The organism is Cobetia sp. UCD-24C, assembly GCF_001306765.1.
Lineage (GTDB): Bacteria > Pseudomonadota > Gammaproteobacteria > Pseudomonadales > Halomonadaceae > Cobetia > Cobetia amphilecti.
Genome location: NZ_LJTD01000006.1, coordinates 115,344 through 173,014, shown reverse-complemented (window position 1 = coordinate 173,014; position 57,671 = coordinate 115,344). Strand labels below are relative to the sequence as shown.

The 57,671-nt window shown below is 61.6% G+C and carries 53 protein-coding genes (2 of these 53 cut by a window edge); 36 read left to right on the top strand and 17 right to left on the bottom strand.

Features of this window, described 5'->3' with window-relative positions:
• Together AOG28_RS10510 and AOG28_RS10505 are read left to right on the top strand one after the other, a co-directional pair.
• Positions 1-205: the final stretch of a glycosyltransferase family 2 protein gene (locus AOG28_RS10510; RefSeq protein WP_082388690.1), read on the top strand. Its footprint begins 641 nt before the window's first position; 205 of the gene's 846 nt are visible here — the last part of the coding sequence; its start codon lies beyond the left edge, outside the window; it ends in the stop codon at positions 203-205.
• 2 nt (positions 206-207) lie between these two features.
• Positions 208-1,341 carry a glycosyltransferase family 4 protein gene (locus AOG28_RS10505; protein ID WP_054556473.1) on the top strand — a complete coding sequence of 378 codons (1,134 nt, stop codon included), beginning with the start codon at positions 208-210 and terminating at the stop codon, positions 1,339-1,341.
• Positions 1,342-1,504: 163 nt separating this feature from the next.
• Here the strand turns inward: AOG28_RS10505 and AOG28_RS10500 are convergent, their stop codons facing one another.
• The 3 genes from AOG28_RS10500 to rfaD all read right to left on the bottom strand — a co-directional run bounded on the left by AOG28_RS10500 (position 1,505) and on the right by rfaD (position 4,521).
• Positions 1,505-2,416, bottom strand: coding sequence for a hypothetical protein (locus AOG28_RS10500; RefSeq protein ID WP_054556382.1), 912 nt, complete (start codon positions 2,414-2,416; stop codon positions 1,505-1,507).
• The gene (gene waaF, locus AOG28_RS10495; protein ID WP_054556381.1) at positions 2,413-3,432 is read right to left on the bottom strand and encodes a lipopolysaccharide heptosyltransferase II; all 1,020 of its coding nucleotides are present in this window, start codon (positions 3,430-3,432) and stop codon (positions 2,413-2,415) included. The genes AOG28_RS10500 and waaF overlap by 4 nt, the downstream gene beginning before the upstream one ends.
• A gap of 132 nt (positions 3,433-3,564) precedes the next feature.
• Positions 3,565-4,521 (bottom strand): ADP-glyceromanno-heptose 6-epimerase, encoded by a 957-nt coding sequence (rfaD, locus tag AOG28_RS10490; protein WP_054556380.1) that lies wholly within the window; start codon positions 4,519-4,521, stop codon positions 3,565-3,567.
• Positions 4,522-4,690: 169 nt separating this feature from the next.
• Between rfaD and glyQ the strand changes: the two genes are divergently transcribed.
• The 5 genes from glyQ (at position 4,691) to AOG28_RS10465 (ending at position 10,478) form a co-directional block, all read left to right on the top strand.
• On the top strand, positions 4,691-5,647 hold the full coding sequence (glyQ, locus tag AOG28_RS10485) for a glycine--tRNA ligase subunit alpha (RefSeq protein ID WP_107335756.1): 957 nt from the start codon (positions 4,691-4,693) through the stop codon (positions 5,645-5,647).
• A 2-nt stretch (positions 5,648-5,649) separates the two neighbouring features.
• Entirely contained in the window at positions 5,650-7,719 is a 2,070-nt protein-coding gene (glyS, locus tag AOG28_RS10480) for a glycine--tRNA ligase subunit beta (protein ID WP_054556379.1), read from the top strand.
• A 376-nt stretch (positions 7,720-8,095) separates the two neighbouring features.
• Positions 8,096-8,725: a D-glycero-beta-D-manno-heptose 1,7-bisphosphate 7-phosphatase gene (gene gmhB, locus AOG28_RS10475; protein ID WP_082388689.1), complete on the top strand. Its 630-nt coding sequence runs from the start codon at positions 8,096-8,098 to the stop codon at positions 8,723-8,725.
• A 137-nt stretch (positions 8,726-8,862) separates the two neighbouring features.
• A complete protein-coding gene (gene luxS, locus AOG28_RS10470) occupies positions 8,863-9,375 on the top strand; it encodes an S-ribosylhomocysteine lyase (RefSeq protein ID WP_043331647.1) in 513 nt (170 codons plus the stop codon).
• A 155-nt stretch (positions 9,376-9,530) separates the two neighbouring features.
• Positions 9,531-10,478, top strand: coding sequence for an alpha/beta hydrolase (locus AOG28_RS10465; protein WP_054556378.1), 948 nt, complete (start codon positions 9,531-9,533; stop codon positions 10,476-10,478).
• A 159-nt stretch (positions 10,479-10,637) separates the two neighbouring features.
• Here the strand turns inward: AOG28_RS10465 and gyrB are convergent, their stop codons facing one another.
• From gyrB to dnaA, 4 genes are all read right to left on the bottom strand, one after another.
• Entirely contained in the window at positions 10,638-13,055 is a 2,418-nt protein-coding gene (gyrB, locus tag AOG28_RS10460) for a DNA topoisomerase (ATP-hydrolyzing) subunit B (protein ID WP_043331649.1), read from the bottom strand.
• 19 nt (positions 13,056-13,074) lie between these two features.
• Positions 13,075-14,160, bottom strand: coding sequence for a DNA replication/repair protein RecF (gene recF / locus AOG28_RS10455; RefSeq protein ID WP_054556377.1), 1,086 nt, complete (start codon positions 14,158-14,160; stop codon positions 13,075-13,077).
• A gap of 176 nt (positions 14,161-14,336) precedes the next feature.
• On the bottom strand, positions 14,337-15,440 hold the full coding sequence (dnaN, locus tag AOG28_RS10450; protein ID WP_043331653.1) for a DNA polymerase III subunit beta: 1,104 nt from the start codon (positions 15,438-15,440) through the stop codon (positions 14,337-14,339).
• 145 nt (positions 15,441-15,585) lie between these two features.
• Positions 15,586-17,073: a chromosomal replication initiator protein DnaA gene (gene dnaA / locus AOG28_RS10445; protein WP_043331654.1), complete on the bottom strand. Its 1,488-nt coding sequence runs from the start codon at positions 17,071-17,073 to the stop codon at positions 15,586-15,588.
• Between the two features lie 886 nt (positions 17,074-17,959).
• Here dnaA and rpmH point away from each other — a divergent pair.
• The 6 genes from rpmH to AOG28_RS10415 all read left to right on the top strand — a co-directional run bounded on the left by rpmH (position 17,960) and on the right by AOG28_RS10415 (position 25,756).
• Positions 17,960-18,094 (top strand): 50S ribosomal protein L34, encoded by a 135-nt coding sequence (gene rpmH, locus AOG28_RS10440; protein ID WP_043331656.1) that lies wholly within the window; start codon positions 17,960-17,962, stop codon positions 18,092-18,094.
• Positions 18,095-18,105: 11 nt separating this feature from the next.
• Complete coding sequence (gene rnpA, locus AOG28_RS10435) at positions 18,106-18,495, top strand: ribonuclease P protein component (protein WP_052384306.1); 390 nt, start codon at positions 18,106-18,108, stop codon at positions 18,493-18,495.
• 119 nt (positions 18,496-18,614) lie between these two features.
• On the top strand, positions 18,615-20,279 hold the full coding sequence (gene yidC, locus AOG28_RS10430) for a membrane protein insertase YidC (protein WP_054556376.1): 1,665 nt from the start codon (positions 18,615-18,617) through the stop codon (positions 20,277-20,279).
• A 211-nt stretch (positions 20,280-20,490) separates the two neighbouring features.
• Positions 20,491-21,909 (top strand): tRNA uridine-5-carboxymethylaminomethyl(34) synthesis GTPase MnmE, encoded by a 1,419-nt coding sequence (gene mnmE / locus AOG28_RS10425; protein WP_054556375.1) that lies wholly within the window; start codon positions 20,491-20,493, stop codon positions 21,907-21,909.
• A 137-nt stretch (positions 21,910-22,046) separates the two neighbouring features.
• Positions 22,047-23,942: an ABC transporter ATP-binding protein gene (locus tag AOG28_RS10420; protein ID WP_082388688.1), complete on the top strand. Its 1,896-nt coding sequence runs from the start codon at positions 22,047-22,049 to the stop codon at positions 23,940-23,942.
• The gene (locus tag AOG28_RS10415; protein WP_063124269.1) at positions 23,939-25,756 is read left to right on the top strand and encodes an ABC transporter ATP-binding protein; all 1,818 of its coding nucleotides are present in this window, start codon (positions 23,939-23,941) and stop codon (positions 25,754-25,756) included. Before AOG28_RS10420 ends, AOG28_RS10415 begins: the two co-directional genes overlap by 4 nt.
• A gap of 159 nt (positions 25,757-25,915) precedes the next feature.
• On the opposite strand, the gene rlmJ is transcribed toward AOG28_RS10415, so the two are convergent.
• The 4 genes from rlmJ to rdgB form a co-directional block, all read right to left on the bottom strand.
• Positions 25,916-27,616: a 23S rRNA (adenine(2030)-N(6))-methyltransferase RlmJ gene (gene rlmJ / locus AOG28_RS17790; RefSeq protein WP_082388687.1), complete on the bottom strand. Its 1,701-nt coding sequence runs from the start codon at positions 27,614-27,616 to the stop codon at positions 25,916-25,918.
• Between the two features lie 227 nt (positions 27,617-27,843).
• The gene (locus AOG28_RS10405) at positions 27,844-28,506 is read right to left on the bottom strand and encodes an OmpA family protein (RefSeq protein ID WP_043331663.1); all 663 of its coding nucleotides are present in this window, start codon (positions 28,504-28,506) and stop codon (positions 27,844-27,846) included.
• 85 nt (positions 28,507-28,591) lie between these two features.
• The gene (gene hemW / locus AOG28_RS10400) at positions 28,592-29,791 is read right to left on the bottom strand and encodes a radical SAM family heme chaperone HemW (RefSeq protein WP_054556374.1); all 1,200 of its coding nucleotides are present in this window, start codon (positions 29,789-29,791) and stop codon (positions 28,592-28,594) included.
• A complete protein-coding gene (gene rdgB, locus AOG28_RS10395) occupies positions 29,791-30,411 on the bottom strand; it encodes an RdgB/HAM1 family non-canonical purine NTP pyrophosphatase (protein WP_054556373.1) in 621 nt (206 codons plus the stop codon). The genes hemW and rdgB overlap by 1 nt, the downstream gene beginning before the upstream one ends.
• A gap of 482 nt (positions 30,412-30,893) precedes the next feature.
• Between rdgB and AOG28_RS10390 the strand changes: the two genes are divergently transcribed.
• The 7 genes from AOG28_RS10390 to AOG28_RS10360 all read left to right on the top strand — a co-directional run bounded on the left by AOG28_RS10390 (position 30,894) and on the right by AOG28_RS10360 (position 37,029).
• Entirely contained in the window at positions 30,894-31,532 is a 639-nt protein-coding gene (locus AOG28_RS10390; protein ID WP_052384307.1) for a LuxR C-terminal-related transcriptional regulator, read from the top strand.
• 582 nt (positions 31,533-32,114) lie between these two features.
• Positions 32,115-32,798, top strand: coding sequence for a LuxR C-terminal-related transcriptional regulator (locus tag AOG28_RS10385; protein ID WP_043331668.1), 684 nt, complete (start codon positions 32,115-32,117; stop codon positions 32,796-32,798).
• Positions 32,799-32,809: 11 nt separating this feature from the next.
• Entirely contained in the window at positions 32,810-33,313 is a 504-nt protein-coding gene (locus AOG28_RS10380) for a CsgE family curli-type amyloid fiber assembly protein (RefSeq protein WP_054556372.1), read from the top strand.
• Between the two features lie 76 nt (positions 33,314-33,389).
• Complete coding sequence (locus AOG28_RS10375; protein WP_054556371.1) at positions 33,390-33,803, top strand: curli assembly protein CsgF; 414 nt, start codon at positions 33,390-33,392, stop codon at positions 33,801-33,803.
• Between the two features lie 27 nt (positions 33,804-33,830).
• Positions 33,831-34,664, top strand: a complete 834-nt coding sequence (locus tag AOG28_RS10370) for a CsgG/HfaB family protein (RefSeq protein WP_054556370.1) — start codon at positions 33,831-33,833, stop codon at positions 34,662-34,664.
• Positions 34,665-35,021: 357 nt separating this feature from the next.
• Positions 35,022-35,510: a hypothetical protein gene (locus AOG28_RS10365; protein ID WP_054556369.1), complete on the top strand. Its 489-nt coding sequence runs from the start codon at positions 35,022-35,024 to the stop codon at positions 35,508-35,510.
• Between the two features lie 337 nt (positions 35,511-35,847).
• Positions 35,848-37,029, top strand: a complete 1,182-nt coding sequence (locus AOG28_RS10360; RefSeq protein WP_160317870.1) for a hypothetical protein — start codon at positions 35,848-35,850, stop codon at positions 37,027-37,029.
• 150 nt (positions 37,030-37,179) lie between these two features.
• On the opposite strand, the gene AOG28_RS10355 is transcribed toward AOG28_RS10360, so the two are convergent.
• The 6 genes from AOG28_RS10355 to AOG28_RS10330 all read right to left on the bottom strand — a co-directional run bounded on the left by AOG28_RS10355 (position 37,180) and on the right by AOG28_RS10330 (position 44,197).
• Entirely contained in the window at positions 37,180-37,590 is a 411-nt protein-coding gene (locus tag AOG28_RS10355; RefSeq protein ID WP_054556367.1) for a hypothetical protein, read from the bottom strand.
• A gap of 124 nt (positions 37,591-37,714) precedes the next feature.
• Positions 37,715-39,277 carry a bifunctional aminoglycoside phosphotransferase/ATP-binding protein gene (locus AOG28_RS10350; RefSeq protein ID WP_225996598.1) on the bottom strand — a complete coding sequence of 521 codons (1,563 nt, stop codon included), beginning with the start codon at positions 39,275-39,277 and terminating at the stop codon, positions 37,715-37,717.
• Positions 39,278-39,446: 169 nt separating this feature from the next.
• Positions 39,447-40,739, bottom strand: a complete 1,293-nt coding sequence (gene hemL / locus AOG28_RS10345; protein WP_043331681.1) for a glutamate-1-semialdehyde 2,1-aminomutase — start codon at positions 40,737-40,739, stop codon at positions 39,447-39,449.
• A 251-nt stretch (positions 40,740-40,990) separates the two neighbouring features.
• Positions 40,991-41,830: a bifunctional hydroxymethylpyrimidine kinase/phosphomethylpyrimidine kinase gene (thiD, locus tag AOG28_RS10340; RefSeq protein ID WP_054556366.1), complete on the bottom strand. Its 840-nt coding sequence runs from the start codon at positions 41,828-41,830 to the stop codon at positions 40,991-40,993.
• Positions 41,831-41,844: 14 nt separating this feature from the next.
• Complete coding sequence (hemJ, locus tag AOG28_RS10335; RefSeq protein ID WP_043331686.1) at positions 41,845-42,276, bottom strand: protoporphyrinogen oxidase HemJ; 432 nt, start codon at positions 42,274-42,276, stop codon at positions 41,845-41,847.
• A gap of 169 nt (positions 42,277-42,445) precedes the next feature.
• Positions 42,446-44,197 carry a chloride channel protein gene (locus AOG28_RS10330; protein ID WP_152965405.1) on the bottom strand — a complete coding sequence of 584 codons (1,752 nt, stop codon included), beginning with the start codon at positions 44,195-44,197 and terminating at the stop codon, positions 42,446-42,448.
• A gap of 253 nt (positions 44,198-44,450) precedes the next feature.
• Between AOG28_RS10330 and argC the strand changes: the two genes are divergently transcribed.
• From argC to atpA, 16 genes are all read left to right on the top strand, one after another.
• Positions 44,451-45,494, top strand: coding sequence for an N-acetyl-gamma-glutamyl-phosphate reductase (gene argC, locus AOG28_RS10325; RefSeq protein ID WP_054556364.1), 1,044 nt, complete (start codon positions 44,451-44,453; stop codon positions 45,492-45,494).
• Positions 45,495-45,649: 155 nt separating this feature from the next.
• Positions 45,650-46,003: an iron-sulfur cluster insertion protein ErpA gene (gene erpA / locus AOG28_RS10320; protein WP_043331693.1), complete on the top strand. Its 354-nt coding sequence runs from the start codon at positions 45,650-45,652 to the stop codon at positions 46,001-46,003.
• Positions 46,004-46,253: 250 nt separating this feature from the next.
• Entirely contained in the window at positions 46,254-47,015 is a 762-nt protein-coding gene (locus tag AOG28_RS10315; protein WP_043331694.1) for a transporter substrate-binding domain-containing protein, read from the top strand.
• A gap of 150 nt (positions 47,016-47,165) precedes the next feature.
• Positions 47,166-47,837: an amino acid ABC transporter permease gene (locus AOG28_RS10310; RefSeq protein ID WP_043331697.1), complete on the top strand. Its 672-nt coding sequence runs from the start codon at positions 47,166-47,168 to the stop codon at positions 47,835-47,837.
• 109 nt (positions 47,838-47,946) lie between these two features.
• Complete coding sequence (locus AOG28_RS10305; protein WP_054556363.1) at positions 47,947-48,693, top strand: amino acid ABC transporter ATP-binding protein; 747 nt, start codon at positions 47,947-47,949, stop codon at positions 48,691-48,693.
• A gap of 1,074 nt (positions 48,694-49,767) precedes the next feature.
• Complete coding sequence (locus AOG28_RS18230) at positions 49,768-50,052, top strand: hypothetical protein (protein ID WP_152965399.1); 285 nt, start codon at positions 49,768-49,770, stop codon at positions 50,050-50,052.
• A 17-nt stretch (positions 50,053-50,069) separates the two neighbouring features.
• Entirely contained in the window at positions 50,070-51,992 is a 1,923-nt protein-coding gene (gene mnmG, locus AOG28_RS10300) for a tRNA uridine-5-carboxymethylaminomethyl(34) synthesis enzyme MnmG (protein ID WP_054556362.1), read from the top strand.
• Positions 51,989-52,639 (top strand): 16S rRNA (guanine(527)-N(7))-methyltransferase RsmG, encoded by a 651-nt coding sequence (rsmG, locus tag AOG28_RS10295; RefSeq protein ID WP_043331700.1) that lies wholly within the window; start codon positions 51,989-51,991, stop codon positions 52,637-52,639. The genes mnmG and rsmG overlap by 4 nt, the downstream gene beginning before the upstream one ends.
• Before the next feature lie 149 nt (positions 52,640-52,788).
• A complete protein-coding gene (locus AOG28_RS10290; protein WP_043331702.1) occupies positions 52,789-53,556 on the top strand; it encodes a ParA family protein in 768 nt (255 codons plus the stop codon).
• Between the two features lie 18 nt (positions 53,557-53,574).
• Complete coding sequence (locus tag AOG28_RS10285; RefSeq protein ID WP_054556361.1) at positions 53,575-54,519, top strand: ParB/RepB/Spo0J family partition protein; 945 nt, start codon at positions 53,575-53,577, stop codon at positions 54,517-54,519.
• 405 nt (positions 54,520-54,924) lie between these two features.
• On the top strand, positions 54,925-55,329 hold the full coding sequence (locus AOG28_RS10280) for an ATP synthase subunit I (protein WP_043331819.1): 405 nt from the start codon (positions 54,925-54,927) through the stop codon (positions 55,327-55,329).
• Between the two features lie 9 nt (positions 55,330-55,338).
• Positions 55,339-56,202 carry a F0F1 ATP synthase subunit A gene (gene atpB, locus AOG28_RS10275; RefSeq protein WP_043331706.1) on the top strand — a complete coding sequence of 288 codons (864 nt, stop codon included), beginning with the start codon at positions 55,339-55,341 and terminating at the stop codon, positions 56,200-56,202.
• A 101-nt stretch (positions 56,203-56,303) separates the two neighbouring features.
• Complete coding sequence (gene atpE / locus AOG28_RS10270) at positions 56,304-56,552, top strand: F0F1 ATP synthase subunit C (protein WP_011508579.1); 249 nt, start codon at positions 56,304-56,306, stop codon at positions 56,550-56,552.
• 64 nt (positions 56,553-56,616) lie between these two features.
• The gene (locus AOG28_RS10265; protein ID WP_043331708.1) at positions 56,617-57,087 is read left to right on the top strand and encodes a F0F1 ATP synthase subunit B; all 471 of its coding nucleotides are present in this window, start codon (positions 56,617-56,619) and stop codon (positions 57,085-57,087) included.
• A gap of 13 nt (positions 57,088-57,100) precedes the next feature.
• A complete protein-coding gene (locus AOG28_RS10260) occupies positions 57,101-57,643 on the top strand; it encodes a F0F1 ATP synthase subunit delta (RefSeq protein WP_043331710.1) in 543 nt (180 codons plus the stop codon).
• Positions 57,644-57,659: 16 nt separating this feature from the next.
• Positions 57,660-57,671, top strand: the 5' portion of a protein-coding gene (gene atpA, locus AOG28_RS10255; RefSeq protein ID WP_043331712.1) for a F0F1 ATP synthase subunit alpha. 1,533 nt of this gene lie beyond the right edge of the window; the window shows 12 of its 1,545 coding nt (coding positions 1-12); it begins with the start codon at positions 57,660-57,662; its stop codon lies off the right edge, out of view.

Below are 57,671 nucleotides of genomic sequence, written 5' to 3'. Positions count from 1 at the left end.
CGCCAACGCCTTCACTCCCTTCCTGCATGCCAGCAATGCCTTCATGCGCAAGTTCGTCTTCCAGGCCGGCTTCCGCGATGGCGTCGATGGCTTCTCGGTGGCGCTGTCAGCCAGCGTCAATGCCTACCTGAAATACGCCAAGCTGCTGGAATTCCAGCGCGACGCCAAGGTGCGTGAGGCCGAAGATTTCAACAAGGTATGGTGACCATGACCTCTAGCTGTGAGCCGACTGCCGCGCGAGGTGTGACGCGCCCGCTTCACGTACGCCATGTCAATCTGGCACGCGGCTTTCGCGGCGGTGAGCGCCAGACGCTCAACCTGATCGCGGACCTGGCGCGACGCGCAAGCCCGGGGGAGAACGGCGAAGCCGGTGCGCCGATCCGCCAGTCACTGGTGTGCCTACGGGGCTCGCCCTTGATCAGCGAACTGGCGGCGCTCGAGCTGGCCGTCACGGTGGACGTGATCGAGATCAGCGGACGCTTCAAGGGCCATCTCGGCCAGCCCCGCGCCGATATCGTGCATGCTCACGAAGCCAAGGCCGTGCACTGGGCATGGCTGCATCAGCGCCTCACCGGCACGCCCTACCTGCTGACACGCCGGGTGCCCCAACCGGTGAAGGACAAGCCGTTCAATCGCCTGACCTATCGCGCGGCCGCCTGCCGGGTGGCGATTTCGTCGGTGATCGAATCTCACCTGCGGGAGCGCCAATGGGGTGAGACGGCGTTGATCCCCAGCACCCTCGCCCATCTGCCCAGCGACAAGCAAGCCGTGGCCGAGCTACGCCAGCGCTTCGGCAATACGCCCGCAGGAGATCGTGTTGTCATCGGGCATGTCGGCGCCCTGGTGGACCGCCACAAGGGCCAGCGAGTGTTGATCGAGGCGGCCCGCAGGCTGCGCGACAGCCACCCGCAGCTGCTGTTCGTCTGCCTGGGCGCCGGCGAGGACGAAGCGGCCTTCAAGGCGGAAAGTGCCGATCTCGACAATCTGGTCTGGGAAGGCTTCCACACCAATGTCGGCGACTATCTGGAAGCCTTCGATCTGTTCGCCTTCCCGTCGCGCAACGAGGGTCTCGGCTCGATTCTGCTCGACGTGATGGATCACGGCGTCCCGATCATCGCAAGCGATGTGGATGGCATCCCCGATATCGTGCATGACGACAGCACCGGCGTGCTGGTGCCCACCGGCGATGCACAGGCACTGGCTGCCGCCATCGTGGCACTCGTCGCTGATGCACCACGTCGGGAGCGGCTGGTCGCGGGGGCGCGTGCGCATCTGGCACGCTTCACTCCCAGCGCCATGGGCGAGGCCTATCTGGGGCTTTATCAGCGGCTGGCACGCTAGACCGCTTTTCATCTCAGACACTTATCGCCCCAGTACCTGGCCCACAAGCACCTATCGTCCAAGCACCTATCGCCCAGCTAGAGAATAAAAAAAGCCCTGTTTCATGTGAAACATCACAATGAAACAGGGCTTTTTTCGTTTTTCCAAACAGCAGGTCAGCAACTCAGGCGCGGGAACCAGCGTCCTCCAGGCCACGCAGATCCGGCCAGCCTTCGTCCACACCCAACACGGGATATGTCCGGGGATCCAGCGGGCCTGGTTCGCTTTCGGGGCGACACTCCCGTAGCGCAGCCTGCAGCCGCTGCAGGGCCTCATCGCCTTCGGCACCAGCGGTCACTCTGTCCCAGAACTCACGATGTACCGCCTTGATGACGACGGGCACGCTGGGCACGCCGACCTGTTGCGCCATGGCCAGACGATGCAGACCACGGTTGATCTTGAGCAGGCGACCCTCACGCGTCACCGCGACGCCCATCTCGTCCTTGGTGACCCCCTGACGAAAGCCATTGCTGGCCATGTCCTGCAGATAACCGCGATAACAGCGCAGATAGCCGAGAATCTGCTCTTCGCTATCCATCAACAGTCCATCACGCGGCGACGACCACGGTTTGCCCGATTCCAGCAAGGCCTTCAAGTGCTGATAGCGCTCCGTCACTGTCAGGTCATCGCCATGCTCGATCAGGTCCCGCATCAGCCGCGAGCGTGAACCGAAACGGAAGGCACCGCGCCGCAGGTCCCAGTCGCCATCCCAGATGAAGACGTTGGAGGAAGGCCGGTTGCGCTTGTCACGCCCGAAGTTGACGTCGCGCACCAGCTCACGCGGATTGACCCAGACCGTCAACGCCTCCTGCCCCATCACGTCTTCCAGCGCATGACGCGGCAGGCCACGGCGCTCAAGGGACTGATGGCGTGCACGCTGGCGCTTCCAACGCATCAACCAGCTACGGCTGAACGGCAGGATCAGGTGGTGCTCGCACCAGGCACGCAGCGCCTCGATCCGCTGAGCACGCTGCATGGCCCCGCGCATGCGAGGGTGGATCAGATCATCCGTCGTACGGTTTCTCGGCAGGTTCACCGCGCATCCTCATCCAGCGAGATCGCCGCCAACAGTCGCTCGGGAGCAATATGGTTCAGACAATTGGTATGCCCCAGCGGGCAGACGCGCTTGAAGCAGGGTGAGCACTCCAGCGCCAGCCAGTGGATCTCGCGATTGGCCGTCAGCGGCGGCGTGTAATGCGGCGACGAGGAACCGTAGATGCCCTGGATACGGGCCCCTACCGCGGCTGCGACATGCATCAGGCCGGAGTCATTGCTGACCACTTCCCGACACTCGGCGATCAGGTCCACTGCATCCGCCAGCCGCGTCTTGCCACACAGGTTGTGAACGCCCGCAAGCCCCTGGGCGATCTCCTCCCCCGCCGCGACATCCTTGGGGCCACCGAAGATGCGCACCTCGGCCCCCTGGCGAGTCAATGCCTCGGCAAGCGCGCGAAAGTGCGCCAGCGGCCACTGCTTGGCCGGGCCATATTCCGCTCCGGGCATCATGCCGATGATGGGTGCCGGCGGCGCCACCAGCCCCAACTCGCCGCGCAAGCGCAGCTGATTGGCGCTGTCAGTGACCAGAGCGGGCTCCGGGATGCCCGCCGGCGGATTGGCCTCCTCAACGGGCAGGCCCAGCGACGTGAAGCGCTTGACGGTCTGATCGAGCACCGACTTGTCGAGCTTGCGACACTCGGTGAGCAGACCGTAGCGCTGCTCACCGATGAAGCCGACGCGCACAGGAATGCGCGCGAAGAACGGCACCAGCGCCGCCTTCCACGAGCGCGGCAACACGATGGCGCGGTCGAAGCGCCCACGCAGCGAACGCCCGAGCTGCCAGCGCGCCTTGAGGGCGAAGTCACCATGCCCCGCCGGCAACGCCAGTGCCTCCTCGACCTCGGGCATGCGCTCGATGATCGGCTGCGACCAGGCGGGCGCCAGCACACTGATCCGGCAGCCGGGCGAGCGCTGCTTCAGCGTCATGAACAGGCTCTGCGCCATCACCATGTCGCCGACCCAGCTGGGCCCGACCACCAGAATGCGCTCACTCATGCCTTGCTCCTCTTCACGGCCAATCCTCCTTGCGGGTGCGCTTGCCCTGCCCCATCGCCCTTGCGAGGCAGGCGCTCACCCTCAATCCACACACGCTCAGTCCGCACGCGCTCAGTCCACAAGTGCTCGGACTCAGCGATTCAGCCATTCGAGATAGGCGCGCGTGCCCTGGGCAACGGTCTTGAATTCGACGTTGCAGCCGGCCTTGCGCAGCTTGCCGATATCGGCACGCGTGAAGCTCTGGTAGCGGCCCTTGAGGTTTTCCGGGAAGTCGATGTACTCGATCTCGCCCTTCTCGTAGTACTCGATGACGGTCTCGGCGATCGCCTTGAACGGCTCGGCGCGACCGGTACCCAGATTGAAGATGCCGGAGGCTTCCGGGTGATCGAGGAACCACAGGTTCACGTCGACCACATCACCGACATAGACGAAGTCACGGCTCTGCATGCCGGCATCGTAGCCATCGTAGGCGCCGAACAGCTTGGGGTTCTCGCCCGCCTTCACCTGGGTGTGATGGTGATAGGCAACGCTGGCCATCTTGCCCTTGTGCTGCTCACGAGGGCCGTAGACATTGAAATAGCGGAAGCCGACGACCTGGGTGGTCAGGCTGTCCCAGCGCTGGCGCACGTGCTGATCGAACAGCAGCTTGGAGTAGCCGTAGACGTTGAGCGGACCTTCGAACTCCGGCGTTTCCTTGAAGACCTGGCTGTCGCCGTAGGTCGCCGCGGAGCTCGCGTAGAGGAAGGGAATCTGGTTCGCTTCGCAGAAGTTGAGCAGCACCTTGGAGTACTCGAAGTTGTTCTCGAGCATGAACTGGCCGTCCCACTCGGTGGTGTCCGAGCAGGCGCCTTCGTGGAAGATCGCCTCGATCTTCGGCAACTCGGCATACTCGCCCATCAGGCTCGACTGGACGCGAATCAGGAAGTCGTCCTTGTCGAGGTAATCGGCGATGGTCAGGTCCGCCAGATTGACGAACTTGGTGCCGTCACTCAGGTCATCCACCACCAGGATATCGGTACGGCCGCGGTCATTGAGTGCCTTGACGATATTGGCACCGATGAAACCGGCGCCTCCGGTAACGACGATCATTTGAGCTCCCAGAGCCTCTAGAGGCTTGTAGGCAACGCGCGCGTTCAGTAACGCGACACATCAGAATTTGGAAATGGCACGCACTCGGTTTCGTCTGCGGCCTATAACCCGATAAGCGGGGATTGTATACTCGGCAGTTCTCGAATTCATGGGCCAACGGGCTTCACCAATGACACAGCCAGACGTGAAAACCTTCCAGGGCCTGATTCTGGCCCTGCAGCAATACTGGGCCGAACAGGGTTGCATCATCCTGCAACCATTGGATATGGAGGTTGGCGCGGGGACTTTCCACCCGGCGACCTTCCTGCGCTCCATCGGTCCTGAAACCTGGAACGCTGCCTATGTGCAGCCTTCCCGCCGTCCCACCGACGGCCGCTACGGCGAAAACCCCAATCGCCTGCAGCACTATTATCAGTTCCAGGTGGTGATGAAGCCGTCACCGGCCAACCTGCAGGAGCTCTATCTGGGCTCGCTGGAGCGTCTGGGCATCGACCCGCTGGTCCACGACATCCGTTTCGTCGAGGACAACTGGGAATCTCCGACGCTGGGCGCTTGGGGCCTCGGCTGGGAAATGTGGCTCAACGGCATGGAAGTGACCCAGTTCACCTACTTCCAGCAGGCAGGTGGCATCGAATGCTTCCCGGTCACCGGCGAGCTGACCTACGGCCTCGAGCGCATCGCGATGTACCTGCAGGACGTGGACAGCGTCTACGACCTGATCTGGACCACCGCGCCGGACGGCTCCGTCGTGACCTATGGCGACGTCTTCCTGCAGAACGAGAAGGAGCAGTCGGCCTACAACTTCGAGCACGCTGCCGTGCCGGAGCTGTTCGCTGCCTTCGATCACTGCGAGAGCGAGTGCCAGAAGCTGCTGACCGCCAACCTGCCGCTGCCGGCCTACGAGCAGGTACTGAAGGCATCACATACCTTCAACCTGCTGGATGCGCGTCACGCCATCTCCGTCACCGAGCGTCAGCGCTACATCCTGCGCGTGCGCACTCTCGCCCGTGATGTGGCCCACGCCTATTACGATTCGCGCAAGGCCGCCGGCTTCCCGCTGGCCCCGCAGGCGCTGCGTGATGAGCTGCTCGCCGCCGATGACACCACTACCGAGGGAGACGCGTAAGCATGGCCTCCGTGAATACCCTGCTGATCGAACTGGGCTGCGAAGAACTGCCGCCGGGCGCCATCGACGCACTCGCTGACAGCCTCGCCAACGGCCTCGCCGATGGCCTGCGCGACGCCGAAGTCGCCTTCGGTCAGGTACGTGCCTACGCCACACCGCGTCGTCTGGCGGTGATGATCGAATCCCTGGCCGAGCGCCAGCCGGACCGCGAGATCGAGAAGCGCGGACCGGCCAAGGCCGCCGCCTTCAAGGATGGCGAACCGACCCGTGCGGTGCAGGGCTTCGCCCGCTCCTGCGGCGTCGAAGTCAGTGATCTGATCGAGCTGGAAACCGACAAGGGCACCTGGCTCGGCTATCGTCACACCCAGCCGGGCGAGCATCTCTCCGCCCTGCTGCCGACCATGCTGGAGCAGGTCGTGGCTCGCCTGCCGGTGCCGAAGAACATGCGCTGGGGTGCCTCACGCATCGAGTTCTCGCGTCCGGTGCATTGGCTGGTCGCGCTCTACGGCAGCGAAGTGATCGAGGCCAGCGTGCTCGGCCTCGACTCCGGTCGCACCACCTTCGGCCACCGCTTCCATGCGCCGCAGGCCATCACGCTGGCGCACGCCGAGGACTACCTCGACGCGCTGGAAGATGCCCGCGTGCTGGCCAACCGTGAGGTGCGCCGTGAGCGTATCCGTGAACAGGTCCAGGCCGAAGCGGAAGTCTATGGTGCCAACGCCGTCATCGAGGAAGCCCTGCTCAACGAGGTCAACGGCCTCGTGGAATGGCCGGTGGCACTGACTGGCACCTTCGACGAGCGCTTCCTGGAAGTGCCGGCGGAATGTCTGATCTCCTCCATGAAGGCCAACCAGAAGTACTTCCACCTGCTGGACAACGACGGCAAGCTCAAGCCGGCCTTCATCACCATCTCCAATATCGAGAGCAAGGACCCGCAACAGGTCATCTCCGGTAACGAGAAGGTGATTCGTCCGCGTCTGGGCGATGCCGCCTTCTTCTACGAGACCGACCTGCGCAGCACGCTGGAATCGCGTCGCGAGAAGCTCGAGAGCGTCGTCTTCCAGCAGAAGCTGGGCAGCATGGCCGAGAAGGCCCGTCGCAGCGAAGCCGTGGCACGCCACATCGCGGAACGCATCGGTGCCGATGTCGACCACGCCGCACGTGCCGCACAGCTGGCCAAGACCGACCTGGTCACCGAGATGGTGCTGGAGTTCCCGGAACTGCAGGGCATCATGGGCCACTACTACGCCCGTCACGATGGCGAAGATGCCACCGTCGCTCTCGCGCTGGAAGAACAGTATCTGCCGCGCTTCGCCGGCGATGCGATCCCCACGACCAAGGCCGGCATGGCGATTGCCCTGGCCGACCGCCTCGACACCCTGACCGGCATCTTCGGCATCGGTCAGCGTCCGACCGGCGCCAAGGACCCGTTCGCACTGCGTCGCGCCACCATCGGGGTGCTCAACATCCTGATCAAGGGTGAGCTGGACCTCGACCTGCGCGAGCTGCTGACCGTCAGCGCCGAGCAGCATCGTGATCTGCCCAAGGCCGAAGGACTGGTCGAGGACGTGCTCGAGTACATGCTCGATCGCTTCCGCGCCTGGGCCAGCGATGAAGGCATGGGTGCCGAACTGTACCTGGCCGTGCGTACCCTGAAGATCAGCAATCCGCTGGACTTCGCGCGTCGTCTGCGTGCCGTGCACGCCTTCGGCGAACGCCCGGAAGCCGCTGCCCTGGCTGCAGCCAACAAGCGCGTCTCCAACATCCTCGCCAAGGCCGAGCACGATGGTCGCACCGAGGTGGATGCGAGCCTGTTGAGCGAGCCGGCCGAGCAGGCACTGGCAGACGCCCTGACGGCACGTGGCGCGGAAGTGGCACCGCTGTTCGCCGCAGCGCGCTACCAGGAGGCTCTCGATGCACTGGCCAGCCTGCGCGAGCCGGTCGATGCCTTCTTCGATCAGGTGATGGTCAACGCCGACGATGCCGCCGTGCGCGCCAATCGTCTGGCGATGCTGGCCAGTCTGCAAGGCCTATTCATGGGTGTGGCCGACATCAGTCTGCTGACCCAATAAGAACTGCCGATCCACGCTGTCCCTGACATCGGTAACTCGCAGTCGCTGCAAAAGAACCCCGCCACGGCGGGGTTCTTTTGCATCCGGGGTCCCGAAATGCCGTGTTGCGTGACAGGATTTCACGCAACACGGCAGCGATGTCACAATTTCTGCCTTGATCCCCTACCTAGGTCGCACTAGTATTCCAGTATAGAAACAGTGTTCGAAAAGCGCGGCAGCCTGTCGCACCACGCACTTCGACCACTCGGCGCCATTTGCCCATCCCCACGTGCGAGCGTCATCTTGTGACTCGGCTCACAATTTTCCAGGCAAAGCGGCGACCCCTGACAAGCAGCCCGGCTGACGCCCCTGACTGCCCTGAAGTGAAGAGTTGACCATGCAAAAACTGATCGTGCTCGACCGTGATGGTGTCATCAATGAAGACTCCGATGCCTTCGTCAAGAACGCCGAGGAGTGGATCGAATACCCCACTTCCATCCAGGCCATCGCCCGCCTGACCCGCGCTGGCTATACCGTGGCCGTGGCGACCAATCAGTCCGGCATCGCCCGTGGCCATTTCGGCCACCGCGAACTCGACCAGATGCACACCAAGATGATGCAGCTGGTGAAGGAAGCCGGTGGCGATATCGCTCACATTGCCTACTGCCCGCATGGCCCGGACGACGGCTGCGATTGCCGCAAGCCCGAACCCGGTCTGCTCCACCAGATCCAGGATGCCCTGCAGATTCCTGATTTTGACGGTGCCTGGATGCTGGGTGACAGCCTGCGTGACCTCATCGCGGGCCAGAAGGCCGGCTGTCGCGCCGCGCTGGTAATGACCGGCAAGGGCCAGAAGACGCTGGCAAATGGCGAGGGACTCAAGGACGTGCTGGTAGTGGCCAACCTGGCCGACTTCACCAACCGCCTGCTCGATGGTGAGCTCAACCACCCCATGTCGGATGGTGAGCCGGGAAAGTCCCAGCGCCGCTGCGTGAGCTGTGAAGCCGCTGCCGAAAGCTATCTGTGAGGCGCGCCTGCCCGGCGAGAACCCTGCGCACGGCGCGCTTGCCTCTCTAATCAGTAGCGGCGATATGCTACCCTTCAGACATGAATCCGGGCGGGCAACTGCCTGCCTGTCTCACTTCCTCATGCTGGAGGCTTCACATGCCACTGCTGGATAGCTTCACTGTCGATCACACCATCATGAAGGCGCCTGCCGTGCGCGTGGCCAAGAAGATGGGCACCCCGAAAGGCGACAACATCACCGTCTTCGACCTGCGCTTCTGCGTGCCGAATGAAGAGATTCTCTCCGAGAAAGGCATTCACACCCTCGAGCACCTGTTCGCCGGCTTCATGCGCGAGCACCTCAACGGTGATGACGTCGAGATCATCGATATCTCACCGATGGGTTGCCGTACCGGCTTCTACATGAGCCTGATCGGTGAACCGGAAGAAGCTCGCGTTGCCGCTGCCTGGTCTGCTGCCATGCAGGACGTGCTCAACGTGGCGCGTCAGGAAGAGATTCCGGAGCTCAACGTCTATCAGTGCGGCACCGCACAGATGCACTCTCTGGAAGAAGCCAAGCAGATCGCCAGCAACATCCTGTCCCGCGATATCGGCGTCAACCGCAATGACGAGCTGAAGCTGGATGAAGGCTTCCTCAATCAGGCGCACTGAGTCTTGAGGCAGCAAGCCTTGAGACATCGAGCCTTGAGGCACCAGGCTTGATCAGCCTGTCGAGTGCGCCGAGCACTTGAGCGAAAAAGCCTGCTATCTGACCGGTTCAGATAGCGGGCTTTTTTCATGACGTGACATCCGAGCGAGTGTAGCCAATGCCAGATTCCAGCAGCCATGCCTTTGATTTCACGACCTTCCTGGCAGACAAGGAAGCGTGGTCAGCGCCGAATGAACTCGTCCCCTACCGCTGCCGCGATGACAGCAGCCTGGGCTGTCGCCATTATCCCGCAACAGGCATGTCAGGGGGCCGCTCACACCTCATCCTGCTGCATGGCTCCAGCGCTGACAGCCGTTATCTCGCATCGCTGGCAACGCGCCTGGCTGAGGCCGGTCATCATGTGCATACGCCGGACTTGCGCGGCCACGGCCCAGCCCCGCAGCGACGCGGCGATATCGATCACCTGCTCCAGCTCGAGGAAGATCTCGAGGACCTGATCCTGTCGCTCGAGCTACCAGCCGATGCCAGAGTCATTGTCGCTGGCCACTCTGCCGGAGGCGGCCTGGCACTGCGCTTCTCGGCCGCTGTCTGCCAGCGCCAGCGTGCCGAGATACCGCTGCACGGCGTGATATTGCTGGCACCGTACCTGCATCATCTCGCGCCCAACATGCGCCGTGATTCGCGCTGGGCACAGCCACGCATCGCACGGATGCTGGCCTGCGCACTCCTGAATCGGCTCGGCATCCATCGCCTGGATCATATTGAGGTCCTCGGCTTCAATATCCCGCCAGAGTACCGCGATGCACATACCACCGACGCCTACTCGTGGCGCTTGATGACAGGCCTCAATCCTCGCGACTATCAGGGTGACCTCAAGGCGCTCGCCTATCATCAGCTGCCAGTGCTGGCGCTGATCGGCGAGCATGACGAGGCGTTTCATGCCGAGCGCCTTGCTCAATGTCTGCAACCCCACCACCCCGCGGCGCAGGTGGAAGTCCTCGAGGCAATCGATCACCTGGGGCTTGCGACGTCCTCCATCACGGCAGAGCGAATCACCGCCTGGCTGGCCGAGCAATGCACCGATCAGGACGACACGCCCGGCTGAGACGACACGCTCGGCCGCGACCGAGCCGAGCCCCTCGCGGTTGTCCTTGCTCTAGACTGCGGCAACACGCACATGCAAAAACGGCCCCTGATCGAAGATCAGGGGCCGTTTTTCTAGCCCGGCTTGGCAAGACATCCGTCAAGCGCTAGCTCAACGCCATCAAACGTCGAGGTTGGCCACCAGCGCGAAGCGCTCGATGAAGTCACGGCGCGGTTCGACTTCATCACCCATCAGGGTGTTGAACATCTGATCGGCACCGATCGCATCCTCGACGGTCACACGCAGCATGCGACGGGACTCCGGATCCATGGTGGTTTCCCACAGCTGATCCGGGTTCATCTCGCCCAGCCCCTTGTAGCGCTGGATGCTGAAGCCACGTGCCGCTTCCTTCATCAGCCAGTCGAGGGCTTCGTAGAAGGTGACGACTTCCTTCTTGCGCTCACCGCGCGAGACGTAGCTGCCGACTTCCAGCAGGCCTTCCAGCATGTTGCCCAGTTCACTCATCTCGCGGTAGTCGGCGGACTTGAAGAAATCGACATCCCACAGGTAATCGCTGCTGACACCATGTGCCGTCAGCGTCACCGCCGGCAGATAGAGATTGCGCTCGCCGTCGTGGCTGAGAGTGAAGCTGTAGTGCGGGCCACCCTCATAGGCAATCAGGTCATCCATTTCCTTCTGGAGACCGTCGATCCAGCCTTGCACCTGAGACTGGTCCGCGAGAGCGGCCTCATCCAGATGCGGAGCGTGCACGATCTTGCGCAGCACGGCAGACGGATAGACACGCGCCAGACGATCGATACGCTTCATCACGCCACGATACTGGTTGACCAGTGCTTCCAGCTGAGCGCCGGCGATACCCGGGGCATCAGCGTTGACGTGCAGCTTGCCGCCGTCCAGCGCCGTGGCAGTCAGATAGTCCTGCAGCGCCTGCTCGTCCTTCAGATACTGCTCATGCTTGCCACGCTTGATCTTGTAGAGCGGCGGCTGGGCAATGAAGATATGACCGCGCTCGATCAGCTCCGGCATCTGACGGAAGAAGAAGGTCAGCAGCAGCGTACGGATGTGCGAACCATCGACGTCCGCATCCGTCATGATGATGACGGAGTGATAGCGCAGCTTGTCGGGGTTGAACTCTTCACGACCGATACCGCAACCCAGCGCGGTGATCAGCGTGCCAACCTCGGCAGACGACAGCATCTTGTCGAAGCGCGCCTTCTCTACGTTGAGGATCTTGCCCTTCAGCGGCAGGATCGCCTGGGTACGACGATCACGCCCCTGCTTGGCAGAGCCACCAGCGGAATCACCCTCGACCAGGTACAGTTCGGAGAGACTCGGGTCCTTCTCCTGACAGTCAGCCAGCTTGCCCGGCAGGCCTGCGATATCCAGAGCGCCCTTGCGACGCGTCATATCACGCGCCTTGCGCGCAGCTTCACGCGCCCGCGCCGCATCCAGCATCTTGTTGACGATGCCCTTGGCTTCGTTGGGCTTCTCGATCAGATACTCGGAGAACAGACGGCCCATTTCCTGCTCGACGGCTGTCTTGACCTCGGAAGAGACCAGCTTGTCCTTGGTCTGCGAGGAGAACTTCGGGTCCGGTACCTTGACCGAGATGATCGCGGTCAGACCTTCACGGGCATCATCCCCGGTCGTACCGACCTTGGATTTCTTGAGCAGACCTTCCGCCTCAATATAGCTATTGAGCGTACGCGTCAGTGCCGCACGGAAACCGGCCAGGTGCGTCCCGCCATCGCGCTGAGGAATATTGTTGGTGTAGCAGAAGATATTCTCGGCGAAACCTTCATTCCACTGCATCGCCACTTCGACGGCAATGCCATCCTCGCGCTCCATCTCGAAATGGAACACCGGATTCAAGGGCGCCTTGTTGGTGTTGATATGGTCAACAAACGCCTTGAGGCCACCTTCGTAATGGAACAGCTCTTCCTTGCCGCTGCGCTCGTCAATCAGACGGATGGCGACACCGGAGTTCAGGAAGGACAGCTCGCGCAGACGCTTGGCCAGAATCTCGTAGTGGAATTCGATATTGGCAAAGGTCAGCGGGGAAGGCTTGAAGCGTACCAGGGTACCGGTCTTCTCGGTCTGGCCCACGATGCCCAGCGGCGACTGCGGCTCGCCATGGCGATAGATCTGCTCGTGGACATTGCCCTGACGCCAGATGGTCAGCTTGAGCTCTTCGGATAGCGCGTTGACGACCGAGACACCCACACCGTGCAAACCGCCGGAGACCTTGTAGGAGTTGTCATCGAACTTACCGCCTGCGTGCAGCACGGTCATGATGACTTCCGCTGCGCTGACGCCTTCCTCTTCATGGATCTCGGTCGGCACACCACGACCGTTGTCGCTGACGGAAACTGACTCGTCGGCATGGATAACGACCCGGACTTCGCTACAGTGACCGGCCAGCGCCTCGTCGATGGAGTTATCCACCAGCTCGAACACCATATGATGCAGCCCCGTGCCGTCATCGGTATCACCGATATACATGCCGGGGCGCTTGCGTACGGCATCCAGGCCCTTGAGGACCTTGATGCTTGATGAGTCGTAAGCCTGTTCGCTCATTGGCTTCTCCGTCGTGAAATCATTCCGTGTGCAGTCGCCCGTGTTCCACGTGAAACATCCTGACATCAGTGTTCGGCAACCATACCCGATCCAATGTTTCGGGTTCGACGCAGGTCACGAAGACCTGGCACTCGAGGCCTGCCAACAGCTGGCAGAACAGACGGCGATGCTCGCCATCCAGTTCCGCCGGCAGATCGTCGATCAGGTAGACACAGGTACGTCCGTTCATTTCTTCGAGCAAGCGACCCTGAGCCAGCTTGAGAGCGCTGACCACCAGCTTCTGCTGGCCGCGAGACAACACCTCGACTGCAGGGCGTCGCCCCAGGCGAATACGCAAGTCGGCGCGTTGTGGGCCAGTCTGGGTAAAGCCCATATGGCTATCACTGTCGCGCCCTGCTGCCAGCACGTCGCCCAGAGGGCGCTTGGCATCCCAACCGCGCTGATAGCGCAGAGTCAGCTCGGGCAAATCAATCAGCTCGGCAAGCGTGGCTTGAAACAGAGGCGCCAGCGCCTGCATATATTCCATGCGCAGGGCATCAAGACGCTCGCTCCAGTGAGCAAACTCTCGATCCCAGACGTTAAGTGCCTGAACGTCCATCTTACCATGCCTGAGCAGTGCGTTCCGATGTTTGAGCGCCCGACGCACGCGGCGCCAGACGTCGAAGAAGTCGTGTTTCACGTGAAACACACCCCAATCGAGGAACTCACGTCGGGCAGAGGGTGAACCCTCCAGCAACCGGAAGGCATCAGGGTTGATCAGCTGCAACGGCAAGGCCTGAGCCAGCTGGGCGACTCGCTCGACCTTCTCGCCATCCAGCCGCATCTCCAGCCCATCTGCGGCCTGATCACGCCTTACCCCCAGGGGGCGCGGCGGATCGCCCGCCAGGCGGCCAAACAGCGTCATTCCCGCCGTGCCATGCGCAATGGCATGCTTGAGCTTGTGCGTGCGGAAAGAGCGCGCCAGCCCCAGCACATGGATACCTTCCAGCAGACTCGACTTGCCACTGCCATTGGCACCACTGACCAGATTCACCCCTTTTCCCGGCGCCATATCGACTGTCGCCAGGTTGCGCAGATTCTGGAATTGGAGTCGTTCAAGCGCCATGACGGCCTCATTCGATAGAGAAATAGAGCCATGGCCGCCTTCGGGGCTCAAATACGACAACACCCGCCATTCAGGAGTGAAAATGGCGGGTGTTGTCGAGGCTCATTCTGCGATTGCGCGCGTCAATTGCGCCACAATTACGATTCAAGATACTGATTTAAATAGAAATTACGATATTACAGACGCATCGGCATTACTACGTAACGCGCATCGCCGCCACCCGGCTCTTCCAGCAGCGCTGAGCTGTTGGCATCGGAAAGCGTCAGCTGCACACGATCGGCATCCAGCACTCCCAGCACATCGATCAGGTAACCGACGTTGAAGCCGATCTCGAGGCCAGCCCCTTGATAATCAAGGGCAATATTCTCTTCGGCCTCTTCCTGCTCGGGGTTGTTGGCCAGCACACGCAGGTTGCCGGCCTCCAGATAGAGACGCACGCCACGGTACTTCTCGTTGGAGAGGATCGCGGTGCGCGACAGTACCTGACGCAGCTCGGCACGCTCGGCCACGATGACCTTGTCACCGCCACGCGGGACAACGCGCTCGTAATCCGGGAACTTGCCGTCCACCAGTTTGGAGGTGAAGGTGAAGTCGCCGGTCTGGGCACGCACGTGCGTCCCGCTGACAGTCAATGTCATCAGCTCGTTGCTGCCATCGAGCAGGCGAGTCAGCTCAAGGATACCCTTGCGCGGGATGATCAGCTTCTGCGCTTCCGGCACGCTGATGTCAGCGGCCTGCTCACAGACGGCCAGGCGGTGACCATCGGTCGCCACGGTACGCACCAGGTTGCTGGTCAGTTCCAGCAGCATGCCGTTGAGGTAATACCGGACATCCTGTTGCGCCATCGCGAAGGAGGTCGCGTCGATCAGATGCTTGAGGGTGCCGCGCGGCAGGCTGACGGTGATATCGCCCTGGCCATCATCGATGTTAGGGAACTCGGCCACCGGCAAGGTCGACAGGGTGAAGCGTGAACGACCGCTGCGCAGAATGGCACGCCCTTCTTCCAGCGCGAGAATGATCTCGCTGCCTTCGGGCAGTGACTTGCAGATATCCATCAGCTTGCGCGCCGGCACCGTCGCGGAACCCGGCTCATCGACACGGCTGGGCTCGACGCGCCCGATCAGCTCGACCTCAAGGTCAGTCCCGGTCAGCGACAGCTGCTGATCGGACACTTCAAGCAGCACATTGGACAGCACCGGCAGTGTCTGGCGACGCTCGACGACACCCGCCACCAGGGACAGCGGGCGCAGCAGGGCTTCACGCGAAATGGCAAATTTCATGGAGACTCCACTCTCTGGAAACGGGGCAATGCTCGCTGACAGGCAGCGCGCACGCAAAAGAAATTCGGGGCCGCGACAGGCAAGCCCGGAGCACAGCAGGCCGATAGCGTGATTGTCGCCAACCCGACCTGCCGCTGCAATTCGATCAGCTGGTCAACAGACGCAGCAGATTCTTGTAGTCCTCGCGGATATCGGCGTTCTCTTCACGCAGCGAGGCCACCTTGCGACAGGCATGCAGCACCGTAGTGTGGTCTCGCCCACCGAAGGCATCGCCGATTTCCGGCAGGCTGTGGTTGGTCAGCTCCTTGGCGAGCGCCATCGCGACCTGACGCGGACGGGCGACGGAGCGCGAGCGACGCTTGGAGTGAAGATCGGAAATCTTGATCTTGTAGTACTCGGCCACGGTGCGCTGGATGTTGTCCACACCCACCTGCTTGTCCTGCAGTGCCAGCAGGTCCTTCAGGGATTCACGGATGAAGTCCTGATTGATCGCGCGGCCCATGAAGTGGGAGTCGGCGATGACCTTCTTCAAGGCACCTTCCAGCTCGCGCACGTTGGAGCGGATCTTCTGCGCGATGAAGAAGGCGGCATCGTGAGGCAGATCGACCTTGGCCTGATCGGCCTTCTTCATCAGGATCGCGACGCGCGTCTCGAGCTCCGGCGGCTCGATGGCGACGGTCAACCCCCAGCCGAAGCGTGACTTGAGACGCTCCTCGACCCCATTGATCTCCTTCGGATAGCGGTCCGAGGTCAGGATCATCTGCTGACCGCCCTCGAGCAACGCATTGAAGGTGTGGAAGAACTCCTCCTGGGAGCGCTCCTTGCCAGCGAAGAACTGGATGTCATCGATCAGCAGCGCATCCACCGAACGGTAGAAACGCTTGAAGTCATTGATGGCGTTGAGCTGCAGCGCCTTGACCATGTCCGCCACGAAGCGCTCGGAATGCAGGTAGACCACCTTGGCATTCTCGCCGCCCTGCTTGGCCAGATGATTGCCCACCGCGTGCATCAGGTGGGTCTTGCCCAGACCCACGCCGCCATACAGGAACAGCGGGTTGTAGGCGCCGCCGGGATTCTCGGAGACCTGACGCGAGGCCGCGCGGGCCAGCTGGTTGGACTTGCCTTCGACAAAGGTTTCGAAGGTGAAGTTCGGATTCAGGCCACTGGAATGCTTGAGGCTACCTTCTACCTGCACCTGGCGCGTGTTGCGACGCGGTGCCTGTTCCCGGGCGCCATCGCCGGCCATCTCACGCTCTTCCGCGAAATTGCCCCGCGGCGGCGTATGCACGGAAGGGGCACGCGGGCTCGGCATCTGGCCCGGCGCTTGCGCCTGAGCAGATACCGGCGACGCAGCCGCGCCTTCCGGACGCGGGTTCGAGACGGTCCGGCGGCTACCGACGCTCAGCTCGACCTTGGGCGGCTTGCCCGGTGCCAGCTCACGCAGCAGCTCGTGAATTCGTTTGAGGTACTTGTCATTGACCCAATCACGCACGAAGCGGTTGGGGGCGAGCAGGCACAGCTCTCCGCTGTCGCCTTCCTCAGCCTGCAGGGGACGAACCCAGGTATTGAACTGCTGTGAATTCAGCTCGTCTTGCAGGGCGTCAAGACATTGTTGCCAAAGTGCGAGCGACACGCGACCTCACATCCAGTTGTCGAAGGGGCGGCCATTGTATAGGCCAAGCCACGAGTTATCCACACGACATCTGCCGCAAAAAGCACTGTGGACAACATCGGTATTCTTCAAGTATCCGCATCGGGACAGGCTGGGGAGCATCCGCGTACAAGATTTCGACTGTGGACAAGACGACAGTTATGCACATGGCCATGCACAGGCTGAATGCAGGTTGCCCACCACTTATCGCCAGAGCTGTCCTATCGACATGCAATTGAGCAAGATAGGAAAAAACAGGTTACCCACAGCAACTGCCTTCCTTAATAGTTATTAGTTATTCAGAACTACTTCCTTGTAGTAATGACAGCAGACCCGCGATCTTCGAATCACGCGAGGTGCGAGGGGCTGTGATCGCGTCGGCAGAATCCCGGGTTATCCACTGCGACTTTTCGGCGCGCCTGACACGCCAGGGTCGAAAGTGCACAGCCACTCGCCAGAAACGCGAATCCTTGAGGCTCACGACCGAACACAAGACTTGCGCCTTCCCGTGCATCGCCATGGCGGGCAATGCCAATCACTCAGCCCCACTGAGCGCTGAAAAAGCGCTGATCGCTTGCCTGGCGAGCGGTGCCTGTTGGCTCAAGGACGCCAACTCGAATTTTTTTGTGCCCGAAGGCCTGTCTTGCGCGTGATCCGCGTGAGACACGAAGCGCCATATGGCGGGCGGCGTAGACGATATCTGTCGTCAAATGCCGCGAACGGGCTGTGGACAACTTCCAACGCGACATTGCAAGCCACTTGCAGATTCACTAGAATCCCTGCCCCTGACCAATCTGCCCTGTCCTCATGTGGATACAGGGCAACATTCGTTGACCTTTTCCAAACAACCACGTGGGAAGAAGCAGCTATGAAACGCACATTTCAGCCGAGCGTCCTGAAGCGCAAGCGCACACACGGTTTCCGTGCTCGTATGGCGACCAAAGGTGGCCGTGAGGTCATCCAGCGTCGTCGTGCGAAAGGCCGTAAGCGTCTGAGCGCCTGATCGAGGCCCGGATGTCCCGTCAGGGATTTCCCCGGCAGCTTCGCTTGCTGACTGCCGGGGATTACCGGCACGTCTTCGATCACACCACCCTCAAGGTACACGGCAAGGGGCTTCTGGCCCTGGCGTGTCCGAATGACCTGGGACATGCCCGCCTGGGGTTGGTGTTCAGCAAGAAGAACGTGCGCCGTGCCGTAGATCGCAACCGCCTCAAACGTCTGACGCGCGAATCCATTCGCCTCCGCCAGCAGCGCCTTCCGGCCGTCGACATCGTCGTACTGGCCAAGCGAGGCGTGACCGAGCTGGACAACGAGACTCTGCATCGCCAGCTGGACGGCATGTGGGCTCGTCTGGAGAAGGACGCCAGACGCCAGAAAGCGGCCAAGTCAACGCCACCTGCCTGACGCGACACCTGCCCGGTGCGTCCGGCATGTGGCGTTTTTTTCGTTATACGCCCTACCGTTCGTGACCGGACTCATCTGACTCCCCGCCAGATTGATTCACCCTCCAACGGGTATACACCATGGACGTCAAACGATTACTCCTCGTGATTCCGCTTGCGGTTGTCGCCTATCTGATGGTGGTCCAGTGGAACAAGGACTACGACCAGCCGGCTGCGGAAACACAGGCTCCCCAGGTTGCCTCTCAGGCCGCCAATGCCACTGCGCAAGGCCTTGAAGCCCCAAGCAGCAGCACGACTGCCAATGGCGATACCGGCCTCTCCACGCCGGATAGCGCAGCAAGCACCCCGAGCAACAACCTGATTGAAGTCAAGACTGACGTGCTGGACCTGCGTATCGATCCGCAGGGCGGTGACGTGGTCTATGCAGCGCTGCTCGAGCACAAGCAGAACAACGCTTCCGAGTCGCCCTTCGTACTGCTGTCCGACAATCAGTCACGCAGCTACGTGGCCAAGTCCGGCCTGCAGCTGGATGGCCACAAGGGCCGTATCGCCTTCTCTGCCGACAGCAACAGCTACAGCCTTGCCGAGGGTGACGACAGTCTGCAAGTGGACCTGAAGGCCGACATCAATGGTGTTGCGGTCATCAAGCGCTTCACCGTCAGCCAGGACAGCTACCAGATCAAGGTCGACTACCTGCTGGACAACCAGTCACAGCAGCCGGTCAATGCTCGCTTCATCGGTCAGCTGGCCCGTGACAACAGCGCGGACCCGACCTCCGGTGGCGGCATGGGCATGAAGTCCTATCTGGGTGCGGCGTTCTCTTCTGAAGAGAACCACTACCAGAAGGTCGATTTCGAAGACATCCAGGACGGCAGCTTCAAGAATGTCGACGTCCAGGGTGGCTGGGTGTCCATGATCCAGCATTACTTCGTGTCTGCCTGGGTGCCGGCTGACAACCAGAAGAACCTCTACTACGCCAACGTCGACAAACAGAACCGCAATGTCGCCGCCTTCGCGAGCCCGACGACCCAGATCGCCGCGGGTCAGCAGGCTGAGCTCGGCGCGACCCTGTTCGTCGGCCCGAAGGATCAGGACCAGCTGGAAGCGACCGCTCCCTACCTGGAACTGGTCGTCGACTTCGGCTGGCTGTGGTTCCTGGCCAACCCGCTGTTCTGGCTGCTGGAGCACATCCACGCGCTGGTCGGCAACTGGGGTGCCTCCATCATCCTGCTGACCGTTCTGGTCAAGGTCGTACTGTTCCCGCTGTCCGCGACCGCGTACCGCTCGATGGCCAAGATGCGCAAGATGGGCCCCGAGATGCAACGCATCAAGGAGAAGTACGGCAGCGACCGCCAGAAGGTCTCGCAGGAGATGATGAAGTTCTACCAGACGGAGAAGATCAATCCGCTGGGTGGCTGTCTGCCGATCGTGATCCAGATGCCGGTCTTCATCGCCCTGTACTGGATGCTGATGGAATCCGTCGAACTGCGCCACGCGCCGTTCATGCTGTGGATCCAGGATCTGTCAGTGAAGGACCCGCTGTTCATCCTGCCGATCATCATGGGCCTGACGATGTTCATCCAGCAGCAGCTGAACCCGACACCTCCGGACCCCACCCAGGCGAAGATCATGAAGATGCTGCCGATCGTCTTCACCTTCTTCTTCCTGTGGTTCCCGGCAGGTCTGGTGCTGTACTGGATCGTCAACAACACGCTGTCGATCGCTCAGCAGTACGTCATCACCCGTCAGATCGAGAATGCCGAGCCAACCAAGAAAGGCGCATGATGCCTTTCAGGTTCGCCTGACATGACTCACCCACGACCCTCGCCTCGGCGGGGGTCGTGGCGTTTCAGGGCCCTGATTCCGGGGGCTGCGCCGACACTCCCGCCGCAAGGCGCCTTCCCCCATCACCCCGCTTGCTGTCACGGGCCTCCAGCCGCGACAATAGCGGCTATCTCCTTCATCTTCATTCCGGCTTCGCGCCCGAGGTTTGTGCATGTCTACCGCCTACCAGCCTGACTCCATCGCGGCCCTGGCCACTCCGCCCGGCCGTGGTGGCGTCGGCATCATCCGTGTCTCCGGTCCGGCCTGTCAGGCCATCGCCCAGGCCATGCTGGGCCAATGCCCGCCGGCACGCCGCGCCCACTATGGCCCCTTCATGGGACTCGATACCCAGGGCAACCCCATCGCCCTCGATGAAGGCATCGCGCTCTACTTCCAGGGCCCGAATTCCTTCACCGGCGAGGACGTGCTGGAGCTGCAAGGGCACGGCGGCCCGGTGATCATGGACCTGCTGCTGGAGCGCTGCGTACAGCTGGGCGCACGCCTGGCACGCCCCGGTGAATTCAGCGAGCGCGCCTTCCTGAACGACAAGCTGGACCTCGCCCAGGCCGAGGCCATCGCCGACCTGATCGACGCCAGCTCACGCGCGGCGGCCGAGAATGCGCTGCGCTCGCTCAAGGGCGAGTTCTCGACGCGCGTCAGCGCGCTGGTGCAGCGCCTGATCGAGCTGCGCATCTACGTCGAGGCCGCCATCGACTTCCCCGAAGAGGAAATCGACTTCCTGGCCGACGGCCATGTCGCGGCGCGCCTCAATGAGGTCAAGGCCGAGCTGGTGGGCGTGCGAGCCGCTGCCAACCAGGGCGCTCTGATGCGCGAAGGCATGACGGTGGTGATCGCCGGCCGCCCGAATGCAGGCAAGTCGAGCCTGCTCAATGCGCTGACCGAGCAGGACACCGCCATCGTCACCGATATCGAAGGCACCACCCGCGACGTGCTGCGTGAGCACATCCATCTCGACGGCATGCCACTGCATATCATCGATACCGCCGGGCTGCGCGACACGCCGGACGCCGTCGAGCGCATCGGCGTGCAGCGCGCCTGGGACGAGATCGAGAAGGCGGACCGCGTCCTGCTGCTGGTCGATGCCGCGACCACCTCGGCGACGGACCCGATGGAGATCTGGCCGGAATTCGTCGCGCGCCTGCCGGACCCGTCCCGCCTGACGCTGGTCCGCAACAAGATCGACACCAGCGGCGAGACGCCGGGGCTGACCGCCATCACCGCAACGCAGAATGGTGATGCCGAGCTGGCACGCCACCAGGCCAGCGTGGTGCGCATCTCGGCGCGCGACAATCAGGGCCTCGATGCGCTGCGTGATCACCTCAAGGACATCATGGGCTTCACCGGCACGGCAGAGGGGCGCTTCAGCGCCCGCCGCCGCCACCTGGATGCGCTGGAGCGCGCTGGCGAATCTCTCGACAACGGCGACGCCCAGCTGCATGGCGCCGGTGCCGGCGAGCTGCTGGCCGAAGACCTGCGCGCCGCCCAGATGGCGCTGTCCGAGATCACCGGCGAATTCTCCGCCGATGATCTGCTCGGGGAAATCTTCGGCAGCTTCTGCATCGGCAAGTGATCGCACCGAGCTGACTCCCGCCCGCAGCCGGGCTCTCTTGCCGACAGTGCTTGCGTCTGGCTGTCTCCCTCTCGTTATACTGCCTCTGCCGACCCCTCCGAGTGGCGGAGGCGGGCAGGGGCAGACCGGGAGCCGACATGGCGGGACGCGCGACATCGAACAGACCGCAGGATGCCCATCGCGAGTCCCGTGACTCCAGTGCCTCTCCCCCGCCGGCCCCCGCCGCCGAGCTGACTACCGGGCCTCTCCCCGAGGCCCCGTTGCGCCACCTGCTGCTCGACTTCTTCACCCGCCATTGGCCCCGCTATCTGCTGGCCATCGCGTTCCTGATCGGGGTCGCGGGGCTGAATCTGCTGTTGCCGTGGGCGATCGGCGCCACCATCGATGCGTTGCGTGACGGCAGCCTCGACCACGAGGCCTTGCTGAGCCGCCTGTTGTGGCTGGTAGGCGCGGGGCTCGCGCTCTATGCACTGCGCTATGCCTGGCGCGTGACGCTGTTCGGCACCGCCTATCAGCTGGGGACGGAGCAGCGTGATGCCTTCCATGCCAAGCTGACGCGCCTGGACCCCGGCTTCTATCAGCGCCACCGCACCGGAGACCTGATGGCGCACGCCAGTCAGGACATCGATGCCGTGGAGATGGCCGCCGCGGAAGGTGTGCTGTCCAGCGTCGATGGCGCCATGACCTTCGTGCTGGTGCTCGGCATCATGCTGATCGCCATCGATGTGCCACTGACGCTGCTCGGCTTGTTGCCCTTCCCCTTCATGGCCTGGGCCTTCGCACGTATCTCACGACGGATCGGAGAGCGTTTCCGCGAATCGCTGGAGCGCTTCTCGGACCTGAATGACCAGACCCAGGAAGCCTTCGCCGGCATTCGCATGCTCAGAAGCCATGCCTTGCTGGAGGATGAAGGCGCAAGATTCTCGCAGCGTGCCGCCGCCGCCGAAACCGTCGATTATCGCGTCCAGAAGCTGGAGGCGGCCTTTGATCCGGTGGTGTTCATTGCACTCTCGGCGGCGACGCTGCTGACGCTGGGCGTGGGCAGCTGGCGCTATCTGGATGACGCCATCACCCTGGGCCAACTGACCAGCTTCACGCTCTATCTGGCGCAGCTGATCTGGCCGATGTTCGCGCTTGGCTGGTGCCTGAATATATTGCAGCGCGGCGCGGCAGCCGCTCGGCGGCTGGCCACCTTCCACGCCGCGCCACAAGCCCTTGAGGACAGCGGCACCCTGGACGAGGTCAGTGACCATTCACTACGCATTGAGATCAATGAATTCCACTATCCGGGTAGCCAGCAACGTGCCATTGGCCCCCTCTCCCTGCAGGTGGCGGCAGGGGGGAGTCTGGGGATCGTCGGCGCGACCGGCAGCGGCAAGTCCACCTTGCTGCGTCTGCTGTCGCGCAGCTGGCCTCTGACGCCTGAGCAAGGGGTCTTGACGCTCGGCGGCAAAGAAGCGAGTGAGTACACACTATCTGCCTGGCGCCAGCAGTTCTCACTGGTTCCACAGGACCCGTTCCTGTTTGCGCTCTCGGTAGCCGACAATGTCGCCCTCGCCTGCCCCGAGGCCTCCGACGAGCGAATTCGAGAGGCGCTGCGCGCCGCAGCCTTCGAGGAAGATCTGCGCCGCCTCCCCCAGGGGCTGGAGACGCTGGTGGGTGAGCGAGGCATCACACTCTCCGGCGGCCAGCGTCAGCGGCTGGCATTGGCACGCAGCCTGCTCAGCGAGGCGCCGATCCTGCTGCTGGACGATACCCTGTCGGCGGTCGACCAGGTCACCGAACGCACCCTGCTGAAGACTCTCGCGCGCCTGCAGCAACCCGATCACCACGGCCTCAAGCGCACGCTGATCATCAACTCCCATCGTCTGTCTGCCGTACAGGCCTGCCAGCAGATTCTGGTGCTCGAGGACGGGTGTATCCTGGAACAGGGCGATCACGCCAGCCTGCTGGCCGCGCGCGGCGCTTACTGGCGACTATGGCAGGCCCAGCAGGTCAACCGCGAAGACGATGCCAAGGCGGAGCGCTCATGAGCCACGATGCCGCGACACGCCCCGACACCCTCAGCGGCACTCGCCTGCTCAGCCGACGGCGCCTGGCATTGCTCTGGCAACCGCTGGGCAGGCGCCGTGCAGAGGTCCTGCGCGCGCTGTTGATCCTGATCGCGGCGACCGTACTGGATGTTCTCGGCCCGTGGCTGACTCAGCGCTATCTGGATGACTACCTGATTCCCGGCAACCTCGCCCCCGAGGCCCTGGCCGGATTGGTGGCCATCTACGTGATCACCCAGCTGGGCGCCGCCGCCGGGCGCTATTTCCAGCAGCTGCGCTTTTCCCGTCTGGCCCTCGCCAGCGTGCGCAATATCCGTGAGCGAGTCTTCACACACCTGCTGAATCAGCCCTTATCGACCCTCGACAATATCGCCGCCGGTGAATTGGTGGCCCGTGTGACCAACGACACCGAGTCGCTCAAGGAGCTGTATATCGGGGTGCTGGCGACACTGATCGGCAATGTGGTGCTGTTGATCGGCATCCTGTCGGCGATGGCCCTGATGGATGGCGCCCTGGCGATGATCGCGACGGCGCTGGTGCCGCTCTCCATCGGCATGATCTGGCTGTATCAGCGCTTTTCCGGGCGCGCTGCACGCGAGGTGCGCCGCCTGCGTGCCTTGCAGAATGCCAGAATCGCCGAGGCGATCGGCGGCATGACTGTGCTGCAGGCAAGCGACCAGACCGAACGCTTCAGTCAGCGCTATCACCACCTCAACGTCTCCCAGTATCAGGCGCGCATGCGCACGGTGCGTGTGTCGGGGCTGCTGTTGCGCTCGGCCATCGACCTGATGGCGATGCTGATCACGCTCTCGCTGGTCGCCGTGTTCGGGCTGCGCGAACTGGGGGGCGGTGCGGAACTGGGGGTGCTCTACGCATTCATCGCCTGGTTGGGGCGCATCAGCGAGCCCCTGATCCAGATCACGCAGCGACTGCAGGTCTTCCAGTCGGCGCTGGTGGCGACAGGCCGGCTGGAAGAGGTGCTGGACCGGCCACGCGAGACGCCTGAGCCAGACACGCGCGCCGCGAGGAAAGCCACAAGTGGGCACTCGGACAACACCGTGATAGCGAGTGGTCACTATCAACTCGAGCGACTGAGTTTCCGCCACCAGGGTGCGGAGGGGCCGGCACTCAATGGCCTGACGCTTGCCATCGAGAGCGGTGAGTTTCTCGGCGTGGTCGGCCCGACGGGCAGCGGCAAGTCCACCCTGCTCGATCTGCTCAGCGGGCAGCGCCCTGCCCCGGCGTCTCAGCTGCTGCTGGATGGTCGTCCGCTGATGGAGTGGTCGGCTCAACAACGCGCTACCGCGATAGCCGTCGTCCCGCAGGAGCCCTTCATCCGCGCCACGACACTACGCGACAACCTGCTGCTGGGGCGTGAGATCAGCCAGCAGCACCTGTCACGGGTCCTGCACAAAGCGCATCTGGCGCCGCTGGTCGATAGTCTGCCGCTGGGGCTCGACACCTTGCTGGGCGAGCGCGGCCTCAGTCTCTCCACGGGCGAGCGCCAATTGCTGGCGCTCGGACGCGCACTGGTCACGACACCACGCGTGCTGTTGCTGGATGAGGCCACCGCCAGCATCGATAGCCATACCGAAGCCCTGTTGCAGCAGGCCCTGCATGAGCTGCGTGGCGAAGTGACCTTGATCGTGGTGGCACACCGGCTTGCCACGGTGCGCGATGCGGACCGCCTGCTGGTGCTGGAACAGGGCCGCATCACCCAACTGGAGGCCCATGATGCCCTGATGACAGAACCCGGCCTCTATCGGCGGTTATGGCGAGAAGACATCGCGCACTGATCAGGCCACTGGTCACCACAATACAAACGCCCCACGATGCAAATGGCCCCGCGATCTAGACGCCCCACAATGCAAACGCCCCCACAGGCATGGCCTGTGGGGGCGTTTGCAATCCGAGCTCATGATATGGCGCTCAGCGTTCTGCATTCACACCTGTCATCACGGCTTGCGCGGGCCGCGTGGCTTGTTGCCCTGTTTCTTGCCAGAGCTGTCCTTGCCAGGCGCTGTCTTGCCAGAATTCGTATTACCAGGCGTTGACTTGCCAGAGCTGTCCTTGCCTGGGGCTGCCTTGCCTCTCATGGCATTGCTTTCCTGCTTCTCACGCAGGGCACGCGCTTCACGCGCATCCAGCGGCTTGCCGACATCCTTGTTGTCTTCAGGTCGCTGCTTGGCCGCGTACTTTCTGGGCAGTTTGGTCGTGCTGTTCGGGTTGACCTGACCATCACGACCGATCGCCGGCGTGCTGCGCATGCTGACCCGGGTGGAACCTTCGCGGCGGCCCTTGCCTGGCACGCTGGAGGACCAGTCACTCCAGCTGGCAGAATCCTTGCCCGCTCCCTTGCCTGCCGTCTCGCCCTTGCCACGCGGACGAGTCGGCTCGATAGCGGCCGTCGACTTGCGCTCGGCAGGCTTCTCGCTGACGCGCTTCTGGCTCGGCGCGGAATGCCCATGCACCTCGTCCTTGACCTGCGCCTTGATGCTGGTCTTGGGCTTGGCAGTCGCGGAATGACGCTTGCCCTTGGCCTTGGGCGTCGCACTGTCATTGCGCACGCGAGGCTTGGCCCAGCCTTCACCGCGCTTGAGCTTCTCGCGCTTGGGCTTGGCCTGGGTCACCTCGACATCACTGTCGCGCTTGACCTTCTGGTTGAGCTTGCGCAGCGACAGCAGGCGCTCACGCGGCATCGGCTTGGGCTCGTTGCGTTCGCGGGCGACCTCCTCCGACAGCCACCACAGGCCCTTGTGCTCGACGGCAACCGACTGCGGAGCCGGCAGCGCGCCCTTGAGCACCTCGACCACTTCCTGCATGGCGGTGGAGAACTGACGGTCGAACTGCCACGGCGGATTGATCACCAGCATGCCGGAGCCGTACATGCCGTGCTCGCCTTCCGGCGAATCGATCGTCAGCTCACTGCGCCACATCGGTGCCGGCGAATGCTTCTTGAGACGCTCGAGCAGATCATGCTGACGGCCCGCCGGCAGCAGCGGATACCAGATCATGATGGTGGCATGACGTGACTTGCGCAGGGTCTCGACCACGACCTCGGCGACATCACGGTAATCATTCTTCAGCTCATAGCTGGGGTCGATCAGCACGGCGACGCGCGGCGTGGTGACCGGCACGGCCGCCAACAGACCGGACAGACCATCCTGCTGACGACGCATGACCTTGCCGAGGCTGTCACGCTGCACCGGCGCCTGATCGAAGTGGTAGATCTCACCCGGATGCAGCTCATAGGCCAACAGGCGATCGCCGCGGCGCAGCGACTGGCTCAGCCACCAGGGCGAACCGGGATAGACGCTCAGCTCGCTGGCGCTGCCCTTGGCGGCATCCGGCTGCATGTCCGCCAGACGTGCCAGCCAGCGAGCCAGCGGCTTGTCAGCTGACGGAGACTTCGGCTCACCTGCATCGGTCAACCAGCGATCACGCACCTGCCACAACGGCAGAACGCCCTGCTCGTATTCGCGCAGCTGTTCCGTCTCGCGGGCCGCCAGCGGATACCAGCCACGACCGGCGTGAGTGTCGATAAACGTAACGGGAGATTCTTTACGTAATAGCTGCTCGGCCAGGGTGGTGGCGAGCAGGTGCTTGTGCAGGTCGGCAAAATTGCCAGCGTGATAGGCGTGCTGATAGGCGAGCAAGAGCGCCTCCTTGATACGGCGATATCTGCCACATCCAGCGAGGCAGCAGATAGAAATCGGGGGGCGGCGACGAGAGGAAAACCAGACAAGGCCGCCGAAGGGGCTGAAGGATAGCAGAGATGATCACTTGTCACCCCAAAAGCCGTGCTTGCCAAGCAACGAGGCCCACGCAAATGCGCAGGCCTCGTGGTCATTCACCGTCATGTCGCCATGACAGCTGATGGGTCTCAGCTTTCCATCGGCGTCAGCGTGATCTCGACGCGACGGTTCTGGGCGCGCCCGGAGGCGGTGTCGTTGGATGCCACCGGGCTGGCTTCACCATAACCGCGCATGTTCAGACGGTTGAAGGCGATGCCACCACTGGCCAGATAGTTGCCGACAGCCTGGGCACGCAGCTCGGACAGGTTCTGGTTGTAGTTGCTGGCACCGGTGGAATCGGTATAGCCCGCGATGTTGACGCGAGTCTCGTCGTATTCCTTGAGCACGGTGATGACGCCATCCATGACCGGCTGAATCTGGCCGGACAGGGTGCTGGAGTCGGAGCCGAAGGTGACGTTGGACGGCATGTTGAGGATGATCTGGTCGCCGACACGGGTCACGCTGACACCGGTGCCCTGCAGCTGATCACGCAGCTTGGCTTCCTGAACATCCATGTAATAGCCGATACCACCGCCCGCGGCGGCACCCGCAGCGGCGCCGATCAGCGCCTTGTCGAGACGATGGTTACCACTCTTGGTCGCCCCGGCGATTGCGCCGACGACCGCACCGATGCCGGCACCCTTCGCCGCACTGGAGGTCTGCTGCTCATTGGTATACGGGTTGGTCGTGGAACAACCCGCCATCGCGACGGCGGCTGCCAACGGCAGGGCCAGGAGTACAGACTTCTTCATGGTAACGCTCCCTATCTACACACTCATTAAAGGCAAGACGACAATTGCGCAAATAATCGTCATGCCTCCGATAATGCCTGATCAATCAGGTGTCGAACATGGCCAGCAGGTCATTGAGGAACAATAAGCCCTGGGGCGTCGCGCGCAACAGCACGTCATCCTCAACGATGAGCCCGCGCGAGCGCGCCTGGCTCAGGCCCGGCTCCAATGCCTCGCGATCCAGCCCGGTCGTGCGACGCAGATCCTCGAAGCTGACACCCTCGGTCAAGCGCAGTGCATTCATCATGAACTCCAGCGCCAGCTCATCGCGGTCAATTTCCTGCTGACCCGCCACGAACCCGCGAGGGTCCTGCATCCTGCGCAAGTACGCTTCAGGCTGACGACTTTTCCAACGGCGTTGGAGTTGCAACTCGCCGTTCAAGTTCCCTGCCGAGTCGGTCTTCAACAACGTCAACTTGCCGTGCGCGCCCGCTCCAATGCCCAGGTAATCGCCGAATTTCCAGTAATTGAGGTTATGACGCGCGCTGCGCCCTTCAAGGGCATAGGCGGAAATCTCGTAACGACGGAAACCGGCAGCCTCCAGCTCGGCGTGACCGTGATCCTGGATATCCCACAGCAGATCATCTTCCGGCAGTACCGGCGGGCGCGAATAGAACTCGGTATTCGGCTCCAGCGTCAATTGATACCAGGACAGATGGGTCGGCTTGAGTGCCAGGGCACGCCGGATATCATCCAGCGCCGTCTCCAATGTCTGGCCCGGCAGGCCATGCATCAGATCGATATTGAAATTGTCGAAGCCGGCCGCCCGTGCGCTGGCCACCGCGCGCCCCGCTTCTTCAGCGGAGTGGATGCGCCCCAGCACCTCGAGCTGCTCCGGCTGGAAGGTCTGCACGCCCAATGACAAGCGATTGATGCCGGCGGCACGATAGGCGGCAAAGCGGCCCTGCTCCAGCGTGCCGGGGTTGGCCTCCAGCGTGACCTCGCAGTCGGCAGAGAACGTCATGCGCGCCCGCAGGCCATCGAACAGTCGCTGGTAAGCCGCCCCGCTCAGCAGACTCGGCGTGCCGCCGCCGATGAAGATGCTGTGCAATTCACGCTCGGGCTGCCCCTGCAGCAACTGCAGGTCCTGATCGAGATCGGCCAGCAGTGCCGTGATGTACTCCTCTTCAGGCAAGCCGGCATCACGCCCGACCCCGTGGGAGTTGAAGTCACAGTAAGGGCATTTGCGCACGCACCACGGCACGTGAATATAGAGCGACAGAGGCGGCAGGTTCGCGGCGGACATCACGCCTGACCGCTCTGCGCGGCAAGCGCCTCGAGCAACTGCTGCATCGCACGCCCCCGGTGGCTGAGACGGTTCTTGGTCTCGGCATCCAGGGCCGCGGCGGTCATGCCATGCTCCGGCAGCCAGAAAAGCGGGTCATAGCCGAAGCCACCCTCGCCCTGAGGCGCGTCAAGGACACGCCCCTCCCAACTGGCCTGAACGATGATCGGCACCGGGTCTGCTGCATGGCGCAGATAGACGAGCACGCACCAGTAGCGCGCCGTACGCGCTTGCTCAGGCACGCCCTCAAGCGCTGCCAACAGGGCGGCGTTGTTGTCACCATCACCGCTACCTTGCTGACGCCGCGCGGCAAAGCGTGCGGAATAGATGCCCGGCTCCCCGCCCAGCGCATCGACTTCGATCCCGGAATCATCTGCCAGCGCCGGCAGGCCGGTGACCTCTGCGGCGTGGCGCGCCTTGATCAACGCATTCTCGACGAAGGTCAGCCCTGTCTCTTCGGCGTCACTCACTCCCAGCTGCCCTTGAGGCATCGGTTCGATCCCCAGCGGTGCGAGCAGGTGGGAAAATTCACGTAGCTTGCCGGCATTGCCACTGGCCAGTACGAGAGAAGAAACGGACATGTGAATCTCCGGGATAGGAACAACGAGAATGCGGCCGCGTGTGAGTCACACGGGCGAGGCGCTTGCAGCACCCCATTCTAGCGCGTGAGTCCGGTGCGTACACGCGAGGGGTCTGCGCCAGGCACGACTGAGATCCATGATGTCATGGGCCGATGTCACTCATGTGCTCAACTTGATGACTGACAGGCCGATACAGGCTATCTGCCTCAGCGCGGGCTAATGCCTGTGCAGGATTTATCTGTGCCTCGCGGCTCAAGCAAGTAAACATCAACCGAAAAAATCCCGTAACTCGATGTTTTGTATAGCCTTTAAGTGGGAAATAAAAGAAATGTGCGTTATGCCATCTAACACTATGCGCAGCGCCAGCCCTCAGGTGTCACTCGACTAGACTTCAAGACAACCATCGAATCACCGTGGATTCATGTCTCCGCCTCAGCCTGCTGATGATGAGCCCCCCAAAACGCTTGCGACAGGAGCGCCCCATGACTGCTACCAGAGTCCTGTTCGTGACAAGCCCTTCACCGCAGACCGAACTGTTCGTCGAGTACCTGCAAGAGACACTGAAATGTGTCGTTGAGGCCTGCCACCATGAAGCCCCACTGCCGTCATCTCCCTGCCTGGTGCTGATCGACAGCACCCAGTGCAGTCTGGCCCAGATGATGCGATGGAGCCATATCGACAAGATCGCTGCCTTCAATGTCGAACATGAAGACGATGCCATCTCACTACTTCTGAATATTCCTTTCAGCGGAATCTTCTATCGCCAGGACAGCCTTGAACAAATCAGCAAGGGTATCGGCAAGATACTCGAGAATGAAAACTGGCTGACTCGCAATATCATGCAGACGTTGATTCGTCATTATCGTCAACAACAACAGATTGCCTTCCAGCCTGTCATGGGACTGACACAACGAGAACTGGAAATATTGTCACTCATAGCGTCACAGCAAAGTAATGCAGATATCGCGCATAGATTGATGTTGAGCCAGCACACCGTGAAGTCTCATTTATATAACATCTTTCGCAAGATCAGAGTCCACAACCGCCATCAGGCGATCCAGTGGGCCCACGAGCACCTCAACCTTTACATCCCCAAGCGCACGACGGAGCCGGAATCCTGAGGCTCAGGTGACGCTGGACGAGCAACTCTTCCAAGCAGGTGGATCTGTGAGGTCACCACAGCGGCAGAGCATGTCCCACGCCGGCTACGCGTAGTAAACGCTTCACTTATCAAGAGTGAAATAGCTCATGCTCGGAGCCGCGTCGCATTCCTGACACCCTTCGAATCAAGAGATACAAAAAGACAAGCCCGGTTACATAATGACATTGAAGAGACGCTTCCCGGCATTAGATTCATGGTACCTTTGAACCAGTGTAAAGCTTGGTAAAAAAGCGCAAAGGTCTGGTTTTCATTGCACTCTCGAGAAGGGTCATCATGACCAGCGCTATTTTCATCAGGTTTACGTACTGTTTTTCCTATTCTTTTTCTGGGTCAAATCAGGACTGGAGGGGAAGGATAAACTGGTTATTTTAGCAAGTACTGATTAGAGGTTGCCTTATCCCCACTATCGCGCAATCCTATAAAGGTGCTCAGCGCGTAATGCCCGACGTGAATGAGTGCAGTGCTACACGACTCACCCAACCACACTTCAGATATGGCTCCGCCAAGAAAAATCGGTACGACAACTCAGAGGTCTCGCACCATGATTACAGGGAACGCAATGGTGCTGCTGGTGACTGACTGCAATCCGCAGTCAGCGCTTTTCATGGATTACATTCGCCAGCAGCTTGAGTGTCAGGTGGCTTCCGCAAGCCCCGACGAGGATTACACACCCGGGCAGGCAGAAAGAACGATAGTGCTGCTGGACACCGACCACGTCGATGAAGGCACGATGCAACGCTGGGATGCAGATGCCAGCCAGGATGCCAGCGCAGAGCTGGCCGCTATCAACATCAGTGATGAAGAGGAAGCTGCCAGCCTGCTGGTCAGCACCCATCTTCAAGGCGTGTTCTACCGACAGGACAGCCTCTCACTGATCAGCAAGGGCATCGCGAAACTGCTGGAAGGCGACATGTGGATGTCCCGACCGCTGATGACCCGCCTGCTGGATTTCTATCGCCGTCAGCAGCTCAACGCCTATCGCCCGGTCTGTGGTCTGACCCAGCGTGAGGTGGAAATCATCGGCTTGCTGGGCACGGGTGCCTCGAATACCGAGATTGCTGACCAGCTGTTCGTCAGTGAACACACGGTCAAGTCACATCTCTACAACATCTTCCGCAAGATCAAGGTGCATAACCGCATTCAGGCCATGAACTGGGCACGTCAGAACCTGGCAATGCCTGTCTCGCGCACCCCACGCATCGCTCGCAGAGCACAGATGTCGTGAACGGTCGGGGCATGACAAGCCGCCAGGTGGTCGCCTGGGGACTGACATGCTTCAGTCTGTCGCCCGCCTTCGCGCAATCCGCGCCGGAGGCGGTGCGACCCGAGGTATCCGTTGCCAGTGAAGAGCAGCAGGCTCGCCGTCAGGGGGAAGATGGGGTCGCCATCCAGCGCACTCGTCCCACGCTCTCCGACGGTCTCAGCGGCGTGATGATCGATCGCACCATGACCATGATCGGCAAGACCTTCTTCCGCCAGTTCAGCCAGCAACGCCTCGATAGCCCAGCCATCCGCAACACATCCCTCAGCATCCATGAACGCCCCTCAGCACGCTGGGGCAGCCTCATCTGGATCACCGAAAGCAACAACGTTCTGTACGAAGCGACGCTCCCTCCGCGCCTGAATGACGTGGATATGTACGCCAGCGCCGCTGTATCAAGCGTCTCCGACCAGTTCCTGCGTCGCAAGGTCATGGAAGCCCTGCGCAACGACCCGGACATGGCCGGTGACGAATTCTGATGTATTGAAGACCGACATAATAAATGGGCTCCGGACACGGAGACCCTGACAATACGCAAGGGAACAGGGGAACATCATGAAGCATCAGACACTCGCGGTGTCGTTGCTGTTGTCGGCGATGCCGCTATATGCCGGTGAACTCATCTATCAGCCCATCAACCCGAGTTTCGGTGGCAACCCTCTCAATGGCAGCTACCTGCTTGGCAAGGCCCAGGCCCAGGACACCCACGAGGATCCTGATGCCTACTCCTTCGATAGTCTTTCCGAAACAGAACTTTTCATCAGCGACCTGCGCAATAGCCTGGTATCCGATGCCATCACCGATGCTGTCGATTCCACAGAGCCCGGCCGTTCCAGCGTGATCGACAGCGCTCAGCTGCGTGTCGAAGTCATCAGTAACGGCAATGGCGGTTTCTCCATGCAGGTGCTTGACCGCGCCACAGGTGAAACCACCGTCATCAACCTCGGCACATCAGGCAATACATTCTGATCCGCTACTGATGAAGGGTTTCGCTCAATGAAGACACTCACCTCCATGCTGGCCGTTGCCAGCCTGGCGCTTGCTGGCTGTGCGCCGATGGTCGCCAATACCCAGGGTCTTGAAGGGGTGCCCAGCACCTTGATGCCAAGAACCGCCACCTATCAGGACCTGATCAGTCTGCCGCCTCCCGCCGGACGTATTCCGGTCGCCATCTATGACTTCCGTGACCAGACGGGCCAATACCGGCCTGCCCCTGCCAGTACCTTCTCTACGGCGGTCACCCAGGGCGGCGCCGCCATGCTGAGTGCCGCATTGTCGGACTCCGGCTGGTTCATCCCCCTCGAGCGCGTAGGACTGCAGAACCTGCTGACAGAGCGCAAGATCATCCGCGCCAACATGGAACGCACGGGCCAGAATGATCTTGCCGCGCTGCAAGCTGCCAACCTGCTGTTCGAGGGTGGCATCATTGCCTTCGACTCCAATGTCAGAACAGGCGGGGCAGGCGCGGAATACTTCGGTATCGGTGCCTCTGGTCAGTATCAGGTGGACCAGGTGACGGTCAATCTGCGCGCTGTCGACATCACCACGGGGCAGGTCATCGCCAACGTCAATACCAGCAAGACGATCTACTCACGCGAGCTGAGGGCAGGCGTCTATCGCTTCATCGATTTCAGTCGCTTGCTGGAGATGGAGGCGGGGTATACCAGCAATGAACCCGTACAGATGGCGGTCATGTCCGCCATTGAATCTGCCGTGATTCACTTGATTGCGCAAGGCGTCGAACGCCAGCTCTGGGTTCTCCAGGACCCGGACAGCCTTCAGACATCAGAGCTGATGGATTACCTGCAAGCCCCGACCCCGATGTTGTAGAGCCAGCCCACATTCAAGACCCCGTAGAGAGCATTGTGGTATTCGCGGTGTTTATCTCTTCCTTAAAAGGCAGTCACCTCGCAAGAGGTGGCTGCCTTTTTTCGTATCTGCGCAAAATATAAGAAACAATTAAAACAACAAAGCATGAAATATCATGCACCTAATACCGTCAACAGTAATACCTCCCTGAACGGTGCTGAAAATCTGGCCACTCTTTGTCATTACTCACCGCTATTGGGCAAGACATTATGAGTAGCAATCTCTAGCCCTCATAAACCCGAAAAGGACTGATGGTGATGGCCTCGATAAAGACCAATAGTTAGTGCACTTAGACGGTCACCTGGATGGACTCACGCCATGGCTTCGGCAAAGCATCAACAAAGAAGAATGCTACAGGCCTGCCTTTTCTTTTCATCACTGACACTCAGCTTGTGGGTGTTGGCCAATGACTTGGCGACCACCTCCGAATTGGGGAGCAGCCACTCAGTGGCGGTCATCGAGCAATCTGGCGCTTATAACTCGGCGATGATCGTTCAGCATGGCAATGGCAACGCCTCATTGATTGACCAGAGCGGTGTCCTGAATGAAGCAGGTGTCGACCAATACGGCAATGGAAACACGGCGTACACGCTGCAAGAGGGTTCCCTGCATGAGGCCAGCATTCTTCAGCATGGGCAATATCATGATGCGCTGATCATTCAGCAAGGTGTTGGGCAAAGCGCCAGCATTCAGCAGACAGGCATCGGGGGAAGCGCCACGCTTCTACAACAGGCCAGTAGTCAGATACCGGCAAGTATCACTCAATATTCACGGGGCCATATGCGTGTCCAGGTCATACAACAGTGATCTTTGCCACGATGGCTCGCATGACATCGCTCCATGACGATGATGCTTGTGAAGGTGGTGGCTGAATATTCGCTTTCGTCGAATCGCCAATACGAATTTTGCCTGGCCAGGAGAGGTTCTCACTTACATGTAGTCAAGAGTCCTGCATGACGAACACAACCTTCTGGCAAGGGCACAAAAGAGCAGTAGCAGTAGCAGTAGCAGTAGCAGTAGCAGTACAACATGATGTCGCGGATCACGAAAAACCAGACCGACATCATGTCAGGGGATGCATGACCAGAAGCAAGTCAATAATAAAAACACAACTCAAAAAATGATCTACACAAGGGAACAAACCATGAAAATCCAAATGAGCCTGCTGGCTGCCGCTGTCGCTTTCTCTTCACATGCGATGGCAGTGGACAATGCTTCCGACATCGATCAGACCGGTTTCGCCAATGGCGCGACGGTCACCCAAGGTGATCGCAATGGAAACCCGTTCAACGCCGGCGAGCATACCAGCGATATCGATCAGACAGGGGCCTTCAACGGCGCCACTGTCTACCAGAGCGGCGTCGCGAGCATTGCCAGTGTCAACCAGCAAGGCCTGGCCAATATGGCGGATGTCCTGCAGAGGGGTCAGGCACAGAAAGCAACTGTTTACCAGGATGGCCGCCGTAACCACGCTGATGTCGACCAGAAAAGCTTCAAGAACACGGCTACCATCACCCAGGAAGGCCAGCGCAACAACTCCGTCTCCAAGCAGGGCGATAGCGGCCGGAACTCAAGCGGTCGTTTCAATGACTTGACCGTGACCCAGACAGGCGCCTTCAACTCGTCCATCGCTACACAAAGCGGTAGTCACGAGAAAGCGACCGTGAACCAGATGGGCCTCGGCCATGATTCGGATGTCGAGCAGAGCGGTGACTACAACGTCGCTTCCATCGGCCAGAGCGGCATCTACCATGACTCCAGCGTGTTGCAGAGCGGGAAGTACAGCAAGGCACGTGTCATGCAGACGGGGGCCTTCAGTGACTCGGATATCGCACAATCCGGCAAGCATCAGCTAGCTCAAGTCATGCAAAGCGGAAAATTACATGATTCCGAGATCAATCAGGCGGGTGGCTACAACCGTGCCAACGTCACCCAGTCGGACTTCCATAATGACTCCGAGATAGACCAGTACGGTTACGGAAACCGCAGCATGGTCATTCAGAGTGGCGCCTTCAATGACTCTGATATCAAGCAGGCCGGTTCAGGCAATCTGGCCATGACTGAGCAAAGCGGCATCAACAACGATGCCAATGTCGCGCAGTATCTGTCTTTTGAGAACGAGTCCTACATTACTCAGACCGGTTACAACGACAGTGCGTCCGTGCTGCAGGTAGGCGGACATAACGAATCCACCATTCTGCAGCAGGCTGGCGGCTTCATGAGCTTTGCGCCGAATACTGCCAATGTGACGCAGACTGGTTTCACCAACTCTTCCACTATTACCCAGACTGGCGGTGGCAACGTAGCCAACGTGATGCAGTACTGATCACGCCCCAGCCAGGATGTCTTACAGAACCCCGCGCAAGCGGGGTTTTTCGTTTTTCCGCTCGGTGGATCCATATAATGAAAAAGGCCGCTGGCAGGGTTGTCAGCGGCCTTCCAGTACCAGCTGCGAAGCGTCTATCGCAGCGGCAAGTTACTTCTTTGGCGGTGTCACGGAATTCTCCGGGAAGGACTGGCGATAACTCTCAAGGCTTTCATCCACCATCTGGCGGCCCTTGCTGACCTGCTTGTTGCCGCTGGCGATCCGCGCCTTGCCCTTCTTGATCTGACCATTGCCCTTGTCGATCAGCGCCTGGCCCTTGGCGATATTGGATTCGCCATCATTGACCAGATTCTCACCACTGACGATCTGCTTCTCACCCGCGGCCACCAGAGACTTGCCGCTCTCCCAATTATCGGCCAGCTGATCACGCACCTTGGCGACGGCCTTGGCTTCCTCAGCCTGACCGCGCATGAGATCAGCGGTTGTCGGCTGGCTGGAGCAGCCCGCGAGCAGTGCCATACTGATGGCAGCGGCGGCGGTATTTACCCATTGTTGGCGCATGATATTTCCTTTCCAGATGCATAGCTTCCCAACCAAAGCTGAGGCTCACTCGGGAGCGCACTATGCAATACAAAAAAGGGCATGGCGGTCATCCCGCCATGCCCCATGACAACGATCGCTCGTCTCAATGCAGCCTGAGCTGCTCACGGATCAGGCGAGCCAAAGTGACATTGGCGTTGGGCGCTGTCGTGTCGATATGGACCAGCTGACCATGCTCTTCTGGCGCAAATGGCTCGCGATTGGCCAATTGCTTGTCGAGCACTTCCAGACCCGCTTCGGAAGCCTCGCCACTGCGCTGACTACGCTTGATGATGCGCTTGCGCAGCGTCTCGTCATCGGCCTCGAAGCTGATCATCAGCACCGGCAGGCCACGGGCTTCTGCCTCATGACGCAGGCGGTCACGCTGCACCTTCTTCAGACAGGTGGCATCGATGCAGACGGGGATGCCCGATTCCAGCAGCGTGGCTGACAGATTCGAGAGTCGCTCATAGGTCGCATGGGTGGCCTGGGGGGTATAGATGCCGCCATTGAGCCCGGACTCGGTATCGGCATCCGCCGCAAAGCCATACAGGCGCTTGCGCTCCACATCGCTGCGAATGCGTACACCGCCCAGTTCACGCACCATCTCTTCGGTGAAGCGACTCTTGCCACTGCCGGAAACACCCACGCCGATGATCATGTAAGGGAAGCGGATCTCGCTATAACGCTCCGCCAGCCCGATATAGCGCTCGTACTCGGCCAGCACATCGGCGCGATCCGCTTCACACAGGTCCGGCTGGTGATAGCGAATCATCGCCACCTTGGCCCGGATCAGTGCGCGATAGATCTTGTAGTACGGCAGCAGGCGCACCAGCGAGTAATCGCCGGAGAGCTCGAGATAACGGTTGAGCGCATGATGGGCAAAGGCCTGCTCATCACGCGCTTCGAGATCCATCACCAGGAAGGCCAGGTCACAACCGACATCATTCCAGCGCAATTCTTCATTGAACTCGATGCCGTCAAACAGCAGGGCACGGCCTTCATGGCGCACGGCGTTACCCAGGTGGATATCGCCGTGAGTCTCACGCACGAAGCCTTCCTGCCAGCGACGCTCGAACTCGGGATTGAGGCGCTGGAAGGTCTCTTCGGTCCACTGCTTGAGCAGCGCGAGTCGCTTGATGGCCTCGGCATCATCACCGAGGCGCGGACGAATCAGCTCGAACTCGTTGTCGATGGTACGACTGACCATCTGCGGGCTACCCAGCTCGCTATCGCCCTGGATGCGCTCGGCCTGCTCGTGGAAGGCCACCAGCTGGTCGACCAGATCATCCAGCAATTCCAGCGACAGCTCGCCACTGGCCTGCAGGGCGCTGAACAGATGGCGATTGGAGAACTGGCGCATCTTGACCGCGTACTCGAAGACAGCACTGTCGTCTCCGATGCGCGGAGCTTCGGGCGTGCCCGAGATCGCCACGGTATCCAGGTACAGCGTCGGTGCCAGACGGCGGTTGAGGCGCACTTCCTGTTCACACAGGAGCTTGCGGCGCTCAAGGGTCGAGAAATCCAGGAAGCTGCCGAAATCCAGCGGCTTCTTGATCTTGTAGGCGTAGTCGCCGGTCAGCACGATCCACGAGATATGCGTCTCGTGCACTTCGATATCCTTCACGGGGTGATCGAAGCAATCGGCTGTGTGAAGGGCTCGAATCAAGGCCTGGCTCAAGGTCGTCTCCGCTAAGGCAAGCTGGCTATAAGGTCATTAGCGCAATCGCTATCGTTGGCGACAAGTGTACCGGATGGCAGCCCGCCCGGCAGCCTGCCGAGCGGGTTCCTGTCTGCGTTGGCCAACCCGCGGACTCAGGTACTGTCTCGCGTCGCACTCAGTTCGATGCGGACATCTGCGCAAAGACCCGCTCAGCCGCATCCAGCGTGGCCTGGATATCAGCATCGGTATGCGCCGCGGACATGAAGCCGGCTTCATAGGCGGACGGCGCCAGATAGACACCTTCGGCGAGCATCGCGTTGAAGAAGGTCACGAAATCCTGCTGACGGCAGCGCGTGGCGGAGGCGAAATTGCTGACCTCTGCGTCATCGGTGAAGAAGACACCGAACATGCCACCGGCATGCTGGGTGATCAGACGGATGCCTGCCGCCTTGGCACGGCTTTCCAGGCCTTCACACAGCATCTCGACCTTGCGTGAAAGCTCGGCGTGGAAGCCGGGCGCCTTGAGCTTGCGCAGCAGCGCGACGCCAGCGGCCATCGCCAGCGGATTGCCTGCCAGCGTCCCGGCCTGGTAGACCGGCCCCAGCGGCGAGAGGTGGTGCATGATCTCGCGCTTGCCGCCGAAGGCACCCACCGGCATGCCGCCGCCGACGATCTTGCCCAGGCAGGTCAGGTCCGGCGTGATGCCGTAATGCGCCTGAGCGCCACCCAGGGCGACACGGAAGCCCGTCATCACCTCATCGAGGATCAGCACGCTGCCGTGGGCATCGCACACTTCACGCAGGCTTTCGAGGAAGCCCGGAACCGGCGGGATGCAGTTCATGTTGCCGGCGACCGGCTCGACGATGATGCAGGCGATCTCGTCACCCAACTCGGCGAAGCAACGACGCACACCCTCGGCGTCGTTGTAGTCCAGCGTGATGGTGTGCTCGGCCAGCGAGGCCGGCACGCCCGGGGAGCTGGGCTCGCCATGGGTCAGCGCGCCGGAGCCGGCCTTGACCAGCAGCGAGTCGGAGTGACCGTGATAGTTACCCTCGAACTTGACGATCTTGTCGCGACCGGTGAAACCCCGCGCCAGGCGGATCGCCGACATGGTGGCTTCGGTACCGGAGTTGGTCATGCGCACCATGTCGAGGCTCGGCAGCATCTCGCAGATCAGCTCGGCCATCTCGGATTCGATCTCGGTGGGCGCACCGAAGGACAGACCGCTCTCGAGACGCTCGCGCACGGCGCTGAGCACATCTTCATCGGCGTGGCCGGTGATCATCGGTCCCCAGGAACCGACGTAATCGATATAGCGCGTGTTCTCCACATCGAACAGATACGCGCCCTTGGCATGGTCGATGAACACCGGCGGACGATGCAGTCCCTTGAAGGCGCGGACCGGCGAGTTGACGCCACCGGGAATATGACGGCTGGCGCGTTCGAACTGGGCAGCGGACGTGGTCATGACATACCTCTTGATAAGCGGCGAGCGGCCATCGGCCGCGAAAATGGAGAAAAGGGTGATCAGACACTAAGACGCTGTGGATAACGTGAATGCAGCTTGTCCACAGGCGATGAAACGGCCCGATAGCCTCGGGGCGGCAAGGAAGGTGTGGATAACCCGAATGCCGTCGATGGCGACAGCTTAACGCGACTCACGGGTGAGTTGCAGCCGCGTGAGCGCAAGGGGTGCCGGCATCGAAAGGGGCAATAGCGCTATCGCCAGGGCAGAAACTGGGCTCCGGGCAACGCACCTTTCCGCCCACGTTGCTGGCCATCGACGAGACTCTGCCAGGTGGCCTGCTGGGCAGCCTGCCATGCCGATGGCAACGTCATGCCACGTGCCAGACGCACCGCCAGGTGCGAGGCCAGTGTGCAGCCGCTGCCATGGAAGCTGCCAGTCAGTCGCGGGCAGTCCAGTGCGAGCGTGGTGTGGTCACGGCGATACAGACGATGGATCACCGACGGCTCAGCCAGCGAATCAGCATCGCGCTCGACAGGATCGGTACCGGTGACCAGCACGGCCCCGGCGCCTGCCGCCAGCAGATGCTCGGCGAGTTGGCCGTCGCCCGCCCCCGTGGGGCAGGCCGCCAGCCGCGCAAGCTCCGCGCGGTTGGGCGTGAGCACATCCACGTGCGGCAGCAAGCTCTCACGCGCCTGATGGATCAGCGACTCGGTGGAAAGCTCCAGCCCGCCGCCCGCCTTGAGCACCGGGTCCCACACCACGGGCAGCCCCGGCCAGCGCTGCTGGAGTTCCTCGATCAGCGTCACGCACGCCGTGAGCGCCGCTTCGCTGGCGAGCAGACCGATCTTGAGCGCGCCCGGGCGGAAGTCCTCACACAGGGTGCGGGCCATGGCGAGCATCGACTCGCCCGATTGCGGGATCACCGCCTGCACATTGCAGGAGTTCTGCACCGTCAGTGCGGTCGGCACCGTCAGCGCCCAGCCGCCACCGGCGCGGATCGCCTCGCTGTCAGCGACCAGACCCGCGCCGCCACTGGGATCATGCCCCGCCAATACCAGCACATAGGGCAGTTGCGCTGAGCACTCGGTCATGGCTGAACCATCCCTCAGAACGGTTTGACGATGACGCAGATGACGATCACCACCAGCATCAGCACCGGCACTTCATTGAAGAAGCGGAAGTAGCGCGAGGTTCTCTTGCAGGTATCGGCGGCGAACTGCTTCAGATACAGGCCACAGGCATGGTGATAACCGACCAGCAGCACGACCATGGTCAGCTTGAGGTGCATCCAGCCCATGCTCATGAAGCTCGGCACCAGCGCCAGCAGCCAGATCCCCAGCACCAGGGTCGCGATCATCGACGGCATCATGATGCCGCGATAGAGCTTGCGCTCCATGGTCTTGAAGTACTCGATGGCCTTGTGGTCGCCGGCATCACGCGCCTGGGCGTGATAGACGTACAGGCGCGGCAGATAGAAGAGGGCAGCAAACCAGCACACTACGGCAATCAGATGGAAAGCCTTAATCCACAGATACATGAGGGAGCTCCGTCAGTCAGGGTCGGGAAGGTCAGAAAGTGGACGCGCGGATGAAGCAATCGGATCGCCACGATGGCATGTGGCACCGCCAAGGCCCATGCGGTATGCGGTCGCGGCCAGGCGCGCGCAGAGCGAATTCACGCCTGAGAAGCAGCTGCCACGCCACGCTTCAGGGCGTATAGCGATAGTAGCTCTCTATTGCATCCCGCGTGATGATACCTGAAATCTTGCGAATCATCGGTGCGGTGGTGTGCTCGACATAGAGGGCATCGACATCGCTGGGCAGCAGCCGCTCATAGGCCTCGGACAAGGTAGCCTGCAGGTGAATGGGCGCGAGATCCAGACGCTGAGCGGGGATCTCGAGCAGGTCGAGCTCTTCCTGCTCCCGCCAGTGCTCATCCATCAGCACACGCACCAGATCCGCCGCCGGCAGCGCGACCATCGGCTTTTCCGGCGTCGAGCGCGTGACCACCAGCCAGACCGGCTTGCTGTCGAGCAGGGCGCGAGCGCGTTCACGCGTGATGCGGCGCGGCACGCTGACCAGCGAGCGTTCCATCACCGCCGGCACCGCCACCCGCGACAGCGCCTGCATCAATGGCTGCTGGAGCGGATGCAGGCCCTGCGCCGTCAGCGTCGAGATGAAGAAGCCCTGGCAGTGACACAGCTGGCGACAGGTCAGGCCTGCCACCACCACCGCCAGCATGCCGGGCAGGATGATATTCGGCGAATGCGTCAATTCGAGCAGTGCCATCAGGGCGGCCAGTGGCGCCTGGAGCACCGCGCCCATCATCGCCGCCATGCCGAGCAGGGCGTAAAGCGCGATGTCCGAGGCCTGGTCCGGCAACAGCCAGCCGCCCAGCATGCCCATCAATGCCCCGGCAGCGGCGCCCGCCACCACCACCGGACCAATGATGCCGATCGGCACGCCACAGGCCACGCACAGTGCCGACAGCACCAGCTTGCCGATCACCAGCGCCAACAGGATATCCAGCGCCAGCTGGCCGTCGAGCAGCTGGGCCAGGCTGTCATAGCCGATGCCTTGCACCTGGGGATACCACCACGCCACGACGGCCGTCGAGACCCCGACCAGCGCCATGCGCATCCCCCATGACAGGTGTGCCACGCGCGCCTGCTGACGTGCCAGATGCACGAAGCCCCCCGCCAGCAGGCCGATGACCAGCGCCGTGACGATGACCCAGGGCAGATCGAGCAGGGAATGCAGCAGCAGGGAGGGCACCGCGAAGGCCGGCGCCGAGCCGTAGACCATCTGCGTGACCACAGCGCCGGTGGTCGAGGCCAGAATCACCGGCATGAAGCCCATCAGGGTGTACTCCATCATCACCACTTCCATGGCGAAGATGACTCCCGCGATCGGCGTATTGAAGGAGGCGGAGATGCCCGCCGCCGTGCCGCAGGCGACCAGCACGCGCAGACTGTTGTTGGGCAGCTTGAGACGCTCGCCGATCCAGCTCGAGGCGCCGGCGCCCAGGTGAATTGCCGGGCCTTCACGCCCCGCCGACAGGCCGCCGAGCACGCTCACGACCCCGACCACGACCTGATTGAGCCAGGCACGCAGCGGCATCTTGCCCTGATGGTAGGTCAGGCGCTCGATGACATGACCGATGCCCAGCTTGCGCTGCGCCGGATGCTGTCGCCCCAGCACGATGCCGATCACCAGCACCGCCAGCAGCGGCAGCGAGGCGCGCACCCAGGGGGCAAGTCCCTCGAAGTTCTCCGGGTTGTCATCGGGCATGAAGCCCAGGGCACCGGCGCTCAACAGCAGGCGGAAGCCGACCATCAATGAGCCGGTCAGCAGCCCTGCCACCAGCCCCAACAGACACAGTTGCGGGAGTGCATCGACCGCCGCCAGCTTGCGCCGAAAATTGTCGAGACTGGGACGAGGCAGATGCGGACGCGTCAGGCGTGACACTCACGACTCCTTGAAGGCACTGGCAATGACAGAGGACATCCATGTCGGCAGCGCATTACTGCCCGCCTGACACCTGTGTATCATATCGATTGCGAACCGTCGCGACCGTGCGCAATCCGACAACCTCGGCACAGCATGGCGCAACGCCTGTCTCGCGCACAGGCCACCAAAGGTCGCAGCAGCAGATCGGACACAAGATTACATCTCGCATCAACAGGACACCGCCCGAAGGCGGGGAGGCAGCATGATCAAGGTAGGTATCGTCGGCGGCACCGGTTACACCGGAGTGGAACTCCTCAGGCTCCTGGCCAGCCACCCGCAGGTGGAAGTGACCGTGATCACCTCGCGAAGCGAGAAGGGCGTGCGTGTCGACGAGATGTACCCCAATCTGCGCGGCCACTACGACACCCTCGCGTTCAGCGAGCCGGATGCCGAGGTGCTGGCCGCCTGTGACGCCGTGTTCTTCGCCACGCCTCACGGTGTCGCTCACGCCCTGGCCGGCGATCTGCTGGCACGCGGCACGCGTGTCATCGACCTGTCCGCGGACTTCCGCATCAAGGACGCCGACGTCTGGGCCGAGTGGTATGGCCAGCCGCATGGCGCGCCGGAGCTGCTCGGCGAAGCCGTCTACGGCCTGCCGGAAGTCAATCGCGATGCCATCCGCGAAGCGCGCCTGATCGCGGTGCCGGGCTGCTACCCGACCTCCGTGCAGCTGGGACTGATCCCGCTGCTGGAAGCCGGCCTGATCGAGACCGACAACATCATCGCCGACTGCAAGTCCGCCGTCTCCGGCGCGGGTCGCGGTGCCAAGGTCGGCTCGCTGCTGTGTGAAGCCGGCGAGTCCATGAAGGCCTATGGCGCCTCCGGCCATCGTCATCTGCCGGAAATCACCCAGGGGCTGGACCTGGCAGCCGGCAGCGCGGTCGGTCTGACCTTCGTCCCGCACCTGACGCCGATGATCCGCGGCATCCACTCCACCCTCTATCCGCGTCTGAGCGGCTTCAGCGGCACGCTGGAAGATCTGCAGGCGCTGTTCGAGCAACGCTACGCCGATCATCCCGCCGTAGATGTCATGCCGCTGGGCAGCCATCCAGAGACGCGCAGCGTGCGGGGCACCAACCTGTGCCGCATCGCCCTGCATCGTCCGGGCAACGGCGACACCCTGGTAGTGCTGTCGGTGATCGACAACCTGGTCAAGGGCGCGTCAGGTCAGGCCATCCAGAACCTCAACCTGATGTTCGGTCTCGATGAGATGATGGGGATCGGCGCGCCGGCGATGATGCCCTGAACCGCCAGCGTACGCCCGCAAGGCAGCACGGCAGCACGGCAGACAAAGTTGACCCTTTTGCTCGGATATAGGGATAATAGGCGTCATTCCGTTCTCTATACCGTGCCGGGCGCTGTCTTCAGCGTCCGGCCTCCGACTCCTTCCAGGAGGCCCGCATGAGCGAAGCACAAAGCTTCATCCCCACGCCGTTGTACCTGTCCGAGCGCGCCAGTGCCCGGATTGCAGCGCTGCGCGCGGAAGAAGCCAACCCGGAGCTGCGTCTCAGGGTCTATGTCACTGGCGGCGGCTGTTCCGGCTTCCAGTACGGTTTCGATATCGCCACCGATCTGGCCGATGACGACACCGTGGTCGAGCTGGGCGAAGCCGCCATCGTGATCGACCCGCTGTCCTACCAGTATCTGGTCGGCTCGACGATCGACTATGAGGAAGGTCTGGCGGGCGCCCGCTTCATGATCCAGAACCCCAATGCCACCAGCACCTGTGGCTGCGGGTCTTCCTTCATGGTCTGATCATCGAGGGTCTGACCAGAGTGTGTCTGACCGTCAGGGCTGACAGGCCCGCGCACGACATTGGCGCCTTGCTGGCGCCTGATCGCCCCCTACCGGGGACCGGTAGGGGGCGATTTTTTTTCGTCATCTCAGTGGCTTGCAAGCTTCCCTTCGCCGCATGGCAGCGCCAGGAGGCTTGACGGGGTCCGGTGTGCTCGTCAATCTAAAAACGCTATACATCCTAAAACCTAAATATAAAGAGGAATGTAAAATGCGCAGATCTCACCTGCTGGCCTCCCTCTCTGGCCTCGCGGCCGCCACCTTCATGGCCAGCGCTGCCCACGCCGTCACCCTCAAGGCGGCGACCGACCCGAGCTTCGTGCCCTTCGAGATGCTCGACCAGGAAAGCGGCGAGATGGTCGGCTTCGATATCGACATCCTCAATGCCATCGGCGAGCGCGCCGGCTTCGATATCGACCTCAAGACCATGGACTTCAATGGCATCATCCCGGCCGTACAGACCGGTAGTGTCGATGTCGCCATTGCCGGCATCACCATCACCGAGGCGCGCGAGAAGATCGTCGACTTCACCGATCCCTACTATGACTCCGGCCTGCAGATTCTGACCTCGGCCAACAACGGCGACATCGAGGATATCGAGGGCCTGGAAGGCAAGAAGATCGGCACCAAGATCGGCTCCACCAGTTACGACTACCTCACCGCCAACCTTGGTGACTCCACCATCACGCCTTATCCGGGCAGCGCCGACATGTACATGGCCCTGATGTCCGGCAGCGTCGATGCCGTCTTCTACGATGCCCCCAACGTCGGCTACTTCGCCAAGACCAAGGGCAATGGACGCGTCAAGACGGTGGGGCCGCTCTATGAAGGCCAGCAATACGGCATCGCCTTCACCGAAGGCAGCGAGTGGACCGAGGCCGCCAACAAGGCGCTGGCCGAGATGAAGTCCGATGGCAGCTATGCCGAGATCTACCAGAAGTGGTTCGGCGCCATGCCCGGCGACAGCCAATAAGCCGCTTTCGACTCGCCTCAGACGCCCCACGTCGCGTAGTGCAGATCATCATCACGACATTTCGGCAGCGACAGCCTGCCGGAATGTCGGTCGTCTCGAACCTCCGGCGCGTCCAGCGGCGCATGAGAGGTTCGTGCCAAGGAGCCCCCCGTGGACGTTCAGTTCCAGTTTGATTGGCAGGCCGCACTCAATTCGGTGCCCTACCTGCTCGAGGGCATTCCCTGGACCCTCGCCATTTCCTTCGGTGGCCTCGCCATCGGCTTCGTGCTCGGCATCCTGTTCGGACTGCTGAGCCTGTCTCCCAGCCGGATCCTGCGCTGGGTCGCCACCGCCTATATCGAGATCTTCCGTGGCACCCCGGTGCTCGTCCAGGTGCTCTTCATCTTCTATGGCCTGCCGCAGATCATCGGTGGCCCCATCGATGCCCTGACCGCCGGCATCGCCGCGATCGCCTTGAACTCGGCGGCCTATATCTCGGAAATCGTGCGCGGTGGCGTGCAGTCCATCGCCCGTGGCCAGCGGGAAGCCGGCCTGTCACTCGGTCTTTCCACCCCGCAGACCTTCCGCTATGTCATCTGGCCCCAGGCGCTGCGCCGCATGATCCCTGCGCTGGGCAACCAGGGCATCGTCTCGATCAAGGACACCTCGCTGTTCTCGGTGATCGGCGTCGGTGAGCTGGTGCGTCAGGGGCAGATCTACATCGCCACGACCTTCAATGCGCTGGAAACCTACTTCATGGTCGCGCTGCTGTATCTGGTGATCACCCTCAGCCTGTCATTTGGCTTGCGGATGCTCGAGCGCCGCGGGTTGGTGGGCCAATGATGTCTCTCTGCCCCCCACACGCGACGGATATAGCCACGCCCTCTCTCCTTCTGCCTGATCTCTTTCCTCTGACGACCTTCCGGCATGCAGCGCCGGTTCGGAGTGCCCCATGACTGCCATCGTGAAGATGCACAAGCTCAACAAGCATTTCGGCAGCCTGCATGTCCTCAAGGACATCGAGCTCGAGGTCGCCCAGGGGGAGGTGGTGGTGATCATCGGGGCCAGTGGCTCCGGCAAGTCGACACTGATTCGCTGCGTGAACGGCCTGGAAGAGTTTCAGGACGGCAACATCGAGGTGGATGGGCACTCGCTGATCCCCCACGGCAAGAGCCACAGGGCGCTCAAGGCGATACGCACCGAAGTCGGTATGGTCTTCCAGCAGTTCAACCTCTTCCCGCACATGAGCGTGCGTGACAACGTCAGCCTGGCCCCCATCAAGGTCCGCGGTACCTCACGACCGGCGGCCGAGCAGCAAGCCGATACGCTGCTCGAGCGGGTCAATATCCTCGAGCAGGCCGACAAGTACCCGGGGCAACTCTCCGGCGGCCAGCAGCAACGCGTGGCCATTGCCCGCTCATTGGCGATGGAACCGCGCCTGATGCTGTTCGATGAGCCCACCTCGGCACTGGACCCGGAAATGATCGGCGAGGTACTCGATGTCATGCGCAAGCTGGCCCGCGAAGGCATGACGATGATGATCGTCACCCATGAAATGAGTTTTGCCCGTGAAGTGGCAGACCGGGTGGTGTTCATCCATCAGGGCAGCATCGTCGAGGAAGGCACGCCAGAGCAGGTCTTCGATACGCCGCAACATCCACGTACCCAGAGCTTCCTGGCCCGCGTACTGTCCCACTGAGCGCCTTCCACAAGGCTCGCTGAGCCACTAGTCAGACAAGCGTTGAGCACGTGAAGACCCTACCCGCTGCCATGCGTGCAGCGGGCATGCCCCGACCGTCAGGTCGGGGCATTTTTTTGTCCTCAGAGAGGCTTGCGAGCCCTGCGGATCGCCAAACGATGAAAAATCTTCTCTCCCCGCGCCATCTGTCGGCATTTCGAGAAGAAAAAAACGAATTTTTTTGGCCCCGGCCACCCCCTTGCCAGGTCACGCAAACACGCCTTGGCGCTCGAAGGAATGACGCTTTCCCCGCCTGGCAGTCCTCGCTGAGGCGTCGCTTTAGCTGGTGAAAAACAGGGATAAATCAGGGGACTAGCCGGAAAACCACACGAGGATAACGTGCACCGTGAGCCGCTGGAGCAGCGTTCAGGCAGTCTCAGCGGCCGACACGGGCAAAACAAGCGAAAAAGTATCCACAGACTGGGGCGTGTAGCGTCATTGGCACCATTGGCGAGGGCTGTAGCCATTCACGCACCACTTATCCCATGACTGTCTACAGCCTTGGGCAGCGCAGGAAATCGACATTTGCCTCTGTGGACATTTTCCGGCATTATCCGCGGCCTTCTTGCCGTCAAGCCATGCAGCACTAGGGGTTGTGGGTAACAACGCCACTTGTGCACAGCTGGGCAGAAAAGTCGGGTACCAGCTCGGTATGAATCAGGGGATAATCGGGGCTGTGGACAAGGGCGCATTTCATCCACAGGAAGCGACCGGTGGCGTCCTCAGGTACTCCGCATTTTCTCCCCAACTATATCAACATCGTAAGCTTTTGATTTGTAACAGATAAAGTCGATTTCCCACTGATTTTGTCCACAACAGTAGTTACAACATCAACAGAACCCCTTTTTCTTTTCTTTATATAATCTTGTTATCCGGAAACCCGAAGGACGGACCGAGACCTCACGATCGACCTGGCGTGAACTCGCCGAATCCGAAGTGTTCGGGATAACGAACGGCTGTCTGGGTAGCGCATCCCTCGCCGGAAAATCGACGCGTCGTATCCGCAAGACTCGTGAATCGCCGCGGCGTGGATTGATGCTCCAGAAGAAACAACCCGGGCATTCGCTCATGGGCTGCCAGGGCAAGGCGCTGTGGAAAACTCCTGACGCTTACCCACAGGCGGTTTATACTGTGCGGCCCGGACGTCATCCTGCTGGCTTGCAAGCTCCCTCACCGGTCGAGCACATGCCTTCGGCGACGGACATCATTCGCCATGCCGTCTGGCAGTCCTTGATTCATCCAGGCATCGATTCATCGCCCTGCCTGGCCGATTTGCCTGCTTCGCCAACCAGCGAACAGCGCTTCACCCAAGTTTCGTGATACCCCGAGGTGCCAACGTGGATTACCCGAACCGCTTTGACGTGATCGTCATCGGCGGCGGTCATGCCGGTACGGAAGCCGCACTGGCTGCTGCCCGCATGGGCCGTCAGACCCTGCTGCTGACCCATAACATCGAGACGCTGGGCCAGATGTCCTGCAATCCCGCCATCGGCGGGATCGGCAAGAGCCATCTGGTCAAGGAGATCGATGCGCTGGGCGGTGCCATGGGCCTGGCCACCGACATGGCGGGTATCCAGTTCCGTACCCTGAATGCCCGCAAGGGGCCGGCAGTGCGTGCCACTCGCGCACAGGCTGACCGGGCGCTGTACAAGGCCGCGATCCGCAACGTGCTGGAAAACCAGCCGAACCTGACGCTGTTCCAGCAGGGTGCGGAAGACCTGATCGTCGAAGGCGAGACCGTGCGGGGGGTCGTCACCCAGACCGGGATCCGCTTCCACGCCACCACGGTGGTGCTGGCGACCGGGACCTTCCTCGGCGGCGTGATCCACATCGGCCTGGATAACCATGCCGGTGGCCGTGCCGGTGATCCGCCCGCCAATGGCCTGGCATCGCGTCTGCGTGAACTGCCGTTCCGCGTCGATCGCCTCAAGACCGGCACCCCGCCGCGCATCGATGCCAAGAGCGTCGACTTCAGCAAGATGGAAGCCCAGCCGGGTGATACGCCGCGTCCGGTGATGTCCTACATGGGCAGCCGTGAGATGCAGCCGGAGCAGGTCAACTGCTACATCACGCACACCAACGAGCGCACTCACGAGATCATCTTCGCCAATCTCGACCGCTCGCCGATGTACTCCGGCGTCATCGATGGCATCGGGCCGCGTTACTGCCCGTCCATCGAGGACAAGGTGCACCGCTTCGCCGACAAGAACAGCCACCAGGTCTTCATCGAGCCGGAAGGCCTGAATACCCATGAGCTGTATCCCAACGGCATCTCCACCTCGCTGCCCTTCGATACGCAGCTCGAGGTGGTGCGCTCGATCCGTGGCATGGAGAACGCGCACATCACGCGTCCCGGCTACGCCATCGAGTACGATTTCTTCAATCCCCAGGACCTGCATCACTCCCTGGAGACGCGTTTCATCAAGAACCTGTACTTCGCCGGTCAGATCAACGGCACCACCGGCTATGAAGAAGCCGGTGCCCAGGGGCTGCTGGCGGGCGTCAATGCCGCCTTGCGCGCCACTGACGACGAGTCCTGGCATCCGCTGCGAGACGAGGCCTACACCGGTGTGATGGTCGATGACCTGATCACCCTCGGCACGCGCGAGCCGTACCGCATGTTCACCTCGCGCGCCGAATATCGCCTGCTGCTGCGTGAGGACAATGCCGATCTGCGTCTGACCGCCAAGGGGCGCGAGCTGGGCCTGATCGATGACGCCCGCTGGGAAGCCTTCGATCGCAAGCGTGAAGCCATCGCCCGCGAGACCGCGCGTCTCGAGAGCACCTGGCTGACGCCGAAGAGCCCGGAACTGGCCCCGTTGAGCGACAAGCTCAGCTCGCCGCTCAAGCGCGAAGCCAGCCTGATGGAACTGCTCAAGCGTCCGGAGCTCGAGTATCCGGATGTGGCAGGCCTGAAAGGGGAAGGGGTCGACGACTGGCGCATCGCCGAACAGGTACAGATCACTGCCAAGTACGCAGGCTATATCCAGCGTCAGCAGGAAGAGATCGACCGCCTGCGCCGTCACGAGCACACCGAACTGCCGACCAGCCTCGATTATGATTCCGTCGATGGTCTCTCCAACGAGATCAAGCAGAAGCTCAACGAAGCGCGCCCGGCGACGCTGGCCCAGGCCGGTCGCATTTCCGGTGTCACGCCGGCAGCTGTCTCTATCCTGTTGATTCACTTGAAGAAGCGTCAGCTGATCAAGGCGGAGACACCCGCAGATGCCGCAACGGCTGACACGGGAGCCGCGCAATGAGCCAGACGCTCAACGAGACACAGCGTGAACGTTGCGCTCAGCTGCTCAGTCGTGGTGCCAGCGCCATGGGAGTGGCGCTGAGCGAGGAACAGCACGCCCAGCTGATGACGTTGCTGGTGCTGTTGCACAAGTGGAATCGCGCCTATAACCTCACCGCGGTACGTGAGCCGGAGGCGATGGTGACTCGCCATCTGCTCGACAGCCTCAGTGTGCTGCCTTATATCAGTGGGCCACGTCTTCTGGATGTCGGCGCCGGCCCGGGCCTGCCCAGCATCGTGATCGCGATCATGCGTCCCGACATCGCCGTCGTGCCGCTGGATTCGAATGGCAAGAAGGTGCGCTTCCAGATTCAGGCCGGCCACGAACTGGGCCTCAAGAATCTGAGCCCGACCCAGGTCCGCATCGAAGCCTATGATGGTGCGCCGTTCGAACAGATCATCTCGCGTGCCTTCGCCGATACCGATGCCTTCGTCAATCTGTCGGCGGCCGTGCTCGCCGAGGGCGGCGAATGGCTGGCCATGAAAGGGCGCATCCCCAGTGATGAGATTGCCCGCCTGCCGATGGGTGTCTCGCTGGTCGAGACATTGGTGCTGGAAGTGCCGGGCGAGGAAGGGGAGCGTCACCTTCTGCGCCTCAAGCGCGACTGATAAAGCGCCTCAAGGCGTGCGCAGGGATTGTGCCGGGCGCAAAAGGCAGGCAGCCTGATGTTTTCACGAGGGCAGATCATTGATCTGTCCTCGTGAGCATGTGGCTGGTGCCAATGGCCCCGCTTCTCAAGGAACCAAGGAAGTCGCTCGTGACCAAGATCATCGCGCTGACCAACCAGAAGGGTGGCGTCGGCAAGACCACCACTGCCGTCAATCTGGCGGCGTCGCTGGCGGCACTCGATCGCCGCGTTCTGCTGATCGATCTCGACCCGCAGGGCCATGCCACCATGGGCAGCGGCATCGACAAGCACGACCTCGAAGGCAGCGTGCTGGATGTGCTGCTGGGGGAGCTGCGTGCCAGTGACGTGATTCTCGATTGTCCCGATGCCGGCTACGCCCTGTTGCCCGGCAATGGCGACCTTACTGCCGCCGAGGTCGATCTTCTCGGTGTCGAGGGGCGTGAGCGCCGCCTCACGGAAGCTCTGGCGCCGATCGCCGCGGAATATGACGTGGTACTGATCGACTGCCCGCCCTCGCTCAACATGTTGACCGTCAATGCCCTGACCGCCGCCCATGGCGTGCTGATCCCGCTGCAGTGCGAGTTCTACGCGCTGGAAGGTCTGTCAGCGCTGCTCGATACCGTCGAGCAGATTCAAGGCAACGTGAATCCGGCCCTCGACGTGTTCGGGATCGTGCGTACCATGTACGACGCTCGCAACAGTCTGACCCGCGATGTCAGCAAGCAACTTTCCGATTACTTTGGCGATACCCTGATCAAGGCGACCATTCCGCGCAACGTGCGGGTGGCGGAAGCGCCGAGCCACGGCCTGCCGGTGACCAAGTATGCGCGTCTGTCGCGTGGCAGCCAGGCCTATCGGGTGCTCGCCAAGGAATTGATTCGTCGTCTCTCGCTGTAACTTCACCGAGGAAGGTCCATGACGCGTAAGCGTGCCCTGGGAAGGGGCCTGGATGCCCTGATTGGCGCCGGAAACCGCCGCCGCCATGTCGAAGCCGATATAGAAGTCGATGGCGACGCCATCGATGCGTCACCGGATGCCGCGCTGGCCGCGAATCCGGCCGCTGCCACGGCGGAATTGCCCAGCGAGCGCCTCGAGCGCCTGCCGCTCGGGCAGCTGCAGCGTGGCAAGTATCAGCCACGGCGTGACATTCAGCCGGAAGCGCTCGAGGAGCTGGCGGATTCCATCCGGGCTCAGGGCGTGATGCAGCCCATCGTGGTGCGGCCGGTGGGGGAGGGGCGCTACGAGATCATCGCCGGCGAACGCCGCTGGCGTGCCTCGCAGCTGGCGGAGCTGGATACCATCCCCGCCGTCGTCCGCGAAGGCATCAGCGATGAGATCGCGCTCGCGCTGGCATTGATCGAGAATATCCAGCGCGAGAACCTCAATCCGGTCGAGGAAGCCCTGGCGCTCAAGCGCCTGCTCGAGGAATTCGAGCTGACCCAGCAGCAGGTGGGCGACGCGGTCGGGCGTTCACGCGCCCAGGTCACCAATCTGCTGCGACTGCTGACGCTGGAACAGGAAGTGCAGACCCTGCTGGAGCGCGGTGAGCTCGACATGGGGCACGCCCGTGCTCTGATCGGCCTGACTCCGGCACGTCAGCGCAAGCTGGCCCATGAAGTCGTCGAGCGCGAGCTGACCGTGCGCCAGACCGAAGCGCTGGTGAAAAGCGTGCAGAAGGGTGAGCAGCCCAAGCCGGCACCGGCGCGACCGGACGCCGACATCCAGCGTCTGGAAACGCGCCTCTCGGAGCAACTGGGTGCCGCCGTCAATATCCGTCACGGCAAGAGCGGCAAGGGCAAGGTCACCATCTCCTACACCAGTCTGGATGAGCTGGACGGCATTCTCGGCCATATCCACTAGTGGGCGAGCGGGGGAGGGCTGACCGCGCGTCACACCTCCCCAGGCGGCAATTTTCCGCGTGACGGATCACGATCCTCTTTCGCGCCCCTGTGACTCATTGTCGCAGGGGCGCGAAATGCATCTGACATTCAAGATATTGAAGGATGTTGCTGACGTCAGGTTGTGATTCATGCAACCCTGTGTCGCTCGCACCGCAAGCGACTGTCAACGTAAGCAAACTGTCATCGGTTTCCCGCAAGATAGTGAGGCTTTGGTCGTAAGCTTGCGAAAGATCAAGGAATTTAGCTTGTCGTTTGGTTGATGGCGGTGAAGCGCTCCCCTATAATCCGGCGAGTTTGCTCCCGGGCTGTGTCCAGCGCAGCGCCAGAAATGGCGAAGGCCATCATTGCGAGACACAGGTCCAAGATGCACAAGACGACACCCGCTGCTCTACAACGCCCTCAGGTGGCTCGATTGCTCTGGGGCCAGGCGCTGGTCATCGTGATTGCCGTCTTGCTGGCGGGAGTGATGAAAGGCAGTGGTGCGGCGCTTTCCGCGCTGTGTGGTGGGCTGGTCTGCCTGCTGCCCAATCTGTTTTTCGCCTGGCGTTCACTGCGTGTGACCGGTGCACGCTACGCCCAGGCAATGGTCAAGGCCTTCTATCAGGCCGAGGCCGGTAAGTTCGGTTTGACGGCCGTATTGTTTGCGTTCTTCTTCATCGCAGTGCCGCCCTCAAACCCCGCTTTATTTTTTTGCGCTTACGTGGCGGCAATGGCGGTTCACTGGCTGGGCCCCTGGCTGGTGAAGCGAACACCGTACACACGAACCTGAGGCAGAGTCATGGCAGGCACCAACCCGAGTCCCTCCGAATATATTCAGCACCACCTGCAGAATCTGACGTACGGCAACCACCCGGAACACGGATGGTCACTGGCGCACAGCGCTCAGGAAGCGGCCGACATGGGATTCTGGGCCATCCACCTGGATACCATGGGCTGGTCCATCGGTCTGGGCCTGATCTTCCTGTGCCTGTTCCGCAAGGTCGCCAAGTCCGCCACCACTGGCGTTCCCAGCGGTCTGCAGAACTTCGTCGAATTGATGGTCGAGTTCGTCGATCAGTCCGTGCGTGAGACCTTCCATGGCCGTTCACGCCTGATCGCACCGCTGTCACTGACGATCTTCTGCTGGATCTTCCTGATGAACCTGATGGACTTGATCCCCGTCGACTGGCTGCCTGGCGTTGCTGCCAAGGTCGGTGAGATGTTCGGCGCCGATCCGGCTCACGTGTTCTTCAAGGTGGTGCCGTCCACTGACATCAATGCCACGCTGGGCATGTCATTGTCCGTGTTCGCGCTGATCATCTTCTATTCCATTCGCGTCAAGGGCCTCAAGGGCTTCCTGGCCGAACTGACGCTGCACCCGTTCAACACCCCGAACAAGCTGGCACAGATCGCGCTGATTCCGGTCAACTTCCTGCTTGAGTTCGTGACGCTGATCGCCAAGCCGATCTCTCTGGCGCTGCGTCTGTTCGGTAACATGTATGCAGGCGAGCTGATCTTCATCCTGATCTCGCTGGTCGGTATCTGGCAGCTGCCCCTGCACTTCCCGTGGGCGGTCTTCCATATCCTGGTCATCACCCTGCAGGCATTCATCTTCATGATGCTGACCATCGTCTACCTGAGCATGGCCAGCGAAGACCACTGATGTAATTCGCCCCGCGCCATCCGTGGCGTGGGGCAAGATTTCCGAGCTCTGCTCACACCCTCAACCCTTGACTTAAACTTGACTAAAACTGGAGTTCCACAATGGAAGCACAAGTTCTTGGCATGACCGCTATCGCCGTCTCCCTGCTGATCGGCCTGGGCGCCCTGGGCACCGCCATCGGTTTCGGTATCCTCGGTGGCAAGTTCCTGGAAGGCGCAGCGCGTCAGCCGGAAATGATCCCGCAGCTGCAGGTCAAGATGTTCATCGTCGCTGGTCTGCTGGATGCCGTGACCATGATCGGTGTTGGTATCGCGCTGTTCTTCACCTTCGCCAACCCGTTTGTCGGTTAAACATCGGCTGGCCTCCGGCCTACCGTGTTTTTGACCCAACAATCGTGAAGCGAGAGGTGCTGGCGTGAATCTGAACTTAACCCTGATTGGTCAGGCCATCGCCTTTGCGGTCTTCGTTTATTTCTGCATGAAGTATGTCTGGCCGCCGGTCACACAGGCTCTGGCAGAACGTCAGAAGAAGATTGCAGATGGTCTGGATGCTGCCAGCCGTGCTACCCGTGACCTCGAACTGGCGCAGGAAAAAGCCACCGAGACTCTGCGGGAAAGCAAGGATGAAGCAGCACGCATCATTGAGCAGACCCATAAGCGCTCCAACCAGATGATCGAGGAAGCACGTGAAACTGCACGTGCGGAAGGCGAGCGTCTCGTTGCGCAGGCCCGTGCCGAAATCTCCCAGGAGATCAACCAGGCCAAGGACGAGCTCCGTGGTCAGGTCGCTGCTCTTGCAGTGGTCGGCGCCGAGCGCATCCTGGAATCCTCCATCGACGAAGCCAAGCACCGCGAGCTGATTGACAAGCTCGCTGCCGAGCTCTGAGGAGACTGATTCCATGGCTGAAACGTCTACCTCCACCGCGGCTCGCCCGTACGCCAAGGCGGCGTTCGAGTTTGCACGCGGCCAGCAGGCGCTAGAGGCCTGGTCCGGCATGTTGTCGACAGCGGCGCTCGTCGCTGTCGACGCAAACGTCAAGGCGGTGCTCGACAACCCCAAGCTCTCCACCGAGCACAAGGTTGGCACCTTCCTGGACGTGTGCGGTGAGGCGCTGGATGACAGCGCCCGCAACTTCATCCGGACTCTCGGTGAGCAGGACCGCCTTGCGGCCCTGCCCTCCGTGGCCGAATTGTTCGAGGCCCAGAAGGCCGAGCAGGAACAGCGTGTCGAGGTGACCCTGGTGTCTGCCTTTGCACTGGAGAGTGAGCAGGAAGAAAAGCTCGCCACTGCCCTGCGCAAGCGTCTGAACCGCGACATCTCCATTACCACTCAGGTGGATAGTACGCTGCTCGGCGGCGTCATCATCCGTGCCGGAGATACCGTCATTGACGGCTCCGTGCGCGGCAAGCTGGCCCGGCTTTCCGAAGCACTGAACTCCTGAGTCCGAGGGACATGGCATGCAGCAACTG

What these genes read in the sequence shown, in the direction of transcription:
- AOG28_RS10505 (WP_054556473.1), top strand. Translation starts at nt 208, where the DNA reads ATGACCTCTAGCTGTGAGCCGACTGCCGCGCGAGGTGTGACGCGCCCG.
- waaF (WP_054556381.1), bottom strand. Translation starts at nt 3,432, where the DNA reads ATGAGTGAGCGCATTCTGGTGGTCGGGCCCAGCTGGGTCGGCGACATG.
- rfaD (WP_054556380.1), bottom strand. Translation starts at nt 4,521, where the DNA reads ATGATCGTCGTTACCGGAGGCGCCGGTTTCATCGGTGCCAATATCGTC.
- glyQ (WP_107335756.1), top strand. Translation starts at nt 4,691, where the DNA reads ATGACACAGCCAGACGTGAAAACCTTCCAGGGCCTGATTCTGGCCCTG.
- glyS (WP_054556379.1), top strand. Translation starts at nt 5,650, where the DNA reads ATGGCCTCCGTGAATACCCTGCTGATCGAACTGGGCTGCGAAGAACTG.
- gmhB (WP_082388689.1), top strand. Translation starts at nt 8,096, where the DNA reads ATGCAAAAACTGATCGTGCTCGACCGTGATGGTGTCATCAATGAAGAC.
- luxS (WP_043331647.1), top strand. Translation starts at nt 8,863, where the DNA reads ATGCCACTGCTGGATAGCTTCACTGTCGATCACACCATCATGAAGGCG.
- AOG28_RS10465 (WP_054556378.1), top strand. Translation starts at nt 9,531, where the DNA reads ATGCCAGATTCCAGCAGCCATGCCTTTGATTTCACGACCTTCCTGGCA.
- gyrB (WP_043331649.1), bottom strand. Translation starts at nt 13,055, where the DNA reads ATGAGCGAACAGGCTTACGACTCATCAAGCATCAAGGTCCTCAAGGGC.
- recF (WP_054556377.1), bottom strand. Translation starts at nt 14,160, where the DNA reads ATGGCGCTTGAACGACTCCAATTCCAGAATCTGCGCAACCTGGCGACA.
- dnaN (WP_043331653.1), bottom strand. Translation starts at nt 15,440, where the DNA reads ATGAAATTTGCCATTTCGCGTGAAGCCCTGCTGCGCCCGCTGTCCCTG.
- rpmH (WP_043331656.1), top strand. Translation starts at nt 17,960, where the DNA reads ATGAAACGCACATTTCAGCCGAGCGTCCTGAAGCGCAAGCGCACACAC.
- rnpA (WP_052384306.1), top strand. Translation starts at nt 18,106, where the DNA reads ATGTCCCGTCAGGGATTTCCCCGGCAGCTTCGCTTGCTGACTGCCGGG.
- yidC (WP_054556376.1), top strand. Translation starts at nt 18,615, where the DNA reads ATGGACGTCAAACGATTACTCCTCGTGATTCCGCTTGCGGTTGTCGCC.
- mnmE (WP_054556375.1), top strand. Translation starts at nt 20,491, where the DNA reads ATGTCTACCGCCTACCAGCCTGACTCCATCGCGGCCCTGGCCACTCCG.
- AOG28_RS10420 (WP_082388688.1), top strand. Translation starts at nt 22,047, where the DNA reads ATGGCGGGACGCGCGACATCGAACAGACCGCAGGATGCCCATCGCGAG.
- AOG28_RS10415 (WP_063124269.1), top strand. Translation starts at nt 23,939, where the DNA reads ATGAGCCACGATGCCGCGACACGCCCCGACACCCTCAGCGGCACTCGC.
- AOG28_RS10405 (WP_043331663.1), bottom strand. Translation starts at nt 28,506, where the DNA reads ATGAAGAAGTCTGTACTCCTGGCCCTGCCGTTGGCAGCCGCCGTCGCG.
- hemW (WP_054556374.1), bottom strand. Translation starts at nt 29,791, where the DNA reads ATGTCCGCCGCGAACCTGCCGCCTCTGTCGCTCTATATTCACGTGCCG.
- rdgB (WP_054556373.1), bottom strand. Translation starts at nt 30,411, where the DNA reads ATGTCCGTTTCTTCTCTCGTACTGGCCAGTGGCAATGCCGGCAAGCTA.
- AOG28_RS10390 (WP_052384307.1), top strand. Translation starts at nt 30,894, where the DNA reads ATGACTGCTACCAGAGTCCTGTTCGTGACAAGCCCTTCACCGCAGACC.
- AOG28_RS10385 (WP_043331668.1), top strand. Translation starts at nt 32,115, where the DNA reads ATGATTACAGGGAACGCAATGGTGCTGCTGGTGACTGACTGCAATCCG.
- AOG28_RS10380 (WP_054556372.1), top strand. Translation starts at nt 32,810, where the DNA reads ATGACAAGCCGCCAGGTGGTCGCCTGGGGACTGACATGCTTCAGTCTG.
- AOG28_RS10375 (WP_054556371.1), top strand. Translation starts at nt 33,390, where the DNA reads ATGAAGCATCAGACACTCGCGGTGTCGTTGCTGTTGTCGGCGATGCCG.
- AOG28_RS10370 (WP_054556370.1), top strand. Translation starts at nt 33,831, where the DNA reads ATGAAGACACTCACCTCCATGCTGGCCGTTGCCAGCCTGGCGCTTGCT.
- AOG28_RS10365 (WP_054556369.1), top strand. Translation starts at nt 35,022, where the DNA reads ATGGCTTCGGCAAAGCATCAACAAAGAAGAATGCTACAGGCCTGCCTT.
- AOG28_RS10360 (WP_160317870.1), top strand. Translation starts at nt 35,848, where the DNA reads ATGAAAATCCAAATGAGCCTGCTGGCTGCCGCTGTCGCTTTCTCTTCA.
- AOG28_RS10355 (WP_054556367.1), bottom strand. Translation starts at nt 37,590, where the DNA reads ATGCGCCAACAATGGGTAAATACCGCCGCCGCTGCCATCAGTATGGCA.
- hemL (WP_043331681.1), bottom strand. Translation starts at nt 40,739, where the DNA reads ATGACCACGTCCGCTGCCCAGTTCGAACGCGCCAGCCGTCATATTCCC.
- thiD (WP_054556366.1), bottom strand. Translation starts at nt 41,830, where the DNA reads ATGACCGAGTGCTCAGCGCAACTGCCCTATGTGCTGGTATTGGCGGGG.
- hemJ (WP_043331686.1), bottom strand. Translation starts at nt 42,276, where the DNA reads ATGTATCTGTGGATTAAGGCTTTCCATCTGATTGCCGTAGTGTGCTGG.
- argC (WP_054556364.1), top strand. Translation starts at nt 44,451, where the DNA reads ATGATCAAGGTAGGTATCGTCGGCGGCACCGGTTACACCGGAGTGGAA.
- erpA (WP_043331693.1), top strand. Translation starts at nt 45,650, where the DNA reads ATGAGCGAAGCACAAAGCTTCATCCCCACGCCGTTGTACCTGTCCGAG.
- AOG28_RS10315 (WP_043331694.1), top strand. Translation starts at nt 46,254, where the DNA reads ATGCGCAGATCTCACCTGCTGGCCTCCCTCTCTGGCCTCGCGGCCGCC.
- AOG28_RS10305 (WP_054556363.1), top strand. Translation starts at nt 47,947, where the DNA reads ATGACTGCCATCGTGAAGATGCACAAGCTCAACAAGCATTTCGGCAGC.
- AOG28_RS18230 (WP_152965399.1), top strand. Translation starts at nt 49,768, where the DNA reads ATGCTCCAGAAGAAACAACCCGGGCATTCGCTCATGGGCTGCCAGGGC.
- rsmG (WP_043331700.1), top strand. Translation starts at nt 51,989, where the DNA reads ATGAGCCAGACGCTCAACGAGACACAGCGTGAACGTTGCGCTCAGCTG.
- AOG28_RS10285 (WP_054556361.1), top strand. Translation starts at nt 53,575, where the DNA reads ATGACGCGTAAGCGTGCCCTGGGAAGGGGCCTGGATGCCCTGATTGGC.
- AOG28_RS10280 (WP_043331819.1), top strand. Translation starts at nt 54,925, where the DNA reads ATGCACAAGACGACACCCGCTGCTCTACAACGCCCTCAGGTGGCTCGA.
- atpB (WP_043331706.1), top strand. Translation starts at nt 55,339, where the DNA reads ATGGCAGGCACCAACCCGAGTCCCTCCGAATATATTCAGCACCACCTG.
- atpE (WP_011508579.1), top strand. Translation starts at nt 56,304, where the DNA reads ATGGAAGCACAAGTTCTTGGCATGACCGCTATCGCCGTCTCCCTGCTG.
- AOG28_RS10260 (WP_043331710.1), top strand. Translation starts at nt 57,101, where the DNA reads ATGGCTGAAACGTCTACCTCCACCGCGGCTCGCCCGTACGCCAAGGCG.